Here is a 56,283-nt window from a genome sequence, read left to right as displayed (position 1 = left end):
GTCCCTCGCAATGCCATGCCTTGCGCCCCCAGTTAACCCAAGGTTCGCATCAAAGATTTATTCAGTCAAATGGAATTCAAAAATAAATTGAAAGCTGCATCCCAGCCCGGGGAAGGCCACAGGTCGCACTCGGCCCAGGACCTGTTCACCTGTCGCCCTTGGCCGATTGCCGCCATGACAAAACCGCTTCAAGGGTGAGCAAACCTCGTAACCGTTGACCCACCAAGGCATGGAGTAGAGATGATCGAACTGCCGTTTGCCCGCGACGAATACCAGCAGCGGCTTCGCAAGATCCGCACCGAGATGGCGAAGCGCGGTCTCGAACTCCTCATCGTCAACGACGTTGCCAACCAGCACTACATCACCGGCTATGATGGCTGGTCATTCTACGCGCCGCAGGTGGTGCTGATTCCGATCGAGGAGGTCGAGCCGGTCTGGATCGGGCGGGCCATGGATGCGGCCGGCGGTCTTCTGACGGCCTGGATGAAGCCCGAAAACGTGGTCGGTTTCCCGGAAGATCATGTTCAGCGGGCCGATCGCCATCCCATGGATTGGATCGCGAGCTGGATCGTCGCCAAGGGCTGGGGTGTCAGGCACATCGGTATCGAACTCGAGGCCTATTATTTCTCGCCCAAGGCACATGCCAGGCTGGTCGCCGGACTTCCCAATGCGAAATGGCACGACGCCGATCTGCTGGTGAACTGGATCCGTGCGGTCAAATCGGCGCCCGAGATAGTCTATCTGCGCAAGGCGTCGACGCTGGCCGAGACTGCGGTCGCGCGCGCCTTCGAGGTGATCGCGCCGGGCGTGCGCGAGTGCGATGCGATTGCCGCCATCCAGGCGGCGCAGATCGCCGGCAGCCCGGATTTCGCCGGCGACATCACCGCTCTTCCACCGACCATTCTTGGCGGCGAGAATGCTTCCGCGCCGCACATCATGTGGAGCGACCGGCGGTTCGGAGATAACGAAACGATTGCACTCGAACTTGCCGGTGTCTGCCGCCGCTATGCGGCCGGGTTGGCGAGAACGATGCAGCTCGGCAAGACGCCGACGCGTGTCGCGGACACGGCAAAGGCGGTGATCGAGGGCATGGACGCGGTGCTCGACGCGGTAAGGCCGGGAACGACTGCCGAGGCGGTCGAAGGTGCATGGCGCAAAGTCATCCAGCGCTACGGACTGAAGAAGGAATCGCGCATCGGCTATTCCATCGGCGTCGCCTATCCGCCGGATTGGGGCGAACACACGATCAGCCTGCGGCCAGGCGACAAGACGGTGCTTCAGCCCGGCAATGTCGTTCATTCCATCCTCGGCATGTGGATGGATGGCTGGGGGATCGAGATCAGCGAGACCATCCTGGTCACCGAAACCGGCCATGAGACGCTGACCAGGTTTCCGCGAGAGATCCATGTCAAATCCTGAGGGGTCGGCCATGGCAGGCGGCGTTGCCAGTCTCGGTGCAGTCGATATCGACGCCGGCATCCTCAACCGGATGATCGAGATCCGCCGCCATTTGCACCGCAATCCGGAACTGTCGAACCGCGAAGCCAACACGCAGAATTATCTCAGGCAGATGCTGGCCGGCGAGGGGATATCAGACATTCGCGACGTCGCGGGCTTTGGCCTGGCCGTCGATATTGTCGGCACCGGCAAGCCGTCGAACCGAAAGATTGCCATTCGCGCCGACATCGATGCCTTGCCGATCGAGGAAGAATCCGGCGTCGATTATGCGTCAACCAATCCCGGCGTCATGCATGCCTGCGGTCATGACGCCCACGCATCCATGGGCTTCGCGGTCGCCGCGCATCTGCATCGATCAAGGGCCGATTTTGGCGGCACCGTGCGCCTCATCTTCCAGCCGGCCGAGGAGGACTTGCCCTCTGGCGGCAAGCGGGTGGTGGAAGAGGGGTTGCTCGACGATGTCGATGCAGCGATCTGCCTTCATGTCGATCCCTACACGCCATCCGGCAAGATCGCGGTCCGTTCAGGTCCCTACACGCTGGCGTGCGACACGTTCGATGCAATTGTCACCGGCGAGGCGGCGCATGCGGCAAAGCCCTATGAGGGCGTCGATGCGATTGCCGTGGCCTGCGCCATGGTAAGCGAGCTGCAGAAGATCGTGTCGCGCGAGATCGATCCTTACGATCCGCTGGTCATTTCAGTCACCGGCATCAATGGCGGCAGCGCCTACAATGTGATCGCCGGCAAGGTCGCTTTGAAAGGGACCATTCGCAGCGGCAGCGACGCAACCCGCGAGCGGGCATGGCGGCGCGTTCGCGAAATCCTGGAGGGCATAGCCGCAAGCCACGGCGCCAGCGTGCAGCTCGATATCCATAGGGGTGAACCTGGGGTCGTCAACGATCGCGAGATGGCGGAGCTGATTGTAGCCAGCGGCAAGGTCTGTATCGGCGCCGACAACGTCCTCAACACGCCCGGATGGACCATCGCCGACGACTTTGGCTACTTCAGCGAGAAGCGTCCATCGGTCTATTTCCGGCTCGGCATTCGCAACGAGGCGGTCGGCTCGGTCTTTCCGCTTCACCATCCCAAATTTCGCGTCGATGAGGCCGCTTTGAAGGTTGGCGCGGCGACCCTGGTTGTGGCGGCGACAAGATTTCTGTCGACGCAATCGGAAAGCACCGGCTGATCAAAGCAGTTCAGTATTTGATGACCCGGCGCTCGACCAGTACGACGGCGCAGAACAGGGCGATCGACAGGCAAGACGACAGCACGATCGCCGCATAGAGCCGGTCCGACTGGTAATTGAAACTCGCCTGGATGATCAGCGCGCCGAGGCCCTTGTCCGAGCCGATCCATTCGCCGACGATGCCGCCGATCACCGCCGTTGCCGATGCGATGCGGAGTGAGGAGAACAGCATCGGCAGCGCGCGCGGCAGGCGCAGGCCCCAGAAGATCTCCCAGCGCGTCGCCGACAGTACGCGAAACAGCTCGTGCTCATTATCGCTGGCCGAATCCAGGCCGCGGATCATGTTCACCAGCGTCGGGAAGAAGCAGATCACCGCCGCGATGACGATCTTGGGCGTCATGCCCAGCCCGAAGATCAGGATGATGATCGGCGACAGCGCCAGGATCGGAATGGTGTTGAAGAACAGCACGATCGGAAAATAGGTGGCCTGCAGGATACGGTTGTGCACGAACAGAACGGCCAGCAGCACGGCTGCCAGATTGCCGATGACGAACCCCGCCAGCGCCTCGATCAGCGTTGGTCTCAGATTGTCCATGAGCAGCGCGAAATTCTTCTGGAAGACCCCAAAGATCGCGGTCGGGGTCGGCACGATATAGGCCGGCACGCCGAGCAGCGGCAGCAAATATTGCCAGGCAAGCAGAAGCGAAGCCGCGCCGAGAACGGGCAGGGCTATTGCCAACTGCGGCGACAGCGCCGCCGGCCTCATGATGCCTGCTCCAGTGCGCTGCGCAACTCGGCCATGGCGGCGACGATTGCCGGGTCTTCGCGCGAACAGCGGTTGCCGTCCTGTTTGAGCGGCCGCAGATCCAAATCCCTAACCAGCCGCCCGGGATTGGCGGCAAGCACAATCACGCGCTCGCCGAGATAGGCGGCTTCGGCGATCGAATGGGTGACGAAAAGGATCGTCGTGCCGGTGCGCCGCCACAGATTGAGAAGCTCGTCGTTGAGGCGGTCGCGGGTGATCTCGTCGAGCGCTCCGAACGGTTCATCCATCAAAAGCAGCTTCGGCTGCCCCAGCAAGGCGCGGGCGATGGCCACACGCTGGCGCTGGCCGCCGGAGAGTTGATGCGGCAGGCGTTCGCCAAAGCCGGCAAGCCCCATCAGCTCCAGCAATTCCTCGCTGCGGTCTTCGATCTTGCGCGTTAGACTGCCTTGCCCGACGCCAAGTGGCAGGCGGACATTGTCGCGCACGGTACGCCAGGGCAGCAGGGTCGAATCCTGGAAGACGAAGCCGACATCGCGGCGTGAGCGCACCGCATGCGGCGTATCGCCCAGCACGCTGATCGCGCCGCCGAGCGGGTCAAGCAGGTCGGCGACCACACGCAGCAAGGTCGACTTGCCGCAGCCGGACGGGCCGAGGATCGACAGGAAGCAGCCGGCCTCGACGGTGAGGTCGAGACCAGACAGCACTTTGACGGCCGACTGGCGGCCGCCATAGCCGACGTCCAGCCTGCTGGCTTCAATCGCGTTCGCCATCAGGCGGCGGGCGCGTCGAGCTTCGGCCGATCGGCGGCCGAAAGTTCGAGGATCTTGGTGGTGTAGACGTCGGTCGCCTTCGGACGTCCGTTCGGGTATTGGCCGACCTTGTCGAGCAATGCCAACTGCTCTTCGATCGAGGCGGGATCGAACGTGCCCCAGCCGTCCTTGGCCGTTGCACCGTCGAAAGAGAGTTTCAGCACGAGGTTGACGGTCTTCTCTTCCCAGCCAAGGTCCATTTCGGGATAGGCGGCGACCATTTTCTTCACCGCCTCCTGCGGGTTGGCGTGCACCCAGCCCCAGCCCTTGGCGACCGCGCCTATGAACTTGGCCAGTGTATCCGGGTCCTTCTCGATCGCCGCATCGGTGGCGAAATAGACATCGGCATAGGAATTCAAGCCGAGATCACGCACCAGAAGGTCGATGCGGTCGTCGCCGACGACGCTCAGCGCCTGCGTGTTGGTGATCCAGCCGCCAATGGCGTCGACATCGCCGCGCACCAGTGGCCCCTTGTCGAAGCCGACATTGATGACCGTGAGGTCGGACGCACTCAAGCCGTTCTTGGCCAGGATTTCATCCATGACAAAACGCGCCGTCGGCTGGATGCCGATCTTCTTGCCCTTGAGGTCAGCCACATTGCGGATCGGGTTGGCGGCCTTGGAGGTTAGCGCATAGGGGCCGGTGCGGAAACCGCAGGCAATGATCTTCACCGGCACACCGCTGGCGCGTGCGGCATAGAGCTGCGGCGTTTCGGAGAATTGGCCAAGCTGTGCCGCGCCCGAGATGACCGGCGGCACGGTCGATGCGTTCGGGCCGCCCGGGCTGAATTCCACATCGAGCCCGGCGTCCTTGAAATAGCCATTGGCGACGGCGGCGATGTCGCCGATCTGGCCGTTGGACATCAGCCAGTCATATTGGATGACGACCTTTCCAGCGGCCTTCGCGCCCGGCGTCAGAACCAGCTGCATTCCGCCCGATGCCACGGCAACAGCCGCCAGGCCGGACTTCATGAAGCTGCGGCGGTTCATCTCGTAGTCATTGTTCCCATTCATTTTTCGCTCCTGTTGCAAGACTGTCTCGTCTCTTCATTACGCGCCGTTCCCTTGGCGCGGTGTCGTCTACGGCTGTTCGTCGTGGTAGTCGCCGGGGCCGCCGTCGAGCCAGGCATAGAGTTCCCAAAGCGTGTCGTCAGGGTCGGTGAAATAGGCGCAGCGCGCGTTCCAGACATAGTTTTCGGGCGGGCCATAGAACGGCACGCCCTTTGCGGTCAGCTCGGCATGCAGCCGGTCAATCTCGCCGGGTGCGCCGAGCTGGACGGCGACACAGACCTTGTGGGCATGGCGCGGCGACCGCAGTTTCGAAACGCCGGCATGCTGGCCGATATGGTCAATCTCCCAGGCCGCCAGTGTCACGCCCTCGCTGTGGAAGTCGGCAAAACCCTCGGCGCGGCGGCGCAAGCGGAAGCCGAGCTTGTCGACATAGAAATCCACCGTCCGCCCGATATCCTCGACGAGAAGGCAGACGTCGGAAATTCGATATGCGGTGCCCAGCGACATGATTATTTCCCTTCCTCGGCACGCTGGGTGCGCAACGGCAGCTTGACGCCGACGCGGTCGGCCGCGCCGATGATGTGCGCGCGCATCGCGGCTTCGGCTTCTGCCGGGTTGCCGGCGACCAGCGCCTCGTAGATGCGCACATGCTCGCCGACATTGACTTCCACCAGATCGTGCAAGGGGTTGGTCTGACGTGCGTAATAGATCGAGCGCCGGATCTGCTCGCAGACGAAGGAAATGAAGGTGTGGATGTAGCTGTTGCCAGTCGCCCGGGCGATTTCGCGATGAAACAGCAGGTCGGCGTCGATGCTGCCGTCCTCCCAGCGCTCCTCGCCGCTCATCCGGTCGAGTGCCGCCTTGATGGCATCGAGATGCTCCTGGTCCCGGCGTTCGGCGGCAAGTGCGGCGGACTCGGCCTCGAGGATGCAGCGCAGCTCGAACAGCCGCTCCATGTTCTGCCCCTCCTTCAGCGTCTCGCGGTCGATGCGGATCGACGCGCGCTGTTCCGGGGCGAGGACGAAGGAGCCGATGCCTTGCCGCGCCTCCACCATGCCGTCGGCGCGCAGTTGCGCGATCGCCTCGCGCACCACGTTGCGGCTGACGCCGAATTTCTCCGAAAGCTGCTGTTCCGTCGGCAGCAGGCTGCCCGGATTGAGATCGCCGGACTCGATCTCGCGGCTGAGGAAGGCGGCAACCCGGTGCGGCAGCGCCTCGACGGTGCCGATGGCGGCCAGTCGTTGTTTCATGACAAGGTCTCCGTCGCGGGAAAGAGGCAGCCGGGGTTCATAAGCCTGTTCGGATCGAGCGCATCTTTCAGCGTGCTGACCAGCCGGCGGTGGACAGGAGACATTCCCGCCCAATAGACGCGTCTACGGATGCGCCCGATGCCGTGCTCGGCGCTGATCGAGCCGCCAAGCGCATTGGTGATGTCGTACAGCCCGGTGGTAATGGCGGCGCCCGTGGTGCGCGCGTCGGGTTCGGCAAGGTCGAGCGGCGGCAGGACGCTGAAATGGATGTTGCCGTCGCCGGCGTGGCCGTAGGCAGCCGACAGCCAGCCCGGATGATCCCGCGCAACGAAGTCACGGGCCCGGGCGATGAGGGTGGGAATGTCGGAGATGCGCACCGAGAGATCGGTGCGCACGTGATAGCCACGCTTGGCCTGGCCCTCGACCAGCCCTTCGCGAATGGCCCAGAAAGCCCGTGCCTGCGCGCCGCTTTCGGCCAGCACTGCATCGGCGACAAGTTCGTGTTCCATCGCGTTGGCAAGAAAGTCGACCAGCAGCGTCCGGAGGTCGACCGCGGCACTTGACGAAAGTTCGATCAGCACATGAACAGGGGCAGTTACTGGAGCGACGGTGTTCAGATCGACAAGGCGTGCAAGCTCCATGCATTCCGCGCCGATGATCTCGAAGGCGGATATCTGGTCGGAGCATCCGCGCCGGGCTTGTCTGAACAGCGCGATCGCCGCCTCGAATGAGGGAAGGCCCAGATACGCCGTCTCGACCTTGCCGGGCTTCGGAAACAGCTTGACCTCGACACCTGTGATGATGCCCAGCGTGCCCTCCGCGCCGATGAAAAGCTGCTTCAGGTCGTAGCCGCGATTGTCCTTGCGCAGGCCGGAAAAGCCGCTCCACAATTCGCCGTCCGGCAGCACCACCTCTAGACCAACAATGAGATCGCGGGCCATGCCGTAGCGCAGGACATTGACGCCACCGGCATTGCTGGCGGCGTTGCCGCCGATCTGGCAGCTGCCCTGAGCGCCGAGCGCCAGCGGAAACAAACAGTCCTGGGCCTCGGCAGCATCCTTGACGTGTTGCAGGATGCAGCCGGCATCGGCTTGCAGGGTGAAATTGTCGGCGTCGACGACGCGGATCCTGTTCAGCCGCTCCAGGCTGATGATCACCGCGCCGTGGGCAGCTGTGCCGATGTCGATCGCGCCCGCGACAAGCCCGGTGTTGCCGCCCTGCGGGATCATCGCCAGTCCGAGCTCCCCGCACAGCCGAACCGCGGCCTGAACCTCGGCAACCGAAGCCGGTTTCAGCACCGCAAGTGCGCCGCCGTGGTGATCGCCGGACCAGTCCACGAGGTATTTCGCCATGTCGGCTGCGTCAGCGACCACGCCGCTTTGCCCCAGAAGATGCTCCAGGGCGGTAAGAACGTCAGATGAAATACCGTGGATGGTCATTACAGGGTCGGCGTTGGTGTTGTAGCGTATGGTTATACATATCATCCTACAACCTAAATTGTGTCAACACCGGCAGACCGAACGGCCGTAGACAAGTCGCCTTGCTTGCATGGGAAGCGAAGCGGCTGGCCGGCAGTCGTGGCCGACACGGATAGCGATTACCCGGCCCCGGATTGCTTCCAAAAAGGGGTAGATTCGGTTTGAGGGCTATTGGGTGCCATTCAGGTCAGGACTGGCGGGCCTCAGAGAAACTGGGCGACCTTCTTGCCGACGGTGAGGAAGCGCAACGGATCGATCGCTTCGCCATTGTGGCGGACTTCATAGTGCAGATGCGGGCCGGTCGAGCGGCCGCTGCTGCCGGTCTTGCCGATGATGGCGCCGGCATCCAGTTTTTCGCCCACGGTCACGTCGATTTCGCTGAGATGCCCGTAGCGGGTCGAAAACCCATTGCCGTGGTCGACCTCGACCATGCGGCCATAACCGCCGTTCCAGCCGGCCTTGATGACGATGCCAGGCGCCGTGACCTTGGCGCCCATACCGATCGGCGCTCTGAAATCCATCCCGGAATGCAGTGCGGCGGTACCGAGAATGGGATCGGTGCGCACGCCGAATGGGCTGGTGACGGAGTGGCCGGGAGCCGGATTGGCCAGCGGCAGCTGACGTGCTTCTTTCTTGAGATGGTCAAGCGTATCCAGCGCTTCGTCCAGTTCCTTGACCTTGCTATCGAAGATCATCGAGCTGTCGAGCGGGATCAGCGGTCCGCCGACATCGCTCTCATTCTTGCCGAAATCACTGTCGACCGGCAGGCCGGCAGCCTGGAGCGCCTGAGTGATCGCGTCGGCGCTCTTGTAGGCATTGTCGGCAAGCGTGTTGATGCGGGTAAGCTGCTCGTTCTCGATGGATTTCAGCGACTGGTTGATCGAAACGAACAGCTTGTCGGCGCGATCGGCGGCTGAATCGTTGGGCAGTGGATCGCTGCGGGTCGACCACAACGAGAATGGCCTGGTGTCGGCGGCGCCGAGATCGGCACTGAGACTGGCAACCGCGTAATTCTGCGCCGGCTGGTTGATGCTGCCGGTCACGTCGGCGTGCTTGTCGGGCTTGGCAGCCGCGGCCGGATTCTCAGTGGGCGCCGTTCCGACCTCATTCTCGGCACGTTCGAGCAGCGGGCCGAGACGGCCATGGCGCTGGCTCAACTGGCTCTGACGCTCGATCAGTTCGCTGACCTTGGTTTCCATCAATTGCTGGTCGAGCAACTGGCGGCTGGTGATGCGGTCGACCTGGGCACGAAGCGCTGAAATGCGGTCCTCGTAGGCCTGCTGCATGCGCGCCTGGCGCGCGGTGGTGGCGCCGATGAGGTCGTCGCGCAGCACGAGATAGGACGTGGCCAGGAGGTAACCGATGGCGATGGCGGCGAGTGCTGAACCGATGAATGCCGCGAGCCAGGGCCGGATCGTGAAGTGCCTGATCTCATTGCCCCGGGCGATGATGACCGTGTGGGGTTCCTTGCGCCTGCCGAAGATTGCGGACTGACCGGTTGCGTTCACGGGACCAAGCTTTCGTTTACGACATCACGACAAGCTTGATTACACATTATTAGGGTTAACAAAGGCTTGCCGGATTACATGAGCGGCAACGAATGCAAGCGGCGCGGGCAAACGGTTGCATGAAAATGCCGGGAATGGCCGCCACCCTGTAGCGAGATCATCGGCAATGAGCATCCATGTGCTCCCGGCAAAACGGCCCATCATTGTCGGGTCAAGTCCAGTTTCTTAACTGTCTTCGATTGCTTTTAATTGAGGGTTTTCGAGTAAAAGCCTGCCGGGATTTGGGATTCACTATGGCGGTAGGGATGCTGAGCGATCTGGTTGGCAAGATCCTCGACAAGATCTCGGGCACCAGTCTGCTGGCGACCGGGCTTTTGCTGTTGACTGCCCTTGTCAGCGCGCTCGTGGCCTATTGGCGCACGGTCGAACAGAAGAGCTGGAGGGAGTTTTTCGAGTTCGTCATCCCGCATGAGGTCATCACTCACCCCTCGGCCAAGGCCGACCTGATGTTCTGGGTGACGAAGAAGGCGCTGATGCCCTTCCTGATGCTGCCCGCCGGAATTGTCTTCGTCACGGCGGTGGGCTACGCGACCAACTGGCTGTTTTCGACACTGTTCCAGTTCCAGCCACCTCTGATCGAGGGGCCGGCAGGGCCGGTGACGGTGCTGATCTTCACCATCACCATGCTGCTCGCCTACGACATTTCCTACTATCTCTATCACGTCGCCCAGCATCGCTATCCCGTGCTCTGGGAGCTGCACAAGGTGCATCACTCGGCGGAGGTGATGGTCGGGATCACCAAGGACCGGGTCCATCCGCTCGACGAGCTGATGAACAGGGCCTGGGATGGCGTCGTCGTGGGCGTCTGCTTTGGCATCTGGTCGCTGATTTCGCTGAACCTTGTCGAACTGACCGTCTTTGGCGTCAACGTCTATGTCATGCGCAACATCCTGATGATGGATTTCGTCAGGCACACGCATTTCAACATCTCGTTCGGCCCGCTCAATCATGTGGTCCTTTGTCCTCATTGGCACCAGCTGCATCACAGCGTCGATCCGCTCCACTACGACAAGAACTTCGGGTTGCTGTTCTCGTTTTGGGATCGGCTCTTCGGGACATTGTGTGTGCCGAAGCCCGACGAGGAATTCAAATTCGGACTGGTCGACCGCGATGTGCGTGACTACCAGTCGCTCGCCGGCCTCTATGTCATGCCGCTTAAGCGGATGTGGGGGCATATTGCCAGGCGCATCCGGCCTGGAAAACCGCGGACCTCGCGACCATCGGAAGGGACACGGCCATGAACGCTCCCTTCGTGCTCGCGATCCCGCGGGCACGCACCTTCGAAGTCGTGACATCAGCGACGCGCCTGGCCGAGATCGCACCGGCCTGGAGCGCGCTCTGGCAGCGAGCCGGCGGGCTTGTCTTCCAGCACCCCGACTGGATCGCCGCCTGGTGGCGCACCACCCCGCATCAGGGGCGGCGCACGCTCAGGATCGGGCTTGCCTGGAACGGCGACCGGCTCGATGGCGTGATAGCACTCGCCACCTTCAAGCGCTCGGGCATCCGAATGCTCGAATGGGCGGCGAAGGATCACAGCGACTATGGCGATGCACTGGTTGCGCCCGACAGCGATCCGCAGGCGATCTCTCGCCTCTGGCAGTATGTTTTCGATCAGGGCGGCTTCGACCTCATCTATCTCAACCGTCTGCTGCCAAATGCCGGTGTTCATGCCCTGCTGGACCCCGCCGCGCGCCATGGCAAGGCGCTTTGGCCCAACCACCGCAGTGAGATCAGCTACCGTGTTGCGGGCCCCTGGCAGCGCGGGGAGGAGTGGTTCGAGACGCTGTCCAAGAAGGGCCGGCAGAACTACCGTCGTGGCCGCAAGTTCCTGGAAGAAGGCGGTGCATTGCGTTTCCGCCTGCTCGATGCGGACGAGCCGCGCGAGCCGGTACTCGCGCGGGTCGCGGTGCTGAAGCGCCTCTGGCTTGTCAGGCATGGCCGCGTCTCGGACCTGTTTGACAAGGGCTCGCCCGTTCTCGCCGCGCTTGTTTCGGTGTTGGCCGAGCTCGGGCTGTTGCGCATCTTCGTGCTGGAGCTTGACGGCACGATCATCGCCGTCTCGATCAATTTCGAGCAGCATGGCACGATGATGGCTTTCGTCACCACCTACGATCCCGAATACGAGCGCGCCTCGCCGGGCATGGTGCTGATGATGGACTATATCCAGTGGTCGCTCGACCGTGGCCTGGCCAAAGTCGATTTTCTCTGCGGCGGCGAGGATTTCAAGCGGCGCTTTGCCACGCAATCAGTCACGTTGTCGTCGGTCATGGGCGCGCGCGGTTTGCGCGGTCATCTCGCCGCTCTGGCCGATCGTGCGAACCATGTTTCGAAATCCTGGCGGGCGCGGCGGCAGCCGAAGGCGGAAACGCCAGACGATTAAGGGCGCTTCATTTCGGCACGATCAAAGCGCGCGAACAGCCTCCAGCACCTCTTCAGCGTGGCCCTTGACGCGGACCTTGCGCCAGATCCGGGCGATCCGACCGTCGCCGCCGATCAGGAACGTCGCCCGCTCGACGCCCATGTATTTGCGCCCATACATCGATTTCTCGACCCACAGATGGTAGGCCTCGATCACCTTGCGCTCCTCGTCGGCGGCGAGGTCGATGGTGAGGTTGTATTTCGATTTGAACTTGTCGTGCTTCTTGGCGTTATCAGGCGACAGGCCGATCACCACGGCGCCGGCTTTCTCGAATTCCGGTTTCAGTTGTGTAAAGCTGATCGCTTCCTGCGTGCAGCTTGTCGTGTCGTCCTGCGGGTAGAAATAGAGCACTACGGGCTTGCCGACGGATGCGGCAAGGCTAATTGACCCACCACCGTCCCGCGGTAAATCGAATTGCGGCGCTAGATCGCCCACGTCGAGGTCAGCCATATCGATGCCCTTGTTTGAGGTTACGCGCGAAGCCACACCGATATAGTGTCGACCGGGGATTCGTCCACGAGCGAATTTGTACAACGGAAGATTGCGTGGATCAGGAGCAACCGCAGCACGAGAAGATCAGATTCAGGCGTGACGAGATCACCGACCTGGGCGCTATGCCGTCCGCGTGCCGCGTCCCGCCGCTTGGTCAGGCATCGATCGGCCGCGGTTTCCGCATCCTTTCGCGCGTGTTTGCCGGCATGGTCGCGCTCATGCTGCTGGCTGCGGTGGCCGTCTATCTCATCGGCCTTTCCGGCATTGGGGCAAACCGGCTGCGCATCGAGGCGGAGGCCGCCATCGAGAAGCTCGCTGGCGTCAATGTGCATGTCGCCGTCGGGCCTGCTCGCTTCACGCTCGACAGTTCGAGCTTCGTCGCTCTCCAGGTCAGTGATGTCAGCCTGAAGACGTCGGACGGCAAACCCATGGCCGACGCCGGCCGCGTGCGCTTCGGTGTGCGCCTCGTCCCGCTGTTGTGGGGAGAGGTGCGGGTGACCAGCGCCAGGATTTCCGATGCACACATCGTCGTCGCGGCGATGCCGTCTGGCGGCGACTGGACCGCCGCGCTGCGCAATGAGGACGGCCTCGTCGATCCGGAGAAGTTGTCCGAGGCAGTGTTCGGCAACATCCATCGCGCGCTCGACGCCGTGCGGGAAGATTCGCTGCGCCGGATCGATCTCGACAATGTCGAATTCGTGCTGCCCGAAACCGGAGCGATCAAACTGGTTACCATCGCCGATGCCACGGTCGTCCAGTCGGGGCCGGGCGGCATGGCGTTTTCCTCCGAGGCGGATGTCGATGGCAGAAAGGTCACCGTTGCCGCTTCCGCCACCCGCGATATCGCGGCGCACCGGGTGACGGCGCTTAATGCGAGCATTGATCTGGCGGCTGCCGACGAAACCACGGCCGACGGCGGGAAGTTGGGTGCTGTCGCGTTGAAGCTGACAGGATCGGAGGGATCCGGCACGAACGGGTCACGCCTGACGACCGTCCTGTCGTCGACGGGTTCCGTCCTTGATCTCGGTGCACGCGGGCTGCTGCCGGCCGACGTCGATGTCGATGCCACGCTTGTCGATGGCAGCAACAAGATCCAGGTGGACAGACTGCTGCTGAAAACTGGCCGGTCTTCTTTCAATTTCGGCGGCTCGATAGGGCCAAAGCCCGCGACAGGGGCGGCAGGCGAGGAGCCTTCTTATCGTTACGACCTGACCAGCGACGGTTCGACCCTGGCGCCATCGGAATCGCCTGAGCCAGCGCTGACCTTCCTCGCCCGCATTGCCGGCGTCTATCAACCCACAAGTCACAAGCTGGTGGCCGAGGAGATCGCACTTCGTTCCGATTCCAGCGGCGAGGTGATGGGAACCGCGGCGGTCGAGTTCGTCGAGGGCAAGGCGCCCGGGATCAATGTGGCGTTGAACGTCCACAACATGCAGGTTTCGCATGTAAAGCAGCTATGGCCTTGGTTTTCAGCCCGCAACGCCCGGCTTTGGGTGCTGGCCAACCTGTTCGGTGGCCGGGTCGTCGACGCCAACCTCCAGTTCCACGTCGTGCCGGACCGTCTCGGCAATGGCGTGCCGCTTTCTGCCGATGAAGTGTTCGGGACTTTCAAGATCGAAGGATCGCGCTTCGATACGGCCGGCCGCATTCCGCCGATACGAGACGCGGTTGGCATGGTCGCATTTCACGCCAATGACGTCGACATTTCGCTGTCATCGGGCACCGTCTTCATGCCCAGCGGCCGCACTGTCGCGGCCAGCAATGGAACACTGACGATCAAGGCGGCGAACCATCCGCCAGTTATCGGTGCGCTCGATATCGACGTTGCCGGCGACGCGTCAGCCGTCGCCGAACTCGCATCCTACGAACCGATCAATGCCATGCGCCATGTCGGCTTCCTGCCGGAAGACCTGTCCGGCAGCGTTACTGGCCATGTCAGGGCCGATATCCCGCTGCAGTCCGGCGTCGACACCTCCAAGCTCGACTGGCTGGTGTCGCTCGACTACACCGGCCTGTCGCTGGCCAAGCCGTTCGAGGGGCAGACCGTGACCGATGCCGACGGTTCGATCACCGTCGATCCGCAAAAGGCAGTGATTTCCGCCAAGGCATCGCTGAATGGCATTCCAGCCGAACTCGACCTTGTCGAACCGTTGGCCGATGACGGACCGCCGCGCAGCCGCAAGGTGGCTTTGGTGCTGGACGACAAGATCCGCGCCGCCGCCATGCCCGGCCTCACTCCGTTGCTGGGCGGAACGGTGAAAGTCGCGATCGACAAGAGCGGCGATGGCAACCAGAACGTCTCGGCCGATCTGACCAATGCCAGGCTGGACGTTCCCTGGGCCGGCTGGAGCAAGGGGGCAGGGGTTCCCGCCAACGTCACCTTCGTCATGACCAAGTCCGGCGACACCACGACACTGTCCGACTTCGACCTCGAAGGCAAAACCTTCTCCGTCGGCGGCAGCATCGTGCTGGTCAATGGCGCCCTGTCTTCGGCGAAGTTCAGCAAGGTTACCTTGAACCGGGGGGACGATGTCGCGATTTCGGTAAAGCGGTCGGGCAAGGGCTATGCGGTGGACATCTCCGGCAACGCGCTTGATGCTCGTTCGCTGGTCAAGCAGTTCACGTCCGATGTGGACACTGCAACAAAGACGACCGGGACAGACAACATTTCCGTCAGCGCCGACGTCGAGCAGCTGACCGGTTTCCACGACGAGCAACTGTCCAATCTGAAGCTGGACTACAGTGCCGCCGGTTCGCGGGTGAACGGATTGAAGGTGAGTGCGACCGCGAGTTCCGGCGCCGCGATAACCATCAGCAACACCACCGGCGACGGCAGGCGCTCGCTTAATGTGCAATCGGCCGACGCCGGCGCCATATTGAGGTTCCTCAACGTTTACGAGCACATGGAAGGCGGCGCTATCACGCTGGCCTTGTCAGGAACCAGCGACGGGCCGATGAAGGGCAAAGTCGATACCAGCAACTTCTTCATCGTCAACGAACCGAAACTGGCTTCCATCGTCTCGACCACGCCGGCCGGCGACAGCCGCAGCCTCAACCAGGCGGTGAAGGGCAATCTCGACACCTCGCGGGTCAAGTTCGAGCGCGGTTACGCCGAGATCGACAAGGGCAGCGGCTATCTGAAGCTGGCCAATGGCGTGCTGCGCGGCCCGCGCATCGGCACGACGTTCCAGGGCATTCTCTACGACCAGAACAACAATATGGACATGACCGGCACCTTCATGCCGGTTTACGGCCTCAACCGCATCTTCGGCGAACTGCCCATCGTCGGCGCGCTGCTCGGCAATGGCCGCGACCGTGGCCTGATCGGCGTGACCTACCGGCTCAGGGGCAATGCCAACAAGCCGGTGCTCGACGTCAACCCGCTGTCGGTGATCGCACCGGGCATATTCCGGTCGATCTTCGAATATCGCTGAACCGCCTCAGGCCGGTCGCACCAGGACGTGTTTTTTCCTGCCAAGCGAAAGCTTTACGACGTGTTCCGGACTCAAATCCTGAAACGTTACCATGCGCCGATCATCGCTGACCGACTGGTCGTTGATGCGCACCGCGCCGCCCTGGATGTGCCGCCGCGCCTCGCCATTGGACGATGCCAGTCCGGCCGTCACCAGCAACGACAGGATACCGACGCCGGCCTCCAGCGCTGCCCGGTCGACCTCTACGGTCGGCAGGCTTTCGGCGGTCACGCCTTCCTCAAAGGTCTTGCGCGCGGTTTCCTCGGCCTGGTTCGCCGCGTCGCGACCATGGACGATCGCAGTTGTCTCTGTCGCCAGGATCTTCTTGGCTTCATTGATCTCGGAGCCGCCAAGTGCGGCCATGCGCGCGATCTCGTCGAGAGGCAGGCGGGTGAATATCTTCAGGAAGCGCTCGACATCGGCATCCTCGGTGTTGCGCCAGTACTGCCAGAAATCGTAGGGCGAGAAGAGGTCGCCATTGAGCCAGACCGCACCCTTCGCCGATTTGCCCATCTTGGCGCCGGACGATGTCGTGAGCAGCGGTGTGGTCAAGGCGTAAAGCTGCGGCGTGCCCATGCGATGGCCGAGATCGACACCGTTGATGATGTTGCCCCACTGGTCCGAGCCGCCCATCTGCAGGCGGCAGTTCTGGCGCCGGGCGAGTTCGACAAAGTCGTAACCCTGCAGGATCATGTAGTTGAATTCGAGGAACGACAGCGACTGCTCGCGGTCGAGCCGCAGCTTGACGCTGTCGAACGTCAGCATGCGGTTGACGGAAAAATGCCGGCCGACATCGCGCAGGAACTGGACATAGTTGAGCTTCATCAACCAGTCGGCATTGTTGACCATGACGGCGTCGTTCGGGCCGTCGCCGAAACGCAGGATGCGGCCGAAGATGCGCTTGATACCCTCGATGTTGGTGGCGATCGCCTCCGGCGTCAACAGGCTGCGCTGGTCGTCGCGGAAGGACGGGTCGCCGATCATCGACGTGCCGCCGCCCATCAGCGCGATCGGCCGGTGGCCGGTCTCCTGCAGCCAGTAGAGCATGGTGGCCGAGATCAAATTGCCGATATGCAGGCTGGTGGCGGTGGCGTCATAGCCGACATAGGCGGTGACCGTTTCCTTGGCGAAAAGCTGGTCGAGGCCGGTCTCATCCGAAATCTGGTGGATGAAGCCGCGCTCGCTCATCGTGCGCAGGAAATCGGATTTGAAGGCAGGCATGGTTTCTTCCCGAAAAGCGTCCGGCCGTCCGGCGCGGGCATATGTGAACGGGCGCGTTTAGCATCCAAGCGCGATTAGCAAAAGTGGAATCCGGTTTTGCGCAGGATCGCGCGCCGACCAAGAGTCCGCGATTAGCAAAAGTGGAATCCGGTTTGCGTCGGATGCCCATCCGCAGGGATTACAACATGTCCGGGTGATCATCCCCTCTCGAAACGGTGCGACGAGCCGTCCGGCACGAATGCTTGCGTCATTGTTTCGGCTGGCGTAATGAGGCGCCGCGCCAAAGGTTCTTGCAGCCCACGACCTCGAGCGGCACCGCACGGCATCCACAAAATGCCATATCCGACGACAGAGCCCCGACGCGACATGCCGGACGCATTGATATCCATCGTCATTCCTTGCAGGAACGAGGCGGCAAACCTGCCGCTGCTGATCGACGAGATCGAGGCGGCGATGACCGGGCGCGACTTCGAACTGATCATCGTCAATGACGGCTCGACCGACGAGACCGCTGCCGTGCTTGCCGAGCAGACGGCACTCCGCCCGTTTCCGGTGCGGGAATTGCGGCACCAGAAATCTGCCGGCCAGAGCCTTTCGGTGCGTTCGGGCGCCTGGGCGGCGCGCGGCAGCATCGTCGCCACGATCGACGGTGACGGCCAGAACGACCCCCAATACATTCCGGTGCTGGTCGATGCCTTGCGTCAGGCTGGCCCCGATTTCGGCGCGGCACAAGGGCAGCGCCTCAAGCGCCGCGACAGCAAGGTCAAGCAGCTCGCGTCGCGCTTCGCCAACTGGCTGAGAAACGCCATCCTGCATGATGAGACGCGCGATACCGGCTGCGGCCTGAAGGCCGTCCACACCGATATCCTGCGCAAACTGCCGTTTTTCGATGGCACCCATCGTTTCGTCCCGGCGCTGGTCATCCAGGAAGGCTATCGCGTCGTGCATTGCGACGTCGTCGATCGCTCGCGCCGCCATGGCAAGTCGAACTACGGCATTTTCGACCGCGGCCTGCAGGGTGCGCTCGATCTTGGTGGTGTCTGGTGGCTGCGGCGCAGGCGGCGCAGAATGCCAAAAGTAGAGGAAATCAGCCGTGGTTAACGTGCTTCAGGAATTGGGAACCTGGCTTCACCAGGTTTTTGTCAAGCAATTCGACGCATGGATCCTGCTGGGATTCATCGCCCAGTTCTTCTTCACCATGCGTTTCGTCGTGCAGTGGCTGGCCTCTGAAAAGGCCAAGCGCAGCGTGGTGCCCGTCGCCTTCTGGTTCTTTTCCCTGTTCGGCGGCGGCCTGCTGCTGATCTATGCCATCGTGCGTCAGGATCCGGTGTTCATCGCCGGCCAGGCCATGGGCATGTTCATCTATGTCAGAAATCTCTGGCTGATCGCCAATGAGCGCAAGGCGGCGGCGATGACCAAGGTCGATTGAGCGGCCCACCCGTCAAGCAATGATCAGAGAGGCTCAGAAATGGCTTTGAACAGGAACTACATTCTTCTCTTCCTGTTCAGCCTGGTGATGACGGTTTCGGGACTGGCATCCCTGCCGCCGATCGACCGCGACGAGTCGCGTTTCGTCCAGGCAACCAAGCAGATGACGGAGAGCGGCGACTATGTCGATATCCGCTTCCAGGACGCCTCGCGGTACCAGAAGCCGGTCGGCATCTACTGGCTGCAATCGGCGGCCGTGACGCTGAGCGGGCAAGGCGCCGAAGCGCCGATCTGGGTCTACCGCACGATCTCGGCGCTCGGCATTGCCATTGCGGTGCTGGCGATCGCCTGGACGGGGACCAATCTTTTTGGCGCCAATGCGGGTATCGCTGCAGGCTTGGTGATGGCCGCTATCTTCGCCACCGCTTTCGAGGGACGCGACGCCAAGACCGATGCTATGCTGCTCGCCTGCTGCGTCGCGGCACAAGGTGCGCTGGCGCAGATCTATCTGGCATCGCGCCGCAGCGAACCGGTTGCCGGCCATCTCTGGTGGATCTTCTGGATCGCGCAAGGGGCGGCGATCCTCATCAAGGGACCGATTGCGCCGCTTTTGTCGGCGCTGACCATCGCTGTGCTGTTTGCTTTCGAGCGTGATGGGCGCTGGCTGTCGAAGCTCAGGATTGGACGCGGTCTGCTGTTGGTCGTGGTCATTGCGCTGCCGTGGCTCGCCGCGATCACCTGGAAGAGCCACGGCGCTTTCCTGCAGCAAGCCGTCGGCAAGGACATGCTCGGCAAGGTCGCCTCGGGTGAGGAATCGCACGGCCTGCCGCCTGGCTTTTACATGCTGACCTATTCGCTGTTCATGTGGCCATTCGGGCTGATCGCGGTCGGCGCCGGGCTCCAGGCTCTCAACCGTATGCGCGACGATGTCAGACTGCGCTTCTGCCTCGCCTGGTACATCCCGTTCTGGCTGGTGTTCGAACTGATCCCGACCAAGCTGCCACATTACGTCCTGCCGGCCTATCCCGGCATGGCGCTTTTGATCGGCTGGCTGCTCACATTGCAGCCGGAAGATGCCAATGCGCCGCTCAAGCGCTGGCAGCAATGGTTGTGGTGGTCGACCGCCTTCGGCCTGGTCGTGGTCAGCCTTGGCCTGGCGGCGGTCTGTATCGGGGCGCCGATCGACATCACGCACACCTTCTCGTGGTGGAGCATTCCGGCCGCCGCCGCCGCGCTCGGCACCGGCTACTTCGCTTTTTCGCGCCAGTTGCAGGTGCCGCTGCCCCGTATCGGAGCCACCGCCGCCTGTGCGGGCATCACCTATGCCTTGCTGTTCGGGGTCATCGCCCCGTCGCTGAAGCCGATCTGGCTGAGTCCGGCGATCAAGCAGGCGGTGCTTGCCAACAAGCCCTGCGAACTCGACGGTGCTGGCCTCGTCGCAGTATCAGGAACCGAGCCTTGTGTTCCTGGTCGGCACCAAAACGGTGCTGACCAATATCGGTGGCGTGGCGGAACATCTGCTTGCCGATCCCGCCTGCGCTTTGGGGCTGGCGCCGGTCGGGGACGAGCAGAAATTGAATGGCATGCTGTCCGTGCGAGGCAAATCGGTGAAGCGTCTCGCCGAGATCGATGGCCTCAACTATTCGTCGGGAGACAAGATGTCGCTCGGCCTTTATCGTGTGGCGCCATGACGGCTCGTCGATGCCCATGACGGCAACAATGGGGTCGAATTCCCAATGCTCGTGAAATCGCGTCCTTCTGTTTCCGGCGGGCTCCTGGGGGTGGGGCGCCGATCCCTGAGCAATTTTCGCGACACCATGCAGATCGTCAGAAATCGGTTTGCCCTTCGTCCCGCGCGCTACCCCAACGTCGCATGGCCGGTTTGGGTCGTGGTCTGGGTGCTGCTGACGGCGGCGGCGTTCGTTCGTCTCGACACGCCGGCAGGGGTGCTGCACGGCCAATGGTCGGGAGTCAGTTTTGCCGAGTTCCTGACCCAGTTCGCTCTCGGCGGCTGGTATCTGATCCCGTCAGCACTTTTGCTCGTCGCGGCCAATCTGATCGATTGGCGAAGCCTTTCACGGCGATCGCTGATGCTGGTCTACAACTGGACCTGCCTGGCTTTCCTGGTGCTGAGTTCCGTTGGCCTGTCCGGTCTGCTGGTCAATGTGCTGAAATATGCGATCGGCAGGGCTCGCCCGCTCTACTTCCAGGATTTTGGCGTCCTGGCGCTGCATCCTTTTGCCTTCGACGCGCGCTTTGCCGGTTTTCCATCCGGCCACGCCACGACGATGGGGGCGGTGTTCGGTGTGCTGCTGCTTCTGTTTCCGCGGCGCTGGTATATCGCCTTGGTCTTCACCGCCTGCTTCGCCTCGACCAGGGTTTTCGTCGGCGCGCACTACCCAAGTGACACGGTCGCCGGCTTCGGCCTCGGCTGCGCCTTCGCGCTGGCCTGCGGACTGGTGTTTGCCCGGCTCGGCTTCATTTTCCGCCCGACACCATCAGGATTGCCGGTCCGTAAAGCATCGTTCCGGCTGATTGCGCCGCGGAAATAAATCTCTGCTAATTGCTGTCCAATCCGCCGTAGGACCTGACCAGGCGGACCATGTCGGACGAATTGGCGGTCTCGCTTTCAAGTCCTTGCGCAACGCCGGCGCGGTCGGCGACAGGACGGTTCTGGCTGACCTTCCACTTGCCGTGGATCTCAGTGATTTCGATCTCCAGCCCGATAATGCCCTTGATCTGTGACTGGATAAAGTGCGCCGGCGCGTCGGTCACCGCCCATGGCGCTGCGCGAGGGCCTTCCTGGGAAACGGTCAGATCGGCGATCTGCTGCGCCAGCCAATCCTGATCGTCGATCACCTTTGCTGTGCCGCGCACCTGCACGATGGCATAGTTCCAGGTCGGCACCACCTTGCCGGTCTCGCGCTTGGTTTCGTACCAGGACGGCGTCACATAGGCATCGGTGCCCTGGAAGACGACAAGCACGGGCGATGACGGGTTTTCAGCGATGAGCTTCCATTGCGGATTGGCCTTGGCCATGTGAGCGCGCAACCTGCCATTCGCGGACACAGCCGCATCGAGCAGGAACGGGATTGCGTTGGCTTCCGGACCGTCAGGACCGTTCGAGATCAGCATGCCGAGCGGATGCGCCCGGATCAACCCGTGCAGGACATCCGGCCGCGTTTCCTGGAAATGGGGAGGCTCGTACATTTGCGCTCGCGCCTTGCGCTTATCTCAGCCGCTTCGGCCGCGGATCCGACAATTCGCCAGCCAGCCGGCGATCGAGATAGTCGGCGCATTCCTCAAGCAGCAGATCGGCGTCGTTGGCGAAAAAGTGGTTGGCGCCGGGCAAGGTCTTCTGCGTGATGGTGATGCCCTTCTGCGTGTGCAGCTTGTCGACCAGGCCTTGCACATCCTTCGGCGGCGCCACCTTGTCGGCATCGCCATGGATGATCAGGCCCGATGACGGACAAGGCGCCAGGAACGAGAAATCATAGGTGTTGGGCTGTGGCGCGATCGAGATGAAGCCCTCGATCTCCGGCCGGCGCATCAGGAGCTGCATGCCAATCCACGAGCCGAAGGAATAGCCGGCGACCCAGCAGCTCTTGGAATCCGGATGCAGCGACTGCACCCAGTCGAGAGCGGCGGCCGCGTCAGACAATTCGCCGGTGCCGTGGTCGAACTCGCCCTGGCTGCGGCCGATGCCGCGGAAATTGAAGCGCAGCGTGGTGAAATCGCGCTTCTGAAACATATAGAAGAGGTCATAGACGATCTTGTTGTTCATCGTGCCGCCGAACTGCGGATGCGGATGCAACACGATGGCAATCGGCGCGCTCTTTTCCTTCGAGGGCTGGTAGCGTCCCTCCAGGCGGCCGGCCGGACCGGTGAAAATGACCTCAGGCATGAAATACTCCACTTAGGTATACGAATGCGCGGCGCCCGGAACGAACATTCCTCTGGCCTTGACGCAGGGCGAGCGTCTTCTTAGAAGCTAGTTTAGAATTGTTCAAAACTGAGTGGCCAGACGTCGAGCCCGGCCACCCGCGCCGCAAGCCGCGTAAATAGGACGGCTCGCCTTGGAATTTCAAGGAAATAACGCCATACGACTGCGGAATGGCTTCTGACGGGACTGAACGGACGAAAATGGCCGCAAAACGCGCCTATCTCGACTACAATGCCAGTGCGCCGCTGCTTGCCGCGGCCCGCGAGGCTATGGTCGCGGCGCTTGATGTGACCGCCAACCCGTCTTCGGTCCATGCCGAGGGGCGTGTCGCGCGCCGCCTGATCGAGACCGCAAGGCGTGAGGTTGCGGCACTGGTCAATGCCAGGCCCGAACATGTCGTGTTCACCTCCGGCGCGACCGAGGCCGCCTCGACGCTCCTCTCACCCGACTGGCAGATGGGGCGCGGCAGCGTGCGGATGAGCCGGCTTTACGTGTCGGAGGCTGACCATCCGTGTCTGTTGAATGGCGGACGCTTCCCGGCAGCGCAGGTGACGCGGATCGGCGTCGACAACAACGGCATTGCCGATGTTGCTGCCTTGGCCGCGGCGCTTGGCAATCATGACAAGGCCGATGGCTTGCCGCTGGTGGCGATCCATGGTGCCAATAACGAGACCGGCGTCATCCAGCCGATCGATCGTATCGCCGAGATCGTCAAGGCTGCCGGCGGCATTCTTGTCGTCGATGCGGTCCAGGCCGCCGGCCGCGTTTCTATCGACATGTCAGCGGGTTACGCCGACTATTTGATTCTGTCTTCGCACAAGATCGGTGGTCCCAAGGGCGTTGGTGCCATCGTTGCTGCCGACGATCTGATGATGCCGAAGCCCCTGATCAATGGTGGTGGTCAGGAAAAGGGCCATCGCGGGGGCACGGAAAACCTCGCCGCCATTGCCGGTTTTGGTGCCGCCGCACGCGAGGCATTGGCCGGGCTGAAGGCCATGGAAGCGGTGCGGCATCGCCGCGACGAGATCGATGCGACCCTGAAAATGATGATGCCGGAGGTGGAAATCTTTGGAACCGGCGCGCCAAGGCTTGCCAACACGACATTCTTCGCTATTCCCGGCATCAAGGCAGAAACCGCGCAGATCGCCTTCGATCTCGCCGGCGTGGCGCTGTCGGCCGGCTCCGCCTGCTCGTCGGGCAAGGTCGGGCCGAGCCACGTGCTGAAAGCCATGGGCTACGGCGACAGTCTGGGTGCCTTGCGCGTGTCGATCGGTTTGGCAACCGGCGTCGAGGACATCGAGTTGTTCCGCACCGCGCTGGCGGGCATTGCCGCACGGCAAGCCGCCAGAGCGAAGGCGGATAGAGAAGAAGCCGCGTAGCGGTTGGACGATTTTGGGCCTTTTGGCCTGGTAGAGCCGTGCGTTTCATGCTGGCCGGGGTGAATTTCCGGTCGAAGCGCACTATATGGAACTTACGCTGCCGCGAATGCCCAAAGGCATTCATTTCGGCGGTGCCATAGTTTGAAAACTGTCGGGCCTTGACCCCGGCGTGGATGGAGAACGCATATGCCTGCTGTGCAGGACACGATCGATCGGGTCCGAAAGATCGACGTCGATCAATACAAATATGGATTCGAGACCGAGATCGCTGTCGACAAGGCCCCCAAAGGCCTCAGCGAAGACATCATCCGTTTCATTTCGGCCAAGAAGGACGAACCATCCTGGATGCTGGAATGGCGCCTGGAAGCCTATCGGCGATGGCTGACACTCGAAGAGCCGACCTGGGCGCGCGTCCACTATCCCAAGATCGATTTCCAGGAGATCTACTTCTACGCGGCCCCGAAGAGCACGCCTGGCCCGAGTTCGCTCAGTGACGTCGATCCTGAGCTCTTGAAGGTTTACGAGAAGCTCGGCATCCCGCTGCGGGAACAGGAAATCCTGGCCGGCGTACAGAAGACCGATGTTTCGGAGCTCGAGGAAGCCAGCGACAACGTCTACAAGTCTGGCCGTGTCGCTGTCGACGCGGTGTTCGATTCCGTCTCGGTCGTCACCACCTTCAAGAAGGAGCTGGCGCAGGCCGGCGTCATCTTCTGCTCGATCTCGGAAGCCATCCGCGAGCATCCGGAACTGGTGCAGAAATATCTCGGCTCGGTCGTGCCGACCTCCGACAACTACTATGCGACGCTGAATTCGGCTGTCTTTACCGACGGTTCCTTCGTCTTCGTGCCCAAGGGTGTGCGCTGCCCGATGGAGCTGTCGACCTATTTCCGCATGAACGAGAAGAACACCGGCCAGTTCGAGCGCACGTTGATCATCGCCGAGGAGGGGGCTTACGTTTCCTATCTCGAAGGCTGCACGGCGCCGCAACGCGACGAAAACCAGCTGCATGCCGCGGTCGTCGAACTGGTGGCGCTCGACGATGCCGAGATCAAATATTCGACCGTGCAGAACTGGTACCCCGGCGACGCCGAGGGCAAGGGCGGTATCTACAATTTCGTCACCAAGCGCGGCGACTGCCGTGGCGACCGTTCGAAGATCTCGTGGACGCAGGTCGAGACCGGCTCGGCCATAACTTGGAAGTACCCGAGCTGCATCCTGCGCGGCGACGATTCCCAAGGCGAGTTCTATTCGATCGCCGTCTCGAACGGCTACCAGCAGGTCGATAGCGGCACCAAGATGATCCATCTCGGCAAGAACACGTCGAGCCGCATCATCTCCAAGGGCATTGCCGCTGGCTTCTCGCAGAACACCTATCGTGGCCAGGTCTCGGCGCACCGCAAGGCGACCAACGCGCGCAACTTTACCAACTGTGACTCGCTTTTGATCGGCGACCAGTGCGGCGCGCACACCGTGCCCTACATGGAAGCCAAGAACTCGACGGCGCAGTTCGAGCACGAGGCGACGACGTCCAAGATTTCCGAGGACCAGAAGTTCTACGTCATGCAGCGCGGCATTCCCGAAGAAGAGGCGATCGCACTGATCGTCAATGGCTTCGTCAAGGACGTCATCCAGCAGCTGCCGATGGAATTCGCCGTCGAAGCGCAGAAGCTGATCGGCATCTCGCTGGAAGGCTCGGTGGGCTAGTGACCATGGCGAGCGGGCTGCCCAGAGAGGAAATCTGGTTTGCCGTCCGCTGGCGGCGGCTTTGGGCCGTCCGTCGCGAGGGCAACGTCGCCATGGCGAAGTACGCCGGCGCGACCGTCGTCTCCGCATTCGCCGGCATCCTCCTGGCCGCCTTCGTCAACCTCTATGTCGGCATCGCCGTCTTTGCAGTTTGCTGCGGCCTGTCCCTCTGGTGGTTTAAGGCGCTGCAGCGCCGGCACACCGACTATTCGATCACTTACGACGACTATTTCAGAGAAAAGAACAATGCTTGAGATCAAGAACCTGCATGCCCGCATCGTCGATGACGGCACCGAAATCATCCGTGGCCTGAACCTGACGGTGAAAGCCGGCGAGGTCGCCGCCATCATGGGCCCGAATGGCTCGGGCAAATCGACGCTGTCCTATATCCTCGCCGGCCGCGAGGACTATGAGGTCACCGAAGGCGACATCCTCTACAACGGCAAGTCGATCCTCGAAATGGATCCGGCCGAGCGCGCCACATCAGGCATCTTCCTCGCCTTCCAGTATCCGATGGAGATACCGGGCGTGGCGACCATGGAATTCCTGAAAGTTGCGATGAATGAGCAGCGCAAGGCGCGTGGCGAGGAACCGCTGAAAATCCCGGAATTCCTGAAGCGGGTGAAGGAGGCCGCCGCGTCGCTCAGCATGGACATGGCGATGCTGAAGCGGCCGCTCAATGTCGGCTTCTCCGGCGGCGAGAAGAAGCGCGCCGAGATCCTGCAGATGAAACTTCTGGAGCCGAAGCTGTGCGTGCTCGACGAGACCGATTCCGGCCTCGATATCGATGCGCTGAAGATCGTGTCCGACGGCGTCAACGCGCTGCGTGCGCCGGACCGGGCCTTCCTGGTGATCACTCACTACCAGCGGCTGCTCGAACACATCGTGCCCGACAGCGTGCACGTGCTCTACAAGGGCCAGGTCATCAAGTCCGGCGACAAGTCGCTGGCGCTCGACCTCGAAGCCAATGGCTATGCCGGCGTGATCGGCGAAGCCGCGTGATATGCCAGAGGCAAGACTGATGAATATGCACACACAACCGCAGCGGACACCCGCCGAAACCGCGTTGATCGACGCGTTCGGTGACCGGCTGTCGCTGCTGCCGGGCGATGGCGCTGTCGTGCTGAAGCGCGACGACGCCATCGAGGCGATCAAGCACGGACTGCCGACGCGGCGCATCGAATCCTGGCACTATACGGACCTGCGCCGGCTCCTGACTGTGGTGCCGGACTTTGATCCGGCCGCCGTCGCCAAGGCCGTCGCACCGATCGTCGAAGGGTCTGCCGTTCTGCCGATCCTGAACGGCAAGTCCAATGCGAAGACGCCTGATATCGACGGCGTCACCGTCCAGCGCTTCTCGGAAAAGCTGACCGACGGCAGCATCGCGCCGGGGCTCGATCCCTATGGCAGCGACGATGCGATCGGCGCGCTGAACACCGCTTTCGTCGCTGATGGCTATTTTGTCGACATCGCCGATGGCACAGAGCTGACAAAGCCACTCGAACTGCAGAACCTGCAAGCCGGCGGCCAGACCCATGTACGCCTGCCGGTGCGCGTCGGCGCGGGCGCCAAGGCGACCATCGTCGAGCGCCAGACGGGTGACGGGGCTGCTCTGGTCAGTTCGGTCAGCCAGCTCGTGCTCGGCGAAGGCGCCGAAGTGACGTGGCTGATCGTCCAGGAGCAGCCGGAAACGGCAACGCATCTGGCACAGTTCAAGGCAGATATCGGCAAGAATGCGAAACTGACGCTGTTCGTTATGAACGCTGGCGGCAAGCTCGTGCGCCAGGAGATCATGATCAGGACGACAGGCGAAGGCGCTGATTTCAAACTGCGCGGCATCAACCTCCTGGCCGGCGACACCCACACCGATGTGACCATGGTGCTCGACCACGCCGTGCCGCACACGACCTCGACGGAGATCATCCGCAACGTGGTGACGGGCAAGGCGCGCGGCGTCTTCCAGGGCCGTATCAACGTCCATCAGTACGCCCAGAAGACCAACGCCAAGATGGCTTGCAACACGCTGCTGCTTTCGGATGATGGTGAGTTCTCGACCAAGCCCGAGCTCGAAATCTTCGCTGACGACGTCGTCTGCGGCCATGGCGCGACGGTCACCGAGATCGATCACAACCATCTGTTCTATTTGATGGCGCGTGGCGTCGACGAGAAGAGCGCGCGGGGCCTGCTGGTCAAGGCGTTCGTCGCCGAGGTGATCGAGGAACTGGACGACGAGGTTATCGTCGAGGCGCTGGAAGCGAAGCTCGACGAATGGTTTGTAGTGCACGGGTGACATGATGAACGCTCCAGGCAAGATCGGAGATTTTTACGACGTCGAGGCGATCCGCCGCGACTTCCCGATCCTGTCGCGCGAAGTCTATGGCAAGCCACTGGTCTATCTCGACAATGGCGCCTCGGCACAGAAGCCGCAGGTGGTGCTCGACACCATCCAGCACGCCTATTCCCAGGAATACGCCAACGTTCATCGCGGGCTGCATTTCTTGTCCAATGCCGCGACCGACGCTTATGAAAAGTCGCGTGAGACGGTGCGCCGCTTCCTCAATGCGCCGAGCACCGACAACATCGTCTTCACCTCGAACACGACGTCGGCGATCAACACGGTGGCTTACGGCTACGGTATGCCCAATATCGGCGAGGGCGACGAGATCGTGCTGTCGATCATGGAGCACCACTCTAACATCGTGCCTTGGCATTTCATCCGTGAGCGCCAGGGCGCCAAGCTGGTCTGGGTGCCGGTCGACGATCTCGGCGTCTTCCACATCGAGGAATTCGAGAAGCGGCTGACTGACCGCACCAAGCTCGTCGCCATCACGCAGATGTCGAATGCGCTGGGCACGGTGACGCCGATCAAGGAGATCGTGCGCATCGCGCATGCGCGCGGAATTCCCGTGCTCGTCGACGGCAGCCAGAGCGCCGTGCACATGCCGATCGACGTCCAGGATCTCGACTGCGACTTCTTCGTCTTTACCGGCCACAAGGTCTACGGACCCTCGGGCATCGGCGTGCTCTATGGCAAGAAGGATATTCTCCAGGGCATGCGGCCCTTCATGGGCGGCGGCGAGATGATCGAAGAGGTGACGGAGGATATCGTCACCTACAACGAGCCGCCGCATCGTTTCGAGGCCGGCACGCCGCCGATCGTCCAGGCGATCGGGTTGGGCGCCGCGCTCGACTACATGGAAAAGATCGGCCGCGAGCGCATTGCCGCACATGAGGAAGACCTCAAGACTTATGCGCATGAGCGGCTGCGTGCCATCAACTCGCTGCGCATTTTCGGCGACGCGCCGGGCAAGGGCGCCATCATCTCTTTCGAACTGCAAGGCATTCATGCCCATGACGTGTCGATGGTGATAGACAGGCAGGGCGTGGCGGTTCGCGCCGGCACCCATTGTGCCCAGCCGCTGTTGAAACGCTTTGGCGTAACCTCCACATGCAGGGCATCGTTCGGCATGTATAATACCAGGGCCGAAGTCGACGCTTTGGCCGAGGCGCTCGAAAAAGCGCGCAAGTTCTTCGGGTGACGATCATGGATGACGCTAGCAACACCACCGAGGCCGCGCCGGAAACGGCCATCAATCCGCTGGTTTCCGCTTCGGCCATTCCCGCCGACGAACTGGCGCGCCTGACCGACGACATCGTCTCGGCGCTGAAGACGGTCTACGACCCGGAAATTCCGGCCGATATCTATGAGCTTGGCCTCATCTACAAGATCGACATCGAGGACAACCGCTCGGTCAAGATCGACATGACGCTGACAGCGCCGGGCTGCCCGGTTGCCGGCGAAATGCCCGGCTGGGTGGAAAATGCCGTCGGCGCCGTCGAAGGCGTGTCCGGCGTCGAAGTCAACATGACCTTCGATCCACCATGGTCAGCCGACCGCATGTCGGAAGAGGCGCAGGTGGCGGTGGGTTGGTACTGATGCATGTCGCCAAAAAGTGACCTCGGTTTTGGGACAACGACATGCATGAAGCAAAAGCCTAAAGCGTGTCACGCTTTAGGTAGGCAGAGGCTGGCGCACTTGCGCCAGGGGTAAAACTTCACCATTTTAGGTGAGGAATCATTCGGCAGGCCTTGAACCTGCATGGAATGGAGAAGGAAAGAGAATGGGACGCTTCGCCGTCATCACGATGACCGAAAAGGCCGCCGACCGGGTGCGCGAGATCGTTGCCACGCGTGACAACGCGCACGGCATTCGCCTTGGCATCAAGAAGGGCGGCTGCGCCGGCATGGAATACACGGTCGACCTGGTGACCGAGCCCAACACCAAGGACGACCATATCGAGCGCGACGGCGCCCATGTCTATGTCGCGCCGGAAGCCGCCCTTTTCCTGTTCGGTACCGAGATGGATTTCGAGCAGACGACGCTGCGCACCGGCTTCACCTTCCACAACCCGAACCAGAGTTCGGCCTGTGGCTGCGGCGAATCCGTCGAACTGAAGCCGGCCGATCTCAAGGCGCTGGCAGAGGCACGCGCCTCGGCCTGATCTTCCTTCGCCCCGTTTACGAGGAGAAGGCCCGAAGGGCCGGATGAGGGGCAGCGCCAGCCTCTCAAATGTTTGCCCTGCCCCGTAACGGGGCGAAGAGCGCTACTCCACCCACATTCCCGTCCGCTTGTGCCAGTCCGCGATGGATTCCTCGGGATAGACTTCAAACGTCTTGTCGCCCTTGCCGATATCGGGTTCGACCCAGTTCGCCTTGTACTTCAACATCAGATGCACCTTTTCCGGTGGTTTCGGCAGGTCGCTGTCGATCGCCGAGGCAAAGGGGTGGACCAGTTCCGGCCAGGTCGGGTCGTAAAGCCAGAGCGCCGAGCCGCATTTGCGGCAGAAATTCCGCTCGCCGGTCGAGACCTCGCAATGCGGATGCTCATCGTCCTCGATCTCGGCTCGAAAGACGCCGAGGCTACGCTTGCCCCTGATGTTCAGCGTTTCGTAGTCGGCGCCGAGATTGATGGCGAAGCCACCGCCGCCCTGCTGCTTGCGGCAGATCGAGCAGTAGCAGAGCATGAACGGCACCGGCGTGTGGCTTTCCACCTCGAAACGCACGGCGTTGCAGCGACAGGACCCCTTGAGTAGAAGCGGCATGTTGGGAAACTCCGATGTTTTCTCTCAACCCGTCAGCATGGCTTTGGTTGCGGCGATGACAAGTCCTGGGAGCGGTGACATGATCGCGGCATGGACAATGAACGCATCGCTGAACTGTTCGCCGGCCTCGGCCCGGTCTCGATCCGCAGACTGTTCGGCGGCAAGGGCATCTATTTCGACGGCGTCATCGTCGCCATCGTGCTGCGCGGCGAATTGCTGCTCAAGGCCGACGAGCAAAGCATACCCGACTTCGAAGCCGCCGCTTGCCGGCAATGGACCTATACCGGCACGCGTCACGGCAAGCTGGTCGCCATGCCGTATTGGAGCATTCCGGATGACGCGTTTGATGATCCTGATGAGATGACGGTCTGGGCACGACGGGCTTGTGAGGCGGGACGAAGGGCTGGGAAGTGATTTGACCTGGCGCTGATTGCTACCGAGGGGGCACGTCGAGGCCGCCCCCTCATCCGGCCGCTTCGCGGCCACCTTCTCCCCCTGGGGAGAAGGTGAAGCGCTGGCGCTGCAAGCTCCTCTCCCCTCGGGGAGAGGTCGGATTGCCCCGAATTGCTCTTTGCAATTCGGTCTTGGCAATCCGGGTGAGGGGCGCCTTGCCGCGTGGCCCTACAGCGCCTTCGCAATCTCCGCCGCCAGCCGAGCATTGTTCTCCACCAGCGCAATGTTGGTCTTCAGGCTGCGGCCGCCGGTGAGCTCCAGTATTTTTCCCAGCAGGAACGGTGTCACCGCCTTGCCGGTCACATTAAGCGCCTCGGCGGCCTTCTGCGCGGCCGCGATATAGCCTGCCATCTCTTCCGCCGGGATTTCGTGGTTCTCCGGCACCGGATTGGCAACCAGCACGCCGCCGCCGAGCCCCAGCGCAGCCCGAACCTGGTAGAAATGCGCGATGTCTTCCGGCGTGTGCAGGGTCAACGGTGCGCGAAAGGGTGACTGCCGCGACCAGAAGGCCGGCATCGTCTCGCAGCCATGGCCGACGACGGGTACGCCGCGCGTTTCCAGCACTTCGAGCGTTTTTTCGATATCAAGAATGGCCTTGGCGCCGGCCGAGACGACGATGACCGGCGTGCGCGCCAGTTCGTCGAGGTCGGCGGAGATGTCAAAGCTCTCTTCGGCGCCCTTGTGGACGCCGCCAATGCCGCCGGTGGCGAACACTTTTATGCCGACCATATGCGCCGCGATCATCGTGGCGGCGACCGTCGTGCCGCCGGTGCGGCCTTGCGCGACGGCAAAGCCGAGATCGGCGCGCGACAGCTTCATGGCGTCACCCGTCATGGCGAGCGATTCGCGTTCGCCGTCGGAGAGACCGATCTTGATGCGCCCGCCAACCACGGCGATCGTGGCCGGCACGGCACCGCCGTCGCCGATGATCTTTTCGACATTGGCTGCCATCGCGCCATTGTCGGGGTAGGGCATGCCATGGGTGATGATGGTGCTTTCCAGCGCCACCACCGGGCGTCCCGCGGCCAGGGCTTGCGCCACGGGTGCGTGGATGTCGATGAAGGGGCGGGCGGTCTCTGGCGTCATCTGAATCTCCAACACGCGTTGCGGCGCTTCCATCGGGACACCCGGCAACATCATGGCACTATAAATTCGCCGGTCTCATGCCACTTCCTGCGCCTCCGGCACAAGGGCCAGCGCTTCAGCAAAGCGCGCCGCGGTGAAATCGGGGACGGCGCTGGCGCTTTCGATGGCCAACGTCGCCGCGGCAACGCCTTCGCGCAAGGCCTGGCGCAGCGGTACGTCTCGCAGCAGGGCTGCGACCGTCGCACCCGCCAGTGCGTCGCCGGCGCCGGTGACGTCGGCAATTTTTCTGGGGGCAGGCGGCATGACCGAAAAGGCGCCAGATGCATCGAAGCCCAACACCGGCGCGCCGCCCGCCGTCACCAGGCCGCATTTCAGGCCGCTGCACCTCAAGCCGTCGACCATCTCGCGTGGCGTGGCATTCGCGTGGACGCCGGCCAGCGCCATCGCCTCTCGCCAGTTCATGAAGACCAGCGCCAGAGCGCCCAGCACCGGTATCAGTCGCACCACCTTGGCCGGCGAAATCGCAATGGCGTATACGGGCTTGCCTGCGGAAAGCGCAATCAGCCGCTCCAGCGCCGAGGATGGCAGATTGGCGTCGCACAGGATGGCATCGGCATCAGCGATCGCCTCGCGGACCTTGGACCGCCTGAGTTGTTTGGGAAACGCCAGGTCGTAGAGCGCCATGTCGGCAAAGCCGGTGATGAGTTCGCCCTCGCTGTCGATCAGCGCCGTGTAGCTCGGCGTCGTGCGGTCGAGGAACACCGCCGACAGATCGGCAATGCCGGCCTCGGCGATGGCGCGCGAAACCGTCTCGGCCGAGGCGTCGCCGCCGCGCATCGACATCAGCGAGCCCGAGACGCCGCGCCGCACGACGCTGCGCAACGCATTGAAGACGCCGCCGCCGACATCCTCGCGCATCGTGCCGGGATTGGAGGCAGCCGGCACGTAAGCACCGGACACCTGGCCTCGCCGGTCGATATGAGCGCCGCCCACGGCCAGTATTTTTACTGATTTCACCATCCCGGCGATATGACCTTTGTTATTCCCATCGCACAAGCGCTAGGGTCTGCGACGGAGCTTCGCATGCAGGGGAGGCGATTCGGCGGATCGAAACAACGAAGCCGTCTGGCCCAACGCAAGGGGCATCCTGCTCGATGTCCTGGTACGAAAAAAGAACAAATCGGGATATTACTTGTTTTTCAATTGGTTGGTGCCTCTTGCCAAATGAGAACAAAAAAGGTACAAAATGGCAGGGATTACGGATTGTCCGGCCTTCATTGACGACCAAGGGGTGATGTATCATGGCTCAGAATTCTTTGCGGCTTGTAGAGGACAAGGCAGTGGACAAATCAAAGGCTCTGGATGCGGCTCTGTCGCAAATCGAGCGGGCTTTCGGCAAGGGCTCGATCATGCGGCTCGGCGCCAACGAGCAGGTCGTCGAGATCGAAACGGTGCCGACCGGCTCGCTTGGCCTCGACATCGCGCTTGGCGTCGGTGGCCTGCCGCGTGGCCGTATCATCGAGATCTACGGGCCGGAAAGCTCGGGCAAGACGACGCTGGCCCTGCACACGGTGGCGGAAGCCCAGAAGAAGGGCGGCATCTGCGCCTTCGTCGATGCCGAGCACGCGCTTGATCCGGTCTATGCGCGCAAGCTTGGCGTCGACCTTGAAAACCTGCTGATCTCGCAGCCCGACACCGGCGAACAGGCGCTGGAAATCTGCGACACGCTGGTGCGCTCCGGTGCCATCGACGTGCTGGTGGTCGATTCGGTCGCGGCACTGACGCCGCGCGCCGAAATCGAGGGCGAGATGGGCGATTCGTTGCCTGGTCTTCAGGCCCGCCTGATGAGCCAGGCGCTGCGCAAGCTGACCGCCTCGATCTCGCGCTCCAACACCATGGTCATCTTCATCAACCAGATTCGCATGAAGATCGGCGTCATGTTCGGTTCGCCCGAAACCACGACCGGCGGCAATGCGCTGAAATTCTATGCTTCGGTGCGCCTCGACATCCGCCGCATCGGCTCGGTCAAGGACCGCGACGAGGTCGTCGGCAACCAGACCCGCGTCAAGGTGGTCAAGAACAAGCTGGCACCGCCCTTCAAGGTGGTCGAATTCGACATCATGTATGGCGAGGGCGTGTCCAAGACCGGCGAACTGGTCGATCTCGGCGTCAAGGCCGGCGTGGTCGAAAAGTCGGGCGCCTGGTTCTCCTACAATTCGCAGCGCCTCGGCCAGGGCCGCGAAAATGCAAAACTGTTCTTGCGCGACAATCCCGATACGGCACGCGAAATCGAACTGGCGCTCAGGCAGAATGCCGGTCTGATCGCCGAGAAATTCCTTGAAAATGGCGGCCCCGAGCGCGGTGAAAGCGATGATGGCTTCGAGGAAGAATCCGGCGCGATGTAAGGCAATGGCCAGAGTTCAGCCATAAATCCAGCCTATCATCTGACGCTTAAGTAACTGAGTTCCGTAGTATCGCGTTCCAAACCGCCGGCCTTTGAGCCGGCGGTTTTCGTTTTTGAGGACCGCAAGGCTCGTCGCGTCGAACGGATTCACACGACGCGCTTCAGGTCTTTGTTCTCATGCATGTCGTTCTCCCAAAACCAAGGTCACTGTTGGGCGACATGCATCGGATTGGCCCAATTCCGTGTTTCTGGACAGGGTGAAGCATGGCCGCTAAAAGGCCAAGTCTATCTCTGGAAAAGCAGAACCCAGTTCCGCCGGTTAGCCGGCGGTTTTCTTCGAAAAGGCAGCACTCATGAGTGGCGTGAACGAGATCCGGTCGACCTTTCTCGACTATTTCCGCAAGGAGGGCCACGAGGTCGTGGCCTCGAGCCCGCTCGTGCCGCGCAACGATCCGACATTGATGTTCACCAATGCCGGCATGGTGCAATTCAAGAACGTCTTCACCGGCCTGGAGAAGCGGCCCTATTCCCGTGCCACAACTGCCCAGAAAAGCGTTCGCGCCGGCGGCAAGCACAACGACCTCGACAATGTCGGCTACACCGCGCGTCACCTGACCTTCTTCGAGATGCTCGGCAATTTCTCCTTCGGCGACTATTTCAAGGAGCGCGCCATCGAGCTTGCCTGGAACCTGATCACCAAAGAGTTCGGGCTGAAGAAGGACAAGCTGCTGGTCACCGTTTACCACACCGACGACGAGGCTGCCGGCTTCTGGAAGAAAATCGCGGGCTTCTCCGACGACCGCATCATCCGCATCGCGACCTCGGACAATTTCTGGGCGATGGGCGACACCGGCCCTTGCGGGCCGTGCTCGGAGATCTTCATCGACCGTGGCGAGCACATTTGGGGTGGGCCTCCCGGCAGCCCGGAAGAGGATGGCGACCGCTTCCTCGAATTCTGGAACCTGGTGTTCATGCAGTATGAACAGGTGACGAAGGAAGAGCGCGTCGACCTGCCGCGCCCGTCCATCGACACCGGTATGGGCCTGGAGCGCATGGCGTCCATCCTGCAAGGGGTGGAAAGCGTATTCGAAACCGATCTGTTCCGCCACCTGATCGATGCCGCGTCCTCCGCGCTGGGGCGCGCTCCGGATGCGGAAACCGTGGCGTCCTACCGCGTCATGGCGGATCACCTGCGTTCGTCCTCCTTCCTGGTCGCTGACGGTGTCTTGCCGTCGAACGAAGGCCGCGGCTACGTGCTGCGTCGCATCATGCGCCGCGCCATGCGCCACGCGCAGTTGCTCGGCGCGAGCGAGCCGCTGATGTGGAAGCTGGTGCCGGCGCTGGTGCGCGAGATGGGCCAGGCCTATCCCGAACTGCTGCGCGGCGAACAGTTGATCACCGAGACGCTGAAGCTTGAGGAGACCAGGTTCCGCAAGACGCTGGTGCGCGGCCTCGGCCTGCTCTCCGAGGCGACGGAAACGCTTCATGCCGGCGACATGCTGGATGGCGAGACGGCCTTCAGGCTCTATGACACTTATGGTTTCCCGCTCGACCTGACACAGGATGCTTTGCGTCAGCGCAACATCTCGGTCGATCTTGCGGGCTTCACCAATGCGATGGAGCAGCAGAAGGCCGAGGCGCGCAAGCATTGGACGGGGTCCGGTGAGGCCGCTACCGAAACAGTCTGGTTCTCGGTGCGCGAAAAGGCTGGTGCCACCGAGTTCCTCGGTTACGAGACTGAAGCTGCGGAAGGCCTCGTCCAGGCGCTGGTCAAGGACGGCAAGACCGTCGACAGCGCCGGCAAGGGCGATGCGGTCGCGGTCGTCGTCAACCAGACACCGTTCTATGGCGAATCCGGCGGCCAGATGGGCGACACTGGTGTCATCTCGGGCGAAGGCTTCTCGATCGAGATTTCGGACACGCAAAAGAAGGCCGATGGGCTGTTCGTGCACCTCGGCAAGGTGACGAGCGGCACGGTCAAGACGGGCGCCGCTGTCGAACTGAAGGTCGATCACGCGCGCCGCGCGAGGCTACGTGCCAACCATTCCGCGACGCATCTGATCCACGAGGCGCTGCGCGAGGTGCTGGGCACCCATGTCGCGCAGAAGGGCTCGCTGGTCGCACCGGAGCGCCTGCGTTTCGACATCTCGCACAACAAGCCGATCTCTGCCGAGGAACTCGAAGAGGTCGAGCGCATGGCCAACGAAATCGTCGTGCAGAACAGCCCGGTGACCACGCGCCTGATGTCGGTCGACGATGCCATTGCCGAGGGCGCCATGGCGCTGTTCGGCGAGAAATATGGCGACGAGGTACGCGTCGTGTCGATGGGCACGGGGCTGCATGGCGCCAAGGCGAACCGGCCTTATTCGGTCGAACTCTGCGGCGGTACGCATGTCCGGGCGACCGGCGATATCGGCCTGGTACGCGTCGTCTCCGACAGCGCGGTCGCCGCCGGCGTGCGCCGCATTGAGGCGCTGACCGGCGAAGCCGCGCGAAAATATCTCGATGAGCAAGACAGGCGTCTGAAGGCGACGGCAGCCGTGCTGAAGATCTCGCCAGCCGACGTACCGGCGCGCGTCGAGACGCTGCTTGAGGAGCGCAAGAAGCTCGAAAAGGAATTGACCGAAGCGCGCAAGAAACTGGCGTTGGGCGGCGGTGCCGCTGCCGGCGCACCAGCCGAGAACGAGGTCGTCGCTGGTGTCGGTTTCCTCGGCAAGGCGGTATCGGGCGTCTCGCCAAAGGATTTGAAGCCGCTGGCCGATGCCGGCAAGACCTCGCTCGGCTCGGGCGTCGTCGTCTTCGTCGGCGCTGGCGAGGACAACAAGGCAAGCGTCGTCGTCGCCGTCACCGATGATCTCGTCGGCCGCTTCAGTGCGGTCGATCTGGTGCGTGTGGCGTCGGCCGCCCTGGGTGGGCAGGGCGGCGGTGGAAGGCCTGACATGGCGCAGGCCGGTGGCCCGGATGCCTCGAAGGCCAATGATGCGATCGCCGCGGTCAAGGCGGCGCTGGAGGCGGCTTGATAGCCATCCCATGCCCGAAAGTCTCGGCAAGAAAGTGCTTGTCCTTGGCGGCTATGGGCTGATCGGCGAAGCCGTCGTCGGCCGCCTGGTTCGCGACGGCCATCAGGTGAACGGCCTCGGCCGCGATATCAGAGATGCCAAGCGGCGCTGGCCGATGGTAGGCTGGATCGCGGCAGACATGGCGCGACTGTTGACCGCTGAAGACTGGCTGCCGATAGTCGCGGGCATGGACGCGGTGGTCAATGCGGCGGGCGCTCTGCAGGAGGGCCCGCGCGACCGCCTCGACGCCACCCACCGGGGCTCGGTAGTGGCGCTAGTCTCAGCCTGCGAACAGGCCGGGGTCGGCCGTTTGGTGCAGATCTCCGCCATCGGCGCCGATCCAGCCTCGACAAATGTCTTTTTCAGCACCAAGGCGCAAGGCGACAAGGCAGTCGCCCGCTCTTCGCTGGAGTGGACGATCCTGCGGCCGGGCCTGGTGGTCGCGCCTGCTGCCTATGGCGGGACAGCACTTCTGCGCGCGCTTGCGGCATTCCCCGGCTTTATCCCCGCCGTCATGGCACGCCAGCCGATCCAGACCGTGGCGGTCACTGACGTTGCAGAAGCCGTGTCACGCGCGGTCGCCGGATCCCTGCCGCCGCGTTCTGCCGTCGATCTCGTCGAAGCCGATGCCCGCTCACTCGGTGATGTCCTAATTGCCTTTCGCGCATGGCTTGGCCTGCCGCCGGCCCGCGTCGTGCCGATGCCGGCTATTCTCGGCCGGATCGCGGCTGTTGTTGCCGATGGCCTTGGCCTGCTTGGCTGGCGATCGCCTCTGCGTAGCGCGGCCCTTGCCGCGCTGGCACGCGGCGTCACCGGCAACGCCAGGTCCTGGAGCGAGATTTCGGATCACAAATTGATGCCGCTGGAGGCAACGCTGGCCGCCATGCCCGCTCATGTTCAGGAGCGCTGGTTCGCCCGCCTTTGGCTGTTGAAACCGGCGGTTTTGGGCATCCTGTCGTTGTTCTGGCTGGTCTCCGGCATCGTCGGTTTTATCAGACAGGGTGCGGCGGCCGATATTCTGGTCTCGCATGGCCTGTCGCCCACCTTGGCGCTCGGTATGGTCATTGCAGGAAGTGTTGCTGACATCATTGTCGGAGCCGCCGTTGTCGTGCGGTCACTCGCACGCATCGCGTTGCTGGGCATGATGGCCATCACATGGGTCTATCTTGGTGCGGCAACCGCACTTGCGCCCGACCTGTGGCTCGATCCCCTGGGAGCAATGGTCAAGGCCGTTCCGGCGCTTTGCCTTGCCCTGGTGGCTTTGGCGGTCCTGGACGAGCGATGAGCCTCTGGGGCGACTTGCTACGCTGGGTGCACATCATCGGCGCCACCGTTCTGTTCGGCACCGGCGCCGGCATCGCCTTCTTCATGCTGATGGCGCAACGCACTGGCCGCGCCGAACTCGTTGCCCATGTCGCCGGCACGGTCGTCATCGCCGACACGATCTTCACGGCAACGGCCGTCATCGTCCAGCCGATCACCGGTGTGCTGTTGGCGCGGGCAGTGGGTTGGCCGCTCTCCGAAGGCTGGATCGTACTGTCCTTGCTGCTCTATGTCGTGACCGGCCTGTTCTGGCTGCCGGTGGTCTGGATTCAAATTCGGATACGAAACTTGGCGCGACAGGCGGCCCTCGAAAACGCGCCGCTGCCCGCCGAGGAGAAGCGCCTGTTTCGCATCTGGTTTGCTTGCGGTTTTCCAGCCTTTGGCGCGGTGCTTGCGATCCTCTGGCTGATGGTGACCCGGCCGGAAATCAGTTTCTAATACGCGCCTGCCGCCTGGATGTTTCGAAGGCTGGTCCGGAGAAAGATATGCCGACACTGACCATGTATCAGGCCGACGCTTTTGCCGATCGGATTTTTCAAGGCAACCCGGCGGCCGTCCTCATCCTGGAGGATTGGCTGCCGGACGAGGTTATGCAGGCGGTTGCCAACGAGAACAATCTGGCCGAAACCGCCTTTGCAAGACCGAACGGCACGGGTTGGGACCTGCGCTGGTTCACGCCGGTGCATGAGGCCGATTTCTGCGGCCACGCGACGCTTGCCACGGCCCACGTGCTGGCCGAAGCCTACAACGTGTCGAACGACATGGCCTTCGCGACGCGGGTCGGCGAGATCAGGGTTTCGCAACATGACGGCGCCTATCGGCTTGACCTGCCATGCTTCCCGCCACAGCCACTCGATGCCGAATTGACGCGCATGCTTCAGGACAGCGTGTCGGCCCGGCCAGTCGCGTGCTTTCGCAATTTCGAGAACCTGTTCGTCGAGCTTGCCGATGAAGCGGCCGTGCGATCCTTCGTTCCGGACCTGTTCAGGATCGCGGCCTTCGACCCGCTGGGTGTCGTTGTCACCGCGCGCGGCGGCGGCCACGATTTCGTGTCGCGCTATTTCGCTCCGGCAGCGGGCATCCCCGAGGATCCGGTGACCGGCTCGATCCATGCGACACTGGTGCCGTACTGGTCGGAGAAACTGGGCAAGACCAGGCTTTCGGCGTTCCAGTGCTCGCAGCGCGGCGGCCATTTGCTATGCGAACGCGCCGATGACCGCGTGCTGATCAGCGGCCGCGCCAAAACCTTCATGAAGGCCGAGATCTATCTACCCGATTGATGCGCTAGTCAGCCTTCTCGGTGCGAGCAAAGCTCGCACGAGCAGCGATGCGCGTGTACCAGCCCTGGATTTCGGCGAACGCGGCCAGCAGCTTCTGCCCTTCGGCGACCTTGACGAAATAGCCGACGATCGGAGCCGCATGCAGGTCGGCGAGCGTTAACTGGTTGCCCAGCAACCACGCTCCCGGCGCCTTGAGTGAGGTGAGCACCCTGAGCACGGTCTCCGCCTGCCGCAGCCCACCGGCGATCAGGGTCTCATCCGGCTCAGCCTTTTCCAGCCGTTCGACGGCGACGTCCCAGACCATGGCGCGGTAGCCATAGGCGTCGAGCATGCCTGTCATCTGGCCCATCCTGGCGCGGCCGCGCACGTCGGCAGGCTGCAGCGCCGGACCGTCGAAGGCTTCGTCGACATAGCGTGCGATCGCATTTGTCTCGAACAACCGAAAACGATCATGCTCGAAGGCCGGGATACGCCCGAACGGGTGATGCTCCTGATACCAGGCCGGGATGCCGTCGGCGGCAAAGATGTCGAGCGGCACCAGCTCGTAGTCGATGCCTTTCTCCTCCAGCGCCATCCGCGCGATGCGCACGTAAACGCTGTAGTCCGCGCCGTAGAGAGTTGGCCTGTTCAAGTTGTTTCCTCGCCGAGCTGAAGCCAAATACGCAAGTTCCCGACCGATTCGAAGCCGGCTGTACGCGCCGCCCGCAAAGCGCACCGCGCTCATATCCCACGAGCGGAAGACCGTTGGCGTAGGTAAGGGCGGCATTCGCTGCATCTTGATAGACGGGTTCTGCGTCGTCACCTTTTGCAAAGACATTCGAGAGGCCCATCGCCTCCGACGAGCGGTTAACGATGCATCCGGCGTCAAAGCCAGCGGTGGTAGCACGCCCTAGAAATGCAACGTTTGGGTTATCGAGTATCGCCGGTGGGAACACCCCTCGGTCGGTTGGGTTGTCTGACGCCCATGCATCTTCCCAGGCATGGAGCGCGTCGGGATCACAGATGCGCCGCCATCCGGCAGCCCAGCCGCCGCCGGTCCTTCCGATTGCGCTGTCCGGATCGGCCCATATCCAGCTTGCGTCGAAAAGAACCTTGAACCCGATGTCGGCTAGGTCGAGACCACAAAATCCGTCCTTGACCGCAAAGGGACCGTCAAGCACAGAACTCAAGTGCTTGACCGCTTCGAGCTGAAGCACGATCGCATCAGGATCCAGCGTTGTCATATTTGAATAGTATGGTGGAGCCGGCGTATCGCTCCACCACAGGAACAAGTTTCGGTGTTCCCTCAACCCGTGGGCCCGAAACACCGCTTCGTAGAGATCGGCGTTGTTTGCCGCACAGATGCGGACCTTGTCTGCCAAGGTCCGCACTTTCATGTCACGCCATCGCCTTTTGCAGATTCTCGTCGATCTTGTCGAGGAAGCCGGTGGTCGAAAGCCAGGGCTGGTCCGGGCCGATCAGCAGCGATAGGTCCTTGGTCATGAAGCCGGATTCAACCGTCTGGATACAGACCTTCTCCAGCGTGTCGGCAAAGCGCTTCAATTCGGCATTGTCGTCGAGCTTGGCGCGGTGGGCGAGGCCACGGGTCCAGGCGAAGATCGAGGCGATCGAATTGGTCGAGGTTTCCTCGCCCTTCTGGTGCTGGCGATAGTGGCGGGTGACGGTGCCGTGCGCGGCTTCGGCTTCCACCGTCTTGCCGTCCGGCGTCATCAGCACCGAGGTCATCAGGCCGAGCGACCCGAAACCTTGCGCCACCGTGTCGGACTGGACGTCGCCGTCATAGTTCTTGCAGGCCCAGACATAGCCGCCCGACCATTTCAGGGCGGACGCCACCATGTCGTCGATGAGGCGGTGCTCATACCACAGCTTCTTCGCCTTGAACTCGGCTTCGAATTCACCCTCGTAGACCTCCTGGAAAATGTCCTTGAAGCGGCCGTCATAAGCCTTGAGGATGGTGTTCTTGGTCGACAGATAGACCGGATAGTTGCGCAGCAGGCCGTAGTTCAGCGAGGCGCGGGCGAATTCACGGATCGAGTTCGTCGAGATTGTACATGGCCATGGCGACACCGGCGCCGGGCGCGTCGTACACGTCATGCTCGATCACCTGGCCATCCTCGCCGACGAACTTGATCGTCAGCTTGCCCTTGCCGGGGAAGCGGAAATCGGTGGCGCGGTACTGGTCGCCGAAGGCGTGACGGCCAACGATGATCGGCTTTGTCCAGCCCGGCACCAGCCGCGGCACGTTCTTCATGATGATCGGCTCGCGGAAGATGGTGCCGCCCAGAATGTTGCGGATGGTGCCGTTCGGCGACTTCCACATCTTCTTCAGCTTGAACTCCTCGACGCGCTGCTCGTCGGGAGTGATCGTCGCGCATTTCACGCCGACGCCGTATTTCTTGATGGCGTTGGCCGAATCGATCGTCACCTGGTCGTTGGTGGCATCGCGATGCTCGACGCTGAGGTCGTAATATTCAAGCTTGAGGTCGAGATAAGGGTGGATCAGCTTGTCCTTGATGAACTGCCAGATGATGCGGGTCATCTCGTCGCCGTCGAGTTCGACGACCGGGTTCGCCACCTTGATCTTCGCCATGAAAGAATGCCTCGTTGCTGGGATATGGGACGGCCTTGCCCGTGTGGCGTTCGGCCGGGGATGCCGCCCGTATATCAAAGCGCTTTTGGCCGCGCAAACGGCGATCGGTCACGAATGTGAGGCTGTCGCCGCAATCATTTGCGAATGCTTCATTTTCGCGGCCGAATATGGCAGGGGACGCTGAAATGCCGCAAACAGCAGTTCATTGACAAACATGCCCATCACCAACGATCCCGACAACAGCACAGCCGCCGGCCCGGCCATCATTCTCGTCGAACCGCAGCTCGGCGAGAACATCGGCATGGTCGCCCGCGCCATGGCCAATTTCGGTCTGTCCGAGCTGCGCCTGGTCAATCCGCGCGACGGCTGGCCGAGCGAGAAGGCCCGCGCCGCCGCCAGCCGTGCCGACCATGTGATCGACGCGGTGAAAGTGTTCGATGATCTGGCCTCGGCGCTTGCCGATTTGAATTTCGTTTTCGCCACCACCGCCAGGCAGCGCGACGGCTTCAAATCCGTGCGTGGTCCGGTGGAAGCGGGCAGGGTGCTTCGTGCCCGCCACGGCATGGGTCAGCGCACCGGCATCCTGTTCGGCCGCGAACGCTTCGGCCTCTACAATGACGAGGTCGGTCTTGCCGACGAGATCGTCACCTTTCCCGTCGATCCCGATTTCTCCTCGCTCAACATCGCACAGGCCGCGCTGCTGATGTCCTATGAGTGGATGAAGTCAGGCCTCGAGGACGAAACCAAGACCAATTTTTCCGGCCCGGATATGAAGCCGGCAAGCAAGGAAGAATTGCACGGCCTGTTTGCCTATCTCGAGGGCGCATTGGAAGCGCGCGGTTATTTCCGGCCGGCGCCGAAGAAGCCGAAGATGGTCGACAATCTGCGCGCCGTGCTGACGCGCGCCGGCTTTGCCGAGCCGGAGCTCAAAGTGCTGCGCGGCATCATTTCCTCGCTCGACAGGTTTTCGCCGGCCATGCCGCGCGGCGATGGTTCGCCGGGCGATGATCCGAGGCGTCTGCCCGCGGCGGCCGCTCGCGCCCGCAAGGCGGATGCGACTGGCCATGTGCCTGACGCCAACGGCGACGATACCGACACGCCGCCGCTCGGCGGCAAGGGAACCGACAATGACTGAGCGGCCGATCCTGATGTTCGATTCCGGCGTCGGAGGGCTGACCGTGTTGCGCGAGGCGCGGGTGCTGATGCCGGATCGGCGCTTCATCTATGTCGCCGACGACGCGGCCTTTCCTTTCGGCGCCTGGGAGGAACCGGCGCTGCGGACCCATATACTGGAGCTGTTCGCCACGCTGCTCGACCGGTTTAGACCGGTCATATCGGTCATCGCCTGCAATACTGCATCGACGCTGGTGATCGACGCGCTGCGTGACACCTTTCCCGGCCATCCCTTTGTCGGCACGGTGCCGGCGGTCAAGCCGGCGGCGGAGCGCACCCGCTCGGGCCTGGTCTCGGTGCTGGCGACGCCGGGTACGGTGAAGCGGCAATACACGCGTGACCTGATCAGCAAATGGGCACAGAAATGCCATGTCCGGCTGGTTGGCAGCGACAGGCTGGCGCAACTTGCCGAAGCCTATATGCGCGAGGGCTTTGTCGACGAGGAAGCCGTGCGCGCCGAGATCGCGCCCTGCTTCATCGAGCGTGACGGAATGCGGACCGATATCGTGGTGCTGGCCTGCACGCATTATCCGTTCTTGGTCAACCGCATGCGCAAGACCGCGCCCTGGCCGGTCGACTGGATCGATCCGGCCGAGGCGATCGCCCGGCGTGCCCTGTCGCTGCTGCCGCCCGTCGACGGGGCGCTGCCGCAAGGCGAGCCCGATATCGCCGTCTTCACCTCGGGCAAGGCTGACTTTGCCGTCAGCCGGCTGATGCAGGGCTTTGGACTGGTCGTGAGCTAGACGGAGGCAGAAACATCTGCCGCTCAATCAGGTTCAAAGACGATGCTGCGCTGATCTGGATCGGCCGAGACCAGCTTCAGCTTCAGAGCATCACCCTGCTTGAGGCCGGAGGCCTTTACGGTGGCAACGACAGGCATGTCGGCAAGCTGTACGCGCACGCCATGGTCGACGACATCGGTCACGACGGCCTTGAACGTCTCACCTTCGCGTCCCCTGAGCATAACCGCCTCGGCAAGGTCGATCGCTGCATGGTTGATCTGCGAAGCGCGGCTATCCCCACGCCCCATCACCTTCGGCAATCGAGTGAACGCATCGGTGACGGCCTGCGGCACGGGTTGGCCGTTTGATATGGCCAGCGCGCAGCGCACGACGTAGCGATCGGCTAATCGCCTGAGCGGCGCGGTTGCATGGGCGTAGGTCGCAGCCATCGCCTCGTGCCAGGGCACGATGCCCTCCTGATAGGGCTGATAGGAAGCGCCGGAGCCGGCATGGCGGATTTCCAGCATCAGCGCCGCCTGTTGCCTGTTGCTCGAATCAAGGGTCCGCTGATAGTCGCGCAAGCTGGTCGAGGCCGGCCAGGACAGTCCAAGAGCCTGTGCCGCATTGCGCAGCCTTTGCACCTTGAACGCATCCGGTTCCGACATCACCCGGAACAACCCGGTCTTGTGCGCCAGCATGGCGTCGGCAATCGCCATGTTGGCGGCGAGCGAAAGCGCGGCGTTGTCTTGTTCGGATTGCAGCATCGGCCTGAACGCAAGCTGGAACGTGCCATCGGCGAGCTTTTCCACCTCCTGCTCGGGCGGGTCGACGCGCGAAGCGCCTCGACGCTCCTCGTTTGCCGCCACGCGCCGCGCCAGCTCCGCGAAGCTGGCCGGAACGTCGGAGGCCTGGACGCTGTCATAGGCGAGCTTCGCACGGCTTTGAATGATTGCCCGCTCCGCGCCGTCCAACTTTACCGCGCCGTCTGGAGCGGTTCGAACGGTGAAGATGATTGCCGGACGTGGTCCGTCCGGCAACAAACTGGCCGCACCCTCGGCAATGACCGGCGGGTAGAGCCCGGCCTTGCCGTCCGGTAGATAAAATGTCTCGCCCCGCGTCCAGGCCTCTAGATCGATCGCGTCGCCGTCCTCGACGAACCAGGCGACGTCGGCAATGGCATAATGCAACAGAAGATCGCCACCGCTGGCTTCGATCGAGAACGCCTGGTCAAGATCGGTGGAGCTTGCCGGATCGAGCGTAACGAAGGGCATCGCTGTCCGATCGGTGTGCTGGTTGGGCACACGTTTGGCCGCCGCTTCCGCTGCCGCCATGACGTCAGCCGGAAATCCATCCGGCACGTGGAATTCAGTGCGGATTTTCGCCAGGCCGGTGGAGAGAGCTTGTGAGGGATCTGTCAGAGACTTCATCCCGCTGTCCTACACCGGCGCTCCGGACACGGGAAGGCTGCCAACGAACTCGCCAAAGCTGGCCGCCGGAATGGCAGCAGTCGGATGAGGAACTGGCCGCTGGAACTGTCGCCGAAGCGCGGCGTTTCTCTTCACAGCAAAGGAGAAACGCCATGCCTGCCAAATCACAAGCTCAGCAAAAAGCCGCCGGCGCAGCACTTTCCGCCAAGCGCGGCGAGACCAGGAAGGGCGAACTCAAAGGCGCATCGCGCGAGATGTACGAATCGATGACCGAAAAGCAGCTTGAGGACTTCGCCGAGACCGAGCGCAAGGGCCTGCCCGACAAGAAATCATCAAGCCATCAATGATGGTTGTAGTCGCAGCGCTTCACTTTCTTTGTGACCCAGTGGGGATGCCCGTTGCTCCAGACACGCCGGGTGATCTTGACCCAATGGCAATTGTTTTTTCCACCGGCCACAGCGAGTTCCGGCGAAGCGAGTAGGGTCGGGCCTGCAAGCAGCGCGACCAGAAGCAAGGTTGCGGTCTTCATAGGGCTTCTCCATTGCCTGAAATTCGATTTGTACCGAATCGCGGCAATCATCCCCAATCACGAAGTCGGGAACGTTAGGAGGTTGGGCTACGGGAGGAGCCTCGGGCGTTCCCGGATTTGCCAGCCATTCAATGCGAAAGGGCCAGCGACGGATCGCTGGCCCTCCTCCGATTTCTTCCAAGCGAAACTTGTGTCTGGCCAAGCCGGTATCACCAGTGGTGGCAGCGCCTTACCTTTGTCACGATCACCTTGCGATGACCGTGCCGCCACACCACCTTCTTCTTGACGATGACGCGGCAGACCTGTTTGTGGCCGTGCCAATGACGCGCCATGGCCGGTTCCGGCGCCACCGCCATCGAACCTGCAAGCACCGCGGCGCCTGCCAAGGTAAGGAAGAACTTCTTCATGCTAATTGGACTCCTCTAGCTCCAGATCCCTTCCTAGTGCCGTTGGCGCAAAACCTCCCGCCACATCCGGCATCGCATAACGTCGGCGACGGTATATGGTTGCGCCATGCCGAGCCAGGCGAAAGCTTGACACCGGTTAAATCTCGGTTTAACCAGCCGCCAACGCCGGGCAGTGATGTCCGGTGTTTGTTTTGTATGCGCAAGACCGGTTGCCTTGGTTTCTGGTTTTGTTTGAACTGACGTGTCCCGTGGGTTTTCCGCCGCGTTGCGTGGGAAAACCCTGTCAGGTCTCGAAAACGGAGGCCAGAGGAGGGCGCGTTTCCTTCACCCGGACCATGAGGTGCCGGGTGTGTTGTTTTGAAAAGGGAATGCGATGAGCAAGCGCGAATCCGCGAAGTACAAGATCGACCGCCGTCTCGGCGAAAATATCTGGGGCCGCCCGAAGTCCCCGGTCAACAAGCGTGAATACGGTCCCGGCCAGCACGGCCAGCGCCGCAAGGGCAAGCTTTCAGATTTCGGCCTGCAGCTGCGCGCCAAGCAGAAGCTGAAGGGTCACTATGGCGACGTTTCGGAAAAGCAGTTCCGTAAGGTCTATGAAGAGGCTGACCGCCGCAAGGGTGACACCTCCGAGAACCTGATCGGTCTGCTCGAGTTCGCGTCTCGACGCGGTCGTCTACCGCTCCAAGTTCGTGCCGACCATTTTCGCGGCCCGTCAGTTCGTCAACCACGGCCACGTCAACGTCAACGGCAAGCGCGTCAACATCGGCTCGTACCGCTGCAAGCCGGGCGACGTCATCGAAGTGCGCGAAAAGTCGAAGCAGCTGGTCATCGTCCTGGAATCGGTCGGCCTCGCCGAGCGCGACGTGCCGGATTACATCGAAGCCGATCACAACAAGATGGTCGCGACCTTCTCGCGCATCCCCGGCCTGGCGGACGTTCCGTTCGCCGTTCAGATGGAACCGAACCTGGTCGTCGAATTCTATTCGCGCTAAGCGAACGCTTTTCTGCGATACCGAAAAGGCCGCCCTTCGAGGCGGCCTTTTTGTTTCGCGCATCCGCTTTGCGGTTTCGATTCTCCGGCCGATGCGCTAATCCGGGCGGACGTTACATCCCCGGGGCCACCGCGCCATGAATATGCTGCCAGACATAGAGACGCTTGAACCGATCGCCGAGGGTGGTTTCCATCCGCTGTTCGCCGATGTGCCGTCCTCGGTCGAGTTCAACAAGCTGCGCAAGCGGCTGCTGCAGCTGACCCGCCAGACGATCGAGGATTTTTCGATGGTGGAGCCGGGCCAGCGCTGGCTGGTCGCGCTCTCGGGCGGCAAGGATTCCTACGGTCTGCTTGCCGTGCTGCTGGACCTCAAATGGCGCGGGCTGCTGCCCGTCGAGCTGCTGGCCTGCAATCTCGACCAGGGCCAACCGAATTTCCCAAAACACATCCTGCCCGATTATCTCGACGCCAACGGCATTGCACACCGCATCGAATATCAGGACACCTATTCCATCGTTACCGACAAGCTGCCGCAGGGCAGCACCTACTGTTCGCTCTGCTCGCGGCTACGGCGCGGCCATCTCTACCGCATCGCGCGCGAGGAGGGGTGCTCGGCGCTGGTTCTCGGCCACCACCGCGAGGACATTCTCGAAACCTTCTTCATGAACCTGTTCCATGGCGGCCGTCTCGCGGCCATGCCGCCAAAGCTGCTCAACGACGAAGGCGATGTCATGGTGCTGCGGCCGCTGAGCTACTGCGCCGAAATCGACCTCGAAAAATTCGCCGCCGCGATGCGGTTTCCGATCATCCCTTGCGACCTCTGCGGCAGCCAGGAAGGCCTCCAGCGCAACGCCATGAAGGCGATGCTCGACGATCTGGAAAAGCGCATGCCTGGCCGCAAGGACACGATGCTGCGCGCGCTGTCCAACACCAGACCGTCGCATCTGCTCGACAGGAAGCTGTTCGATTTCGCCGCCCTGAACCAGACCCTCATCACAGGACAAGACGCTTCCAATGACATTTGACGACAATGCGATCGACTGGCTGGCCAGCTTGCTGGCCGAGGCGGCCGACACCGAAATCATGCCCCGCTTTCGCCGGCTGGGCGATGGCGACATCCGCCAGAAGACCTCCCCCGCCGATCTGGTGACGGAGGCCGATGTCAATGCCGAGCGGCTGATCACGGCGCGGTTGCGCGACCGCTATCCCACGGCGATGGTCGTCGGCGAGGAAGCCTGTTCCGACAATCCGGCACTGCTCGATGGTCTGGGCAACGCCGATCTTGCTTTCGTGATCGACCCGGTCGACGGCACCTTCAACTTCGCCTCCGGCGTGCCCCTGTTCGGCGTCATGCTGGCGGTCGTGGTCAAGGGCGAAACCGTTGCCGGCATCATTCACGATCCGGTCGGCAAGGATTGGCTGATCGGTGCCATAGGTGCCGGCAGCCATATCCGCCACGCTTATGGTACGCTGGAGAAAGTGCGGGTTGCCGCAGGCGCGCCGATTTCTCAGATGACCGGTGCGGTTTCCTGGCAATACATGGTCGAGCCCGACCGCACGCGGCTGGCCTGCAACCAGACCAAGACGCTGTCGCAGTTCAACTACCGCTGTGCCGCCCACGAATACCGCTTGCTGGCCAGCGGCCATGGCCATTTCGTCGTCTACAACAAGCTGATGCCATGGGATCATCTCGCCGGTGTGCTGATCCATGCCGAGGCCGGCGGCCATGCCGCGCGGTTCGACGGCACAGCCTACCTGCCGTCGCATGTCGGAGGTGGCTTGCTGGTCGCTCCCGACCGCGAAAGCTGGCAGGAGTTGCGCCGCGAACTGTGGGCAGAATAATTCCTGCGCGGAATTTAATGCGCCAGTCTGTCGGCCGACAAACAACAATCAGTGCAGGTCGGTGACGTGGCCTGAAACGGGTGGGTTGTGCGGCTGGAACATCCTGCCGCGCTCGGCGAGCAGGATCATCAGCAGGGTAGCGACCGAAACGCTGCAGAAGCCGGCGGCCAATGGTGTCACTGTGCCGTTGAATGCCTGGCCGATCAGCGTACCGAGGATGCCGCCAAGAAACGTCTGCATGAAACCCAGGATGGAAGAGGCCGTACCAGCCAGTTGGCCAAGCGGCTCCATGGCCAGCGCGTTGAAATTGGCGCCGAGTGCACCGAATGGAAGCATGGCGCTGGCGAAGAAGGTGACGAACAGCCAAAGCGGCATCTTCATTTCCAGCGAGACGACCAGCCAGGCGAGACTGATGGTCAAGAACAGCAGCAGCGCGCTCTGCGAGAGCCGGCGCATGCCGATGCGGCCGACGAGCCGTGAATTCAGAAAATTGGAGAAGGCGAGCACGCCAGCGACCCCGGCGAAGATGACCGGGAACATCTCACCAACGTTGAATATGTCGACATAGATCTGCTGCGCGGAGGCTATGAAGCCGAACATGGCGGCGAAGACGAAGGTGCTGGCGAAAGCATAGCAAATCGCAATGCGGTTGGTGAGCACGATGCGGAAACCGCCAAGGATGGAAGATACCGTCAGCGGCCGACGATGTTCGGGACGCAACGTTTCAGGCAGGCGCAGCAGCGACCATGCCGAGACAAGCAGCGCTCCGATGGCCATGGTGATGAAGATCCAATGCCAGGTCGCGAAAAGCATGATGAACTGACCGACACCGGGCGCGATGACCGGTATCGCCATGAACACCATGAAGATCAGCGACATCACCTCGGCCATACGCCGGCCTTCGAATGTATCACGCACGATCGAGACCGCGATGACACGCGTGGCGGCTGCCCCGATGCCTTGCACGGCTCGGCAAAGGAGAAGCGCTTCAAAACTCGGCGCGATGGCGGCGGCGGCGACGGCAGCCACGTAGATGATCAGACCGACGACGAGGGGTGCGCGGCGTCCGAACCGGTCGGAGATCGGCCCGAAGAACAGCTGGCCGCCACCAAAACCCAGAATGTAGGCGGTGACCACATATTGCCGGTGATTTTCATTTTCGACGCCGAGCGAGGCGCCGATCTGCTGCAGCGCCGGTAGCATGATGTCGATGGCCAGCGAGTTGAGCGCCATCAGCGCGGCACAGAGCGCAATGAATTCCCAGCGCGGAATGGGCAGTTTGCCTGCCAATTGCGGCGCTGTCGAATGCTGGTCCACGGCAAGTCCGATCTCTAAGAACGAAAACGCGCCGGCGGGCCGGCGCATTGGCTCGTCTTGGCCCCGATATCAGGGACACGTTAATTGCCGAGGTTGGGCCGCCCCCGGTGCTCGGCGCGTGTCGTCAGGCGGTGGCTTTTACGCTCACGCCTTTTTCGACGAGGAACGTCTGCAGTTCGCCTGCCTGGAACATCTCGCGGATGATGTCGCAGCCGCCGACGAACTCGCCCTTCACATAGAGTTGCGGGATCGTCGGCCAGTTGGAATATTCCTTGATGCCCTGGCGCAGTTCGGCCGAGTCCAGAACGTTCACGCCTTTGTAGTCGGCGCCGATATAGTCGAGGATCTGGACCACCTGGCCGGAAAATCCGCACTGCGGAAAACCGGGCGTGCCCTTCATGAAAAGGACGACGTCGTTGCCCTTCACTTCATTGTCGATGTAGTCGTTGATACCGCTCATGGAATATCCTTTCACGCCCGTGGGAGTCAGGCTCGAAGCATTCCTATCAAATAAACCCATAGATTGCCCGAAACAAGACATTAGCCGCGCCGGCGCTGAAATGGCGCAAAGGATGGGCCGGCTTGGGCCAAGCGGGTGCGGCTGGAACGGCCTCAGTCGGGCACGCTGGTCTGCAGCGCAAGCGCATGCAGCACGCCGCCCATATTGCCCTTCAGCGCGTCATAGACCATCTGGTGCTGCTGGACGCGGCTCTTTCCGCGAAAGCTCTCGGCCACCACTTCGGCGGCATAGTGGTCGCCGTCGCCGGCGAGGTCACGGATCGTCACCTTGGCGTCCGGAATGCCGTCCTTGATCAGTTTTTCGATGTCGTGGGCATCCATTGCCATGGCGGAATTCCTGTTTCGAGCGGCTAGGCAGCAAGGCTGCCCATGCGATGAGAGTCGCAATGAACCTAAAGCGTTTCTGGTCGCGATTGAAGCGCTTCCATCCGGTGTGCGGATGATTGAGCTTTAAGAAACGGTCCCGCCCGGACGAACCGCATTGTCCGTGGGATCATCCTCGCGCATCGAGAAGGCGCGGCCAAGGCTGAAGACCAGCACGTAGAGCGGGATGTTGACCGCCAGGTTGGCAATCGGCAGATAGCTGGTCATCTGCCAGACGGGCGAGAAGAACGGCTGGCCGTAGCCATCGCAGACCAGCGAAGAACCATATTCCCACACTGCCCCCAGAGTGGCCGCGACGGCGAAAAGCTTGATGCAGGTGACGATCCGCCTTGTCCGCGCCCGGTCCGGCACAAGCCGGCCCCAAAGCACCAGGCAGACGATGGAAACCGCGTAGATCAGGTTCTGCAGAACCAGCATCGGCAGCGTGCCATTGGCCGAGGCCAGGAACTGCTCACGCCTTTCCAACAGCGGACAAACCTCGCTCGAGGTCGTTGACAGCAAGAAGAAGACGAACGGGCCGAGGAACCAGAAGAAGAACAGCGACGGCCAGAAAACGACTGCAAGCAGCGCCCGCGCGGCCAGTTTCCTGTGATTGAGCATGATCTTTTCCGAAAAACCGGGGTCCACTTTTCGGGATCATGCTCCGGTCAACTGGCCTGGTCCATGAAGCGCGGGAACCAGCCTTCATGGGCTGCGGTCAAGTCGCTGACCGGGATTGCCCTGGCGTCGCCGAGCTTCAGCTCAGTTCCGCCGGTCGAGCCGATCCATGGCGCGAAGATGCCGAGCTTGCTCTGATTCTCGCGGATGGCGTCCCATTCCCTGCTTTGCGGATCGACCGACAGCGTCAGGAGATAGCGGCCCTGGTCCTCGCCGAACCAGACCGGGATCGGGTCGGTGCCGGCGAGACCCGGAACGGTGGCGCCAATGCCGGATGCCATCGCCATTTCGGCCAGGGCCACGGCAAGGCCGCCATCGGAAAGGTCATGCGCCGCCGTCACCACGCCCGACGCGATCAGCGCGCGCACATGGTCGCCGACGCGCTTTTCATGCGCGAGGTCGACCGGCGGCGGCGGGCCGTCGGTACGGCCATGAATGTCTCTGAGATAGGCGGACTGGCCGAGATGGCTGCCCCATGTCGCCGGAGCGCCGACCAGCAGGATCATCTGGTCTTCGGCGGCAAAGCCGATGCGCGCCATCTTCGACCAGTCTGATATCAGCCCGACGCCGCCGATGGTCGGCGTCGGCAGGATGCCCTGGCCATTGGTTTCGTTGTAGAGCGAGACATTGCCCGACACGATCGGGAAGCCGAGCGCCCGGCAGGCATCGCCGATGCCTTTCACCGCGCCGACCAACTGGCCCATGATCTCGGGCCGTTCCGGATTGCCGAAATTGAGGTTGTCGGTCGCCGCCAGCGGCAACGCGCCGGTGGCGGTCAAATTGCGCCAGCATTCGGCCACCGCCTGCTTGCCGCCCTCATACGGGTCGGCCTCGCAATAGCGCGGCGTCACGTCTGACGAGAAGGCGAGCGCCTTGGTCGCGTGGCCTTCGACGCGCACCACGCCGGCGTCGCCGCCGGGAAGCTGCAGCGAATTGCCCTGGATGAGGGTGTCATACTGCTCCCACACCCAGCGGCGCGAGGACAGGTCCGGCCCGCCGAGCAGTTTCAAGAGGGCATCGGCGACATCGGCCTTCGGTGCATCGCCGGCCGCCAGTGCCGCCGGCTTCTTCGGCTCGACCCAGGGGCGGTCATATTCCGGTGCCTTGTCGCCAAGGTCCTTGATCGGCAAATTGGCGACCTCGTCGCCCTGATGGATGACGCGGAAGCGCAGATCGTCGGTGGTCTTGCCGACGATGGCGAAGTCGAGGCCCCATTTGTGGAAGATCGCCTCGGCTTCCTTTTCTTTCTCCGGGCGCAGCACCATCAGCATGCGCTCCTGGCTTTCCGATAGCATCATCTCATAAGCGCTCATGCGCTCCTCGCGCACCGGCACTTTGTCGAGATCGAGCTCGATGCCGAGGTCGCCCTTGGCGCCCATCTCCACCGCCGAGCAGGTAAGGCCTGCCGCACCCATGTCCTGGATGGCGATGACGGCGCCTGAGGCCATCAGTTCGAGGCAAGCTTCCAGCAGGCACTTTTCGGTGAAGGGATCGCCGACCTGAACGGTCGGCCGTTTCTCGTCGATCTTGTCGTCGAACTCGGCCGAGGCCATGGTGGCGCCGCCGACGCCGTCGCGGCCGGTCTTGGCGCCGAGATAGACGACCGGCAGGCCAACGCCCTTGGCTTCGGACAGGAAGATCGCATCGGTCTTGGCAAGGCCCGCGGCAAAGGCATTGACCAGGATGTTGCCGTTGTAGCGAGCATCGAAATTGACCTCGCCGCCGACCGTCGGCACGCCGAAGGCGTTACCGTAACCGCCAACGCCGGAAACCACGCCTGATACGAGATGCCGCGTCTTGGGATGGTCCGGTGCGCCAAAGCGTAGTGCATTCATCGCCGCGATCGGCCGCGCGCCCATGGTGAAAACGTCGCGCAAGATGCCGCCGACGCCGGTTGCCGCACCCTGATAGGGCTCGATGAAGGAGGGATGGTTGTGGCTTTCCATCTTGAAGACGACGCAGTCGCCATCGCCGATGTCGACCACACCCGCATTCTCGCCGGGCCCCTGGATGACCTGCGGCCCGGTAGTCGGCAGCGTGCGCAGCCATTTCTTCGAGGATTTGTAAGAGCAGTGCTCGTTCCACATCGCCGAGAAGATGCCGAGCTCGGTGAAGCTCGGCTCGCGCCCGACCAGTTCGAGGATGCGCTGGTATTCGTCGGGCTTCAGCCCGTGCGCGGCAATGAGCTCTGGGGTGATCGGCACGGAATTGGAAATGGTCATGGGCGGCGATTTATGTCCATGGAAGCGGAGATTTTGAGTCCCCTCTTATCGCAAGCTTTGCACCCGATACACCCGTCGATCGATGAAAAAAGACAGAAAGCACAAGGTGACGACAATGATGGCCTTCGCAGCGAGGAACGCTAGGCCGAATGGAACGCTACGATGTGCCAGCCGTTAGGTCTCAACCACTCAGGAGACCGGACCATGGCTACCAAGCAAGGCAAGAACGATAACCGCCTCTCGGACAAGGAGGCCATTCATATCGCGGAAACGTCAGACGTTTCGCCTGGACAGGCCAAGGAACTGGCTGAAAAGCACGGCAAGGACGAGGCCAAAAAGGAAGCCCGGAACTTCAAGGCCGAAGGCTGATCCGGGCCTGGCTCTCTCAGGAAAAGCTGTCGTAGCCGGCGCGGCCCTCATCGAGGAGGCGCCGCAGAACCGCAACGCCGTCGGCGACATCCCCGCGCTGTCTGGGCTGCGAAACGCCGAAGCGGATACCGTGAAAGACCTGTTCGGAGCGGCCGGCCTTGAACTCGTCCTCATCGTCGATAAGCACGCCGTGTTCCAGGCAAGCGTTCTTGAAGGTGCCGGAAAGCCAGGGGTCGGGCAAAGTCAGCCAGACGAAGGGTACCCTGTCGTGAGACTTGAAGGCGAAACCGGCCAGAGTTTCACGCACGATCGCGATTCGGGCGCTGATTTCGGCGATGCTGCGCTTACGGATATCGCTGGCCTGGCCGGAAAGCACCAGCCGGGCATTCACCTCTGCCAACAGGAAGGGCATGCCGCCGGTCATCATCTTGTGGGCGACGCGGATACGGTGGCGATAGGCAGGCGGGCAGGAGAGCCAACCGCCGCGCATGCCGGCGGCGACCGACTTCGACAGGCCGCCGGCAACGATGGTTCTCTCCGGCGCATATTCGGCGAGCAACGGTGTCGGGTCATCGGTCAGGTGGCCGTAGAGATCGTCTTCGATGAGAATGACATTGTATTCACGCGCGACCCGCGCAATCGCCTCGCGACGCGCCGGCGACAAGGTCACCAGGGTGGGATTTTGCGCCGTCGGCATCAGGAAGATCATCCTGGGATGTTTTTGCGCGCAGACACGCTCGAAATCGGCCGGGTTGAGGCCTTCGTCATCCGATGCCACCAACGCCGTGCGCCGACCGATCAGAC

The 56,283-nt window shown here is 62.4% G+C and carries 53 protein-coding genes and 3 pseudogenes (2 of these 56 running past the window's edge); 30 read left to right on the top strand and 26 right to left on the bottom strand.

The annotated features are described in order from the left end of the window. A protein-coding gene (locus ACZYHG_RS25140; protein ID WP_464610832.1) for an ROK family transcriptional regulator crosses the window boundary here: on the bottom strand, positions 1-17 show its 5' end (the start). 1,150 nt of this gene lie to the left of the window's left edge; only the first 17 of its 1,167 coding nucleotides appear in the window; the start codon lies at positions 15-17; the stop codon falls past the left edge of the window. A 223-nt stretch (positions 18-240) separates the two neighbouring features. Between ACZYHG_RS25140 and ACZYHG_RS25135 the strand changes: the two genes are divergently transcribed. Together ACZYHG_RS25135 and ACZYHG_RS25130 are read left to right on the top strand one after the other, a co-directional pair. Beyond that, entirely contained in the window at positions 241-1,419 is a 1,179-nt protein-coding gene (locus ACZYHG_RS25135; RefSeq protein ID WP_464610831.1) for a M24 family metallopeptidase, read from the top strand. Then, positions 1,406-2,644 carry a M20 metallopeptidase family protein gene (locus ACZYHG_RS25130; RefSeq protein ID WP_464610830.1) on the top strand — a complete coding sequence of 413 codons (1,239 nt, stop codon included), beginning with the start codon at positions 1,406-1,408 and terminating at the stop codon, positions 2,642-2,644. Before ACZYHG_RS25135 ends, ACZYHG_RS25130 begins: the two co-directional genes overlap by 14 nt. 10 nt (positions 2,645-2,654) lie before the next feature. On the opposite strand, the gene ACZYHG_RS25125 is transcribed toward ACZYHG_RS25130, so the two are convergent. The 7 genes from ACZYHG_RS25125 to ACZYHG_RS25095 all read right to left on the bottom strand — a co-directional run bounded on the left by ACZYHG_RS25125 (position 2,655) and on the right by ACZYHG_RS25095 (position 9,465). Further along, positions 2,655-3,410, bottom strand: coding sequence for an ABC transporter permease (locus ACZYHG_RS25125; protein ID WP_464610829.1), 756 nt, complete (start codon positions 3,408-3,410; stop codon positions 2,655-2,657). Then, on the bottom strand, positions 3,407-4,180 hold the full coding sequence (locus tag ACZYHG_RS25120) for an ABC transporter ATP-binding protein (RefSeq protein WP_464610828.1): 774 nt from the start codon (positions 4,178-4,180) through the stop codon (positions 3,407-3,409). The genes ACZYHG_RS25125 and ACZYHG_RS25120 overlap by 4 nt, the downstream gene beginning before the upstream one ends. Next, on the bottom strand, positions 4,180-5,208 hold the full coding sequence (locus ACZYHG_RS25115) for an ABC transporter substrate-binding protein (RefSeq protein WP_464614782.1): 1,029 nt from the start codon (positions 5,206-5,208) through the stop codon (positions 4,180-4,182). The genes ACZYHG_RS25120 and ACZYHG_RS25115 overlap by 1 nt, the downstream gene beginning before the upstream one ends. A gap of 90 nt (positions 5,209-5,298) precedes the next feature. Next, positions 5,299-5,736 carry a VOC family protein gene (locus ACZYHG_RS25110; RefSeq protein WP_464610827.1) on the bottom strand — a complete coding sequence of 146 codons (438 nt, stop codon included), beginning with the start codon at positions 5,734-5,736 and terminating at the stop codon, positions 5,299-5,301. A gap of 2 nt (positions 5,737-5,738) precedes the next feature. Further along, positions 5,739-6,479: a FadR/GntR family transcriptional regulator gene (locus ACZYHG_RS25105; RefSeq protein ID WP_464610826.1), complete on the bottom strand. Its 741-nt coding sequence runs from the start codon at positions 6,477-6,479 to the stop codon at positions 5,739-5,741. Next, on the bottom strand, positions 6,476-7,918 hold the full coding sequence (locus ACZYHG_RS25100; RefSeq protein ID WP_464614781.1) for an FAD-binding oxidoreductase: 1,443 nt from the start codon (positions 7,916-7,918) through the stop codon (positions 6,476-6,478). Before ACZYHG_RS25100 ends, ACZYHG_RS25105 begins: the two co-directional genes overlap by 4 nt. Before the next feature lie 242 nt (positions 7,919-8,160). Beyond that, on the bottom strand, positions 8,161-9,465 hold the full coding sequence (locus ACZYHG_RS25095) for a M23 family metallopeptidase (RefSeq protein WP_464610825.1): 1,305 nt from the start codon (positions 9,463-9,465) through the stop codon (positions 8,161-8,163). Between the two features lie 305 nt (positions 9,466-9,770). Here ACZYHG_RS25095 and ACZYHG_RS25090 point away from each other — a divergent pair, with 305 nt between their 5' ends. Then, complete coding sequence (locus tag ACZYHG_RS25090; protein WP_464610824.1) at positions 9,771-10,766, top strand: sterol desaturase family protein; 996 nt, start codon at positions 9,771-9,773, stop codon at positions 10,764-10,766. Next, positions 10,763-11,905, top strand: coding sequence for a GNAT family N-acetyltransferase (locus ACZYHG_RS25085; RefSeq protein WP_464610823.1), 1,143 nt, complete (start codon positions 10,763-10,765; stop codon positions 11,903-11,905). Before ACZYHG_RS25090 ends, ACZYHG_RS25085 begins: the two co-directional genes overlap by 4 nt. 21 nt (positions 11,906-11,926) lie before the next feature. Here ACZYHG_RS25085 and ACZYHG_RS25080 read toward each other — a convergent pair whose 3' ends face one another. Next, positions 11,927-12,394, bottom strand: a complete 468-nt coding sequence (locus tag ACZYHG_RS25080; RefSeq protein ID WP_464610822.1) for a peroxiredoxin — start codon at positions 12,392-12,394, stop codon at positions 11,927-11,929. A gap of 95 nt (positions 12,395-12,489) precedes the next feature. On the opposite strand from ACZYHG_RS25080, the gene ACZYHG_RS25075 reads away from it, so the two are divergent. Further along, positions 12,490-15,870 carry a hypothetical protein gene (locus tag ACZYHG_RS25075; protein WP_464610821.1) on the top strand — a complete coding sequence of 1,127 codons (3,381 nt, stop codon included), beginning with the start codon at positions 12,490-12,492 and terminating at the stop codon, positions 15,868-15,870. Between the two features lie 6 nt (positions 15,871-15,876). Here the strand turns inward: ACZYHG_RS25075 and tyrS are convergent, their stop codons facing one another. After that, positions 15,877-17,130, bottom strand: coding sequence for a tyrosine--tRNA ligase (gene tyrS, locus ACZYHG_RS25070; protein ID WP_464610820.1), 1,254 nt, complete (start codon positions 17,128-17,130; stop codon positions 15,877-15,879). 366 nt (positions 17,131-17,496) lie between these two features. Between tyrS and ACZYHG_RS25065 the strand changes: the two genes are divergently transcribed. The 4 genes and pseudogenes from ACZYHG_RS25065 to ACZYHG_RS25050 all read left to right on the top strand — a co-directional run bounded on the left by ACZYHG_RS25065 (position 17,497) and on the right by ACZYHG_RS25050 (position 21,110). Further along, positions 17,497-18,231 carry a glycosyltransferase family 2 protein gene (locus ACZYHG_RS25065; protein WP_464610819.1) on the top strand — a complete coding sequence of 245 codons (735 nt, stop codon included), beginning with the start codon at positions 17,497-17,499 and terminating at the stop codon, positions 18,229-18,231. Next, positions 18,224-18,559: a lipid-A-disaccharide synthase N-terminal domain-containing protein gene (locus ACZYHG_RS25060; RefSeq protein ID WP_027028626.1), complete on the top strand. Its 336-nt coding sequence runs from the start codon at positions 18,224-18,226 to the stop codon at positions 18,557-18,559. Before ACZYHG_RS25065 ends, ACZYHG_RS25060 begins: the two co-directional genes overlap by 8 nt. Positions 18,560-18,598: 39 nt before the next feature. Beyond that, positions 18,599-20,249: pseudogene (locus ACZYHG_RS25055) on the top strand (ArnT family glycosyltransferase). A 126-nt stretch (positions 20,250-20,375) separates the two neighbouring features. Then, a complete protein-coding gene (locus ACZYHG_RS25050; protein ID WP_464610818.1) occupies positions 20,376-21,110 on the top strand; it encodes a phosphatase PAP2 family protein in 735 nt (244 codons plus the stop codon). A gap of 7 nt (positions 21,111-21,117) precedes the next feature. Here the strand turns inward: ACZYHG_RS25050 and ACZYHG_RS25045 are convergent, their stop codons facing one another. Together ACZYHG_RS25045 and ACZYHG_RS25040 are read right to left on the bottom strand one after the other, a co-directional pair. Beyond that, positions 21,118-21,768: an FMN-binding negative transcriptional regulator gene (locus ACZYHG_RS25045; RefSeq protein WP_464610817.1), complete on the bottom strand. Its 651-nt coding sequence runs from the start codon at positions 21,766-21,768 to the stop codon at positions 21,118-21,120. Positions 21,769-21,787: 19 nt separating this feature from the next. Next, positions 21,788-22,462, bottom strand: a complete 675-nt coding sequence (locus ACZYHG_RS25040; RefSeq protein WP_023669128.1) for an alpha/beta hydrolase — start codon at positions 22,460-22,462, stop codon at positions 21,788-21,790. Positions 22,463-22,701: 239 nt separating this feature from the next. Here ACZYHG_RS25040 and ACZYHG_RS25035 point away from each other — a divergent pair, with 239 nt between their 5' ends. The 8 genes from ACZYHG_RS25035 (at position 22,702) to sufA (ending at position 30,125) form a co-directional block, all read left to right on the top strand. Further along, positions 22,702-23,880, top strand: coding sequence for a cysteine desulfurase family protein (locus ACZYHG_RS25035; RefSeq protein ID WP_464610816.1), 1,179 nt, complete (start codon positions 22,702-22,704; stop codon positions 23,878-23,880). 186 nt (positions 23,881-24,066) lie between these two features. Beyond that, the gene (sufB, locus tag ACZYHG_RS25030) at positions 24,067-25,584 is read left to right on the top strand and encodes a Fe-S cluster assembly protein SufB (RefSeq protein ID WP_464610815.1); all 1,518 of its coding nucleotides are present in this window, start codon (positions 24,067-24,069) and stop codon (positions 25,582-25,584) included. Between the two features lie 5 nt (positions 25,585-25,589). Continuing rightward, positions 25,590-25,877, top strand: coding sequence for a hypothetical protein (locus ACZYHG_RS25025; RefSeq protein ID WP_464610814.1), 288 nt, complete (start codon positions 25,590-25,592; stop codon positions 25,875-25,877). Continuing rightward, entirely contained in the window at positions 25,870-26,625 is a 756-nt protein-coding gene (sufC, locus tag ACZYHG_RS25020; protein ID WP_464610813.1) for a Fe-S cluster assembly ATPase SufC, read from the top strand. The genes ACZYHG_RS25025 and sufC overlap by 8 nt, the downstream gene beginning before the upstream one ends. Before the next feature lie 19 nt (positions 26,626-26,644). Continuing rightward, complete coding sequence (gene sufD, locus ACZYHG_RS25015; protein WP_464610812.1) at positions 26,645-27,913, top strand: Fe-S cluster assembly protein SufD; 1,269 nt, start codon at positions 26,645-26,647, stop codon at positions 27,911-27,913. Positions 27,914-27,917: 4 nt separating this feature from the next. After that, positions 27,918-29,162 carry a cysteine desulfurase gene (locus tag ACZYHG_RS25010; protein ID WP_464614780.1) on the top strand — a complete coding sequence of 415 codons (1,245 nt, stop codon included), beginning with the start codon at positions 27,918-27,920 and terminating at the stop codon, positions 29,160-29,162. A 5-nt stretch (positions 29,163-29,167) separates the two neighbouring features. Next, positions 29,168-29,560, top strand: a complete 393-nt coding sequence (locus ACZYHG_RS25005) for an SUF system Fe-S cluster assembly protein (protein ID WP_027028638.1) — start codon at positions 29,168-29,170, stop codon at positions 29,558-29,560. Positions 29,561-29,744: 184 nt separating this feature from the next. Next, positions 29,745-30,125, top strand: a complete 381-nt coding sequence (gene sufA / locus ACZYHG_RS25000) for a Fe-S cluster assembly scaffold SufA (protein ID WP_013532156.1) — start codon at positions 29,745-29,747, stop codon at positions 30,123-30,125. 102 nt (positions 30,126-30,227) lie between these two features. On the opposite strand, the gene ACZYHG_RS24995 is transcribed toward sufA, so the two are convergent. Next, a complete protein-coding gene (locus tag ACZYHG_RS24995; protein WP_464610811.1) occupies positions 30,228-30,725 on the bottom strand; it encodes a GFA family protein in 498 nt (165 codons plus the stop codon). A gap of 90 nt (positions 30,726-30,815) precedes the next feature. Here ACZYHG_RS24995 and ACZYHG_RS24990 point away from each other — a divergent pair, with 90 nt between their 5' ends. Beyond that, the gene (locus ACZYHG_RS24990) at positions 30,816-31,139 is read left to right on the top strand and encodes a TfoX/Sxy family protein (protein WP_464610810.1); all 324 of its coding nucleotides are present in this window, start codon (positions 30,816-30,818) and stop codon (positions 31,137-31,139) included. 207 nt (positions 31,140-31,346) lie between these two features. On the opposite strand, the gene ACZYHG_RS24985 is transcribed toward ACZYHG_RS24990, so the two are convergent. Further along, complete coding sequence (locus ACZYHG_RS24985) at positions 31,347-32,264, bottom strand: pseudouridine-5'-phosphate glycosidase (RefSeq protein WP_464610809.1); 918 nt, start codon at positions 32,262-32,264, stop codon at positions 31,347-31,349. A gap of 75 nt (positions 32,265-32,339) precedes the next feature. After that, positions 32,340-33,284 (bottom strand): carbohydrate kinase family protein, encoded by a 945-nt coding sequence (locus tag ACZYHG_RS24980; protein WP_464610808.1) that lies wholly within the window; start codon positions 33,282-33,284, stop codon positions 32,340-32,342. A 281-nt stretch (positions 33,285-33,565) separates the two neighbouring features. Here ACZYHG_RS24980 and recA point away from each other — a divergent pair, with 281 nt between their 5' ends. The 5 genes from recA to ACZYHG_RS24955 all read left to right on the top strand — a co-directional run bounded on the left by recA (position 33,566) and on the right by ACZYHG_RS24955 (position 40,330). Beyond that, positions 33,566-34,669: a recombinase RecA gene (recA, locus tag ACZYHG_RS24975; protein WP_127258281.1), complete on the top strand. Its 1,104-nt coding sequence runs from the start codon at positions 33,566-33,568 to the stop codon at positions 34,667-34,669. A gap of 352 nt (positions 34,670-35,021) precedes the next feature. Next, positions 35,022-37,688 (top strand): alanine--tRNA ligase, encoded by a 2,667-nt coding sequence (gene alaS / locus ACZYHG_RS24970; RefSeq protein WP_464610807.1) that lies wholly within the window; start codon positions 35,022-35,024, stop codon positions 37,686-37,688. Positions 37,689-37,698: 10 nt separating this feature from the next. Then, complete coding sequence (locus ACZYHG_RS24965) at positions 37,699-39,012, top strand: SDR family oxidoreductase (protein ID WP_464610806.1); 1,314 nt, start codon at positions 37,699-37,701, stop codon at positions 39,010-39,012. Next, positions 39,009-39,488: a DUF2269 family protein gene (locus ACZYHG_RS24960; RefSeq protein WP_464610805.1), complete on the top strand. Its 480-nt coding sequence runs from the start codon at positions 39,009-39,011 to the stop codon at positions 39,486-39,488. Before ACZYHG_RS24965 ends, ACZYHG_RS24960 begins: the two co-directional genes overlap by 4 nt. A gap of 47 nt (positions 39,489-39,535) precedes the next feature. Then, positions 39,536-40,330, top strand: coding sequence for a PhzF family phenazine biosynthesis protein (locus ACZYHG_RS24955; protein ID WP_464610804.1), 795 nt, complete (start codon positions 39,536-39,538; stop codon positions 40,328-40,330). A gap of 4 nt (positions 40,331-40,334) precedes the next feature. Here the strand turns inward: ACZYHG_RS24955 and ACZYHG_RS24950 are convergent, their stop codons facing one another. Next, the gene (locus ACZYHG_RS24950) at positions 40,335-40,961 is read right to left on the bottom strand and encodes a glutathione S-transferase family protein (RefSeq protein ID WP_464610803.1); all 627 of its coding nucleotides are present in this window, start codon (positions 40,959-40,961) and stop codon (positions 40,335-40,337) included. 746 nt (positions 40,962-41,707) lie between these two features. Next, a pseudogene (locus ACZYHG_RS24945) lies at positions 41,708-42,920 on the bottom strand (NADP-dependent isocitrate dehydrogenase). A 214-nt stretch (positions 42,921-43,134) separates the two neighbouring features. On the opposite strand from ACZYHG_RS24945, the gene ACZYHG_RS24940 reads away from it, so the two are divergent. Both ACZYHG_RS24940 and murI read left to right on the top strand, forming a co-directional pair. After that, positions 43,135-44,055: an RNA methyltransferase gene (locus tag ACZYHG_RS24940; RefSeq protein ID WP_464610802.1), complete on the top strand. Its 921-nt coding sequence runs from the start codon at positions 43,135-43,137 to the stop codon at positions 44,053-44,055. Then, positions 44,048-44,836: a glutamate racemase gene (murI, locus tag ACZYHG_RS24935; protein WP_464610801.1), complete on the top strand. Its 789-nt coding sequence runs from the start codon at positions 44,048-44,050 to the stop codon at positions 44,834-44,836. Before ACZYHG_RS24940 ends, murI begins: the two co-directional genes overlap by 8 nt. A gap of 23 nt (positions 44,837-44,859) precedes the next feature. Here the strand turns inward: murI and ACZYHG_RS24930 are convergent, their stop codons facing one another. Beyond that, positions 44,860-46,242: an RNB domain-containing ribonuclease gene (locus ACZYHG_RS24930; RefSeq protein ID WP_464610800.1), complete on the bottom strand. Its 1,383-nt coding sequence runs from the start codon at positions 46,240-46,242 to the stop codon at positions 44,860-44,862. A gap of 152 nt (positions 46,243-46,394) precedes the next feature. On the opposite strand from ACZYHG_RS24930, the gene ACZYHG_RS24925 reads away from it, so the two are divergent. Next, positions 46,395-46,589 carry a DUF3008 family protein gene (locus ACZYHG_RS24925; protein ID WP_464610799.1) on the top strand — a complete coding sequence of 65 codons (195 nt, stop codon included), beginning with the start codon at positions 46,395-46,397 and terminating at the stop codon, positions 46,587-46,589. Here ACZYHG_RS24925 and ACZYHG_RS24920 read toward each other — a convergent pair. Both ACZYHG_RS24920 and ACZYHG_RS24915 read right to left on the bottom strand, forming a co-directional pair. Then, on the bottom strand, positions 46,583-46,771 hold the full coding sequence (locus tag ACZYHG_RS24920; protein ID WP_027028655.1) for a hypothetical protein: 189 nt from the start codon (positions 46,769-46,771) through the stop codon (positions 46,583-46,585). The genes ACZYHG_RS24925 and ACZYHG_RS24920 overlap by 7 nt on opposite strands. 209 nt (positions 46,772-46,980) lie before the next feature. Next, positions 46,981-47,178 (bottom strand): hypothetical protein, encoded by a 198-nt coding sequence (locus tag ACZYHG_RS24915; protein WP_464610798.1) that lies wholly within the window; start codon positions 47,176-47,178, stop codon positions 46,981-46,983. A gap of 373 nt (positions 47,179-47,551) precedes the next feature. Here ACZYHG_RS24915 and rpsD point away from each other — a divergent pair. From rpsD to ACZYHG_RS24900, 3 genes and pseudogenes are all read left to right on the top strand, one after another. After that, positions 47,552-48,170 (top strand): annotated as a pseudogene (gene rpsD, locus ACZYHG_RS24910) (30S ribosomal protein S4). Positions 48,171-48,306: 136 nt separating this feature from the next. Beyond that, on the top strand, positions 48,307-49,194 hold the full coding sequence (gene ttcA, locus ACZYHG_RS24905) for a tRNA 2-thiocytidine(32) synthetase TtcA (protein WP_464610797.1): 888 nt from the start codon (positions 48,307-48,309) through the stop codon (positions 49,192-49,194). Beyond that, positions 49,184-50,011 (top strand): inositol monophosphatase family protein, encoded by an 828-nt coding sequence (locus ACZYHG_RS24900; RefSeq protein ID WP_464610796.1) that lies wholly within the window; start codon positions 49,184-49,186, stop codon positions 50,009-50,011. The genes ttcA and ACZYHG_RS24900 overlap by 11 nt, the downstream gene beginning before the upstream one ends. Positions 50,012-50,059: 48 nt before the next feature. Here ACZYHG_RS24900 and ACZYHG_RS24895 read toward each other — a convergent pair whose 3' ends face one another. The 5 genes from ACZYHG_RS24895 to purL form a co-directional block, all read right to left on the bottom strand. Beyond that, positions 50,060-51,328: a multidrug effflux MFS transporter gene (locus ACZYHG_RS24895; RefSeq protein WP_464610795.1), complete on the bottom strand. Its 1,269-nt coding sequence runs from the start codon at positions 51,326-51,328 to the stop codon at positions 50,060-50,062. A gap of 124 nt (positions 51,329-51,452) precedes the next feature. Next, positions 51,453-51,788 (bottom strand): Grx4 family monothiol glutaredoxin, encoded by a 336-nt coding sequence (gene grxD / locus ACZYHG_RS24890; RefSeq protein ID WP_464610794.1) that lies wholly within the window; start codon positions 51,786-51,788, stop codon positions 51,453-51,455. Between the two features lie 152 nt (positions 51,789-51,940). Further along, complete coding sequence (locus ACZYHG_RS24885; protein ID WP_010909092.1) at positions 51,941-52,174, bottom strand: BolA/IbaG family iron-sulfur metabolism protein; 234 nt, start codon at positions 52,172-52,174, stop codon at positions 51,941-51,943. A 123-nt stretch (positions 52,175-52,297) separates the two neighbouring features. Beyond that, a complete protein-coding gene (locus tag ACZYHG_RS24880) occupies positions 52,298-52,831 on the bottom strand; it encodes a hypothetical protein (protein WP_464610793.1) in 534 nt (177 codons plus the stop codon). Between the two features lie 47 nt (positions 52,832-52,878). Further along, entirely contained in the window at positions 52,879-55,110 is a 2,232-nt protein-coding gene (gene purL, locus ACZYHG_RS24875) for a phosphoribosylformylglycinamidine synthase subunit PurL (RefSeq protein ID WP_464610792.1), read from the bottom strand. A gap of 204 nt (positions 55,111-55,314) precedes the next feature. Here purL and ACZYHG_RS24870 point away from each other — a divergent pair, with 204 nt between their 5' ends. Further along, the gene (locus ACZYHG_RS24870; RefSeq protein ID WP_464610791.1) at positions 55,315-55,479 is read left to right on the top strand and encodes a hypothetical protein; all 165 of its coding nucleotides are present in this window, start codon (positions 55,315-55,317) and stop codon (positions 55,477-55,479) included. A gap of 16 nt (positions 55,480-55,495) precedes the next feature. Here ACZYHG_RS24870 and ACZYHG_RS24865 read toward each other — a convergent pair whose 3' ends face one another. Beyond that, positions 55,496-56,283 carry the 3' portion of an aminotransferase-like domain-containing protein gene (locus ACZYHG_RS24865; protein ID WP_464610790.1) on the bottom strand. 622 nt of this gene lie beyond the right edge of the window, so 788 of the gene's 1,410 nt are visible here — the last part of the coding sequence; the start codon falls outside the window, past its right edge — the gene reads right to left on this strand; it ends in the stop codon at positions 55,496-55,498.

Source organism: Mesorhizobium subarcticum, assembly GCF_055456085.1.
The sequence above is the reverse complement of the archived record's forward strand: the minus strand, read 5'-3'. Positions and strand labels throughout refer to the sequence as shown.

Coding starts and splice junctions, on each gene's coding strand:
- ACZYHG_RS25135 (WP_464610831.1), top strand. CDS start 241: ATGATCGAACTGCCGTTTGCCCGCGACGAATACCAGCAGCGGCTTCGC.
- ACZYHG_RS25130 (WP_464610830.1), top strand. CDS start 1,406: ATGTCAAATCCTGAGGGGTCGGCCATGGCAGGCGGCGTTGCCAGTCTC.
- ACZYHG_RS25125 (WP_464610829.1), bottom strand. CDS start 3,410: ATGAGGCCGGCGGCGCTGTCGCCGCAGTTGGCAATAGCCCTGCCCGTT.
- ACZYHG_RS25120 (WP_464610828.1), bottom strand. CDS start 4,180: ATGGCGAACGCGATTGAAGCCAGCAGGCTGGACGTCGGCTATGGCGGC.
- ACZYHG_RS25115 (WP_464614782.1), bottom strand. CDS start 5,208: ATGAACCGCCGCAGCTTCATGAAGTCCGGCCTGGCGGCTGTTGCCGTG.
- ACZYHG_RS25110 (WP_464610827.1), bottom strand. CDS start 5,736: ATGTCGCTGGGCACCGCATATCGAATTTCCGACGTCTGCCTTCTCGTC.
- ACZYHG_RS25105 (WP_464610826.1), bottom strand. CDS start 6,479: ATGAAACAACGACTGGCCGCCATCGGCACCGTCGAGGCGCTGCCGCAC.
- ACZYHG_RS25100 (WP_464614781.1), bottom strand. CDS start 7,918: ATGACCATCCACGGTATTTCATCTGACGTTCTTACCGCCCTGGAGCAT.
- ACZYHG_RS25090 (WP_464610824.1), top strand. CDS start 9,771: ATGCTGAGCGATCTGGTTGGCAAGATCCTCGACAAGATCTCGGGCACC.
- ACZYHG_RS25085 (WP_464610823.1), top strand. CDS start 10,763: ATGAACGCTCCCTTCGTGCTCGCGATCCCGCGGGCACGCACCTTCGAA.
- ACZYHG_RS25080 (WP_464610822.1), bottom strand. CDS start 12,394: ATGGCTGACCTCGACGTGGGCGATCTAGCGCCGCAATTCGATTTACCG.
- tyrS (WP_464610820.1), bottom strand. CDS start 17,130: ATGCCTGCCTTCAAATCCGATTTCCTGCGCACGATGAGCGAGCGCGGC.
- ACZYHG_RS25065 (WP_464610819.1), top strand. CDS start 17,497: ATGCCGGACGCATTGATATCCATCGTCATTCCTTGCAGGAACGAGGCG.
- ACZYHG_RS25050 (WP_464610818.1), top strand. CDS start 20,376: ATGCAGATCGTCAGAAATCGGTTTGCCCTTCGTCCCGCGCGCTACCCC.
- ACZYHG_RS25045 (WP_464610817.1), bottom strand. CDS start 21,768: ATGTACGAGCCTCCCCATTTCCAGGAAACGCGGCCGGATGTCCTGCAC.
- ACZYHG_RS25040 (WP_023669128.1), bottom strand. CDS start 22,462: ATGCCTGAGGTCATTTTCACCGGTCCGGCCGGCCGCCTGGAGGGACGC.
- ACZYHG_RS25035 (WP_464610816.1), top strand. CDS start 22,702: ATGGCCGCAAAACGCGCCTATCTCGACTACAATGCCAGTGCGCCGCTG.
- sufB (WP_464610815.1), top strand. CDS start 24,067: ATGCCTGCTGTGCAGGACACGATCGATCGGGTCCGAAAGATCGACGTC.
- ACZYHG_RS25025 (WP_464610814.1), top strand. CDS start 25,590: ATGGCGAGCGGGCTGCCCAGAGAGGAAATCTGGTTTGCCGTCCGCTGG.
- sufC (WP_464610813.1), top strand. CDS start 25,870: ATGCTTGAGATCAAGAACCTGCATGCCCGCATCGTCGATGACGGCACC.
- sufD (WP_464610812.1), top strand. CDS start 26,645: ATGAATATGCACACACAACCGCAGCGGACACCCGCCGAAACCGCGTTG.
- ACZYHG_RS25010 (WP_464614780.1), top strand. CDS start 27,918: ATGAACGCTCCAGGCAAGATCGGAGATTTTTACGACGTCGAGGCGATC.
- ACZYHG_RS25005 (WP_027028638.1), top strand. CDS start 29,168: ATGGATGACGCTAGCAACACCACCGAGGCCGCGCCGGAAACGGCCATC.
- sufA (WP_013532156.1), top strand. CDS start 29,745: ATGGGACGCTTCGCCGTCATCACGATGACCGAAAAGGCCGCCGACCGG.
- ACZYHG_RS24995 (WP_464610811.1), bottom strand. CDS start 30,725: ATGCCGCTTCTACTCAAGGGGTCCTGTCGCTGCAACGCCGTGCGTTTC.
- ACZYHG_RS24990 (WP_464610810.1), top strand. CDS start 30,816: ATGGACAATGAACGCATCGCTGAACTGTTCGCCGGCCTCGGCCCGGTC.
- ACZYHG_RS24985 (WP_464610809.1), bottom strand. CDS start 32,264: ATGACGCCAGAGACCGCCCGCCCCTTCATCGACATCCACGCACCCGTG.
- ACZYHG_RS24980 (WP_464610808.1), bottom strand. CDS start 33,284: ATGGTGAAATCAGTAAAAATACTGGCCGTGGGCGGCGCTCATATCGAC.
- recA (WP_127258281.1), top strand. CDS start 33,566: ATGGCTCAGAATTCTTTGCGGCTTGTAGAGGACAAGGCAGTGGACAAA.
- alaS (WP_464610807.1), top strand. CDS start 35,022: ATGAGTGGCGTGAACGAGATCCGGTCGACCTTTCTCGACTATTTCCGC.
- ACZYHG_RS24965 (WP_464610806.1), top strand. CDS start 37,699: ATGCCCGAAAGTCTCGGCAAGAAAGTGCTTGTCCTTGGCGGCTATGGG.
- ACZYHG_RS24960 (WP_464610805.1), top strand. CDS start 39,009: ATGAGCCTCTGGGGCGACTTGCTACGCTGGGTGCACATCATCGGCGCC.
- ACZYHG_RS24955 (WP_464610804.1), top strand. CDS start 39,536: ATGCCGACACTGACCATGTATCAGGCCGACGCTTTTGCCGATCGGATT.
- ACZYHG_RS24940 (WP_464610802.1), top strand. CDS start 43,135: ATGCCCATCACCAACGATCCCGACAACAGCACAGCCGCCGGCCCGGCC.
- murI (WP_464610801.1), top strand. CDS start 44,048: ATGACTGAGCGGCCGATCCTGATGTTCGATTCCGGCGTCGGAGGGCTG.
- ACZYHG_RS24930 (WP_464610800.1), bottom strand. CDS start 46,242: ATGAAGTCTCTGACAGATCCCTCACAAGCTCTCTCCACCGGCCTGGCG.
- ACZYHG_RS24925 (WP_464610799.1), top strand. CDS start 46,395: ATGCCTGCCAAATCACAAGCTCAGCAAAAAGCCGCCGGCGCAGCACTT.
- ACZYHG_RS24920 (WP_027028655.1), bottom strand. CDS start 46,771: ATGAAGACCGCAACCTTGCTTCTGGTCGCGCTGCTTGCAGGCCCGACC.
- ACZYHG_RS24915 (WP_464610798.1), bottom strand. CDS start 47,178: ATGAAGAAGTTCTTCCTTACCTTGGCAGGCGCCGCGGTGCTTGCAGGT.
- ttcA (WP_464610797.1), top strand. CDS start 48,307: ATGAATATGCTGCCAGACATAGAGACGCTTGAACCGATCGCCGAGGGT.
- ACZYHG_RS24900 (WP_464610796.1), top strand. CDS start 49,184: ATGACATTTGACGACAATGCGATCGACTGGCTGGCCAGCTTGCTGGCC.
- grxD (WP_464610794.1), bottom strand. CDS start 51,788: ATGAGCGGTATCAACGACTACATCGACAATGAAGTGAAGGGCAACGAC.
- ACZYHG_RS24885 (WP_010909092.1), bottom strand. CDS start 52,174: ATGGCAATGGATGCCCACGACATCGAAAAACTGATCAAGGACGGCATT.
- ACZYHG_RS24880 (WP_464610793.1), bottom strand. CDS start 52,831: ATGCTCAATCACAGGAAACTGGCCGCGCGGGCGCTGCTTGCAGTCGTT.
- purL (WP_464610792.1), bottom strand. CDS start 55,110: ATGACCATTTCCAATTCCGTGCCGATCACCCCAGAGCTCATTGCCGCG.
- ACZYHG_RS24870 (WP_464610791.1), top strand. CDS start 55,315: ATGGCTACCAAGCAAGGCAAGAACGATAACCGCCTCTCGGACAAGGAG.